Below are 56430 nucleotides of genomic sequence, written 5' to 3'. Positions count from 1 at the left end.
CCGACGGCCCGGGACCGGGTCCGATGACGGGTGGCCCGGCGGCACCGCCGCCGGGGTGGCCCGGCCCCTCGCCGTACAGCGTGCCGCAGCCGGACCAGGACGCCACGGTGAAGGTCGACCGCGGGGAGTTGCCGCCACCGATCGCGGGGCCGGCCAGCCGGTTCACCCGGCCACCGGATCCGGAAACCGGTGCGCAATCCGCGGTGCCCCCGCCCGCCCGGCCCGGTCCCGCCGGTGACCCCCGGACCGGCCCGGGGCCGGAGGGCGACCGGGGCAAGGGCAAGCTCTGGAACAAAATGAAGGACAATCTGTTCGGCGCCCACGCCGTCATCGGCGTGGCCGCGCTCGCCGCCACGGCGTGGGGCGCGGATGGGGCGGGCACCGCGCAGGCCCATGCCGGAACCGAGCCGGTGCTCAACGCCCCGGCGGCACCCGACGCCGCGGTGTCGACCGCGACGGCCGGATGTGTGCCGATGCCGCGGGTCACGATCGAACCGCGCCGCCGGTCCGCCACCGGCGCCGAGGACGCGGATGATTCCGGCGGTCACCCGCTCTACGCCCGCGTTCCCACGGCCCCCGCGCCCGGGGATTCCGTGCGCCAGGCGACGCCGGACCCCGGAGCGGCCGAGGATAGGGACCCGGCCGAATGCGCGGAACCGGGTATCGACACCCTGCGCTATCTGGTGCCCGGGCTGCCGGGGATCGCCGATCCGGGCCCGCCGATCGATATCTGAGCAGCGTCCGGGCGGTTTCCGGGTGACGGCACCCGGCTGGTATCGTGACCGGCTGGTGTGTGGAACGCCGAGGCCCGGGTCTCAACCGGCCGCCGGGAACCCCTCGACCACGCACTGGGCCGGCAGCATCGACGACAGACAGGGAAGCACTGTGCCTACGTACAGCCCGAAGGCGGGTGACGTGACCCGGCAGTGGTACGTCATCGACGCCACTGACGTAGTGCTCGGCCGTCTTGCCGTGCAGGCAGCGAATCTGCTGCGCGGTAAGCACAAGCCGACCTACGCACCGCATATCGATGGTGGCGATTTCGTCATCATCATCAACGCCGACAAGGTCGCCATCAGCGGCAACAAGCGGCAGAACAAGCTCATCCACCACCACTCCGGGCATCCCGGCGGCCTGAAGTCCCGCACTGTCGGCCAGGTGCTGGATACGCGCCCCGACCGCCTGGTGGAGAAGGCCGTCAAGGGCATGATCCCCAAGAACAAACTCGGCAACGCGATCGCCGGCAAGCTGAAGGTGTACGCGGGCCCGACCCATCCGCACGCCGCTCAGCAGCCCGTTCCGTTCGAGATCAAGCAGGTGGCCCAGTGACCGCTCCCGAGGAATACACCGAATACGACGAAGCGGTCGTCGAAGACGCCGCCGCCGAGGTCCTGGACGAGGGCGAGGTCTACGAAGACGACGCCGAGTTCGTCGAGTACGCGGCCCCGCTGGACCGTCCGGTGCAGACCGTCGGCCGCCGTAAAGAGGCCGTGGTTCGTGTGCGCCTGGTGCCGGGTACCGGCAACTTCGTGCTCAACGGCCGCTCGATCGAGGACTACTTCCCGAACAAGGTCCACCAGCAGCTGGTGAAGTCGCCGCTGGTCACCGTCGAGCGCGTCGAATCCTTCGATGTGTACGCCCGCCTGCACGGCGGCGGCCCCTCGGGCCAGGCCGGCGCCCTGCGCCTGGCCATCGCCCGGGCGCTGACCGTGGTCAACGCGGACGACCGTCCCGCGCTCAAGCGCGCCGGGTTCCTCACCCGTGACCCGCGTGCCACCGAGCGCAAGAAGTACGGCCTCAAGAAGGCCCGTAAAGCGCCGCAGTACTCGAAGCGCTGATATCGCCGATGCCGGCTGTCCACCTGCCGCGTGCGGGTGGGCGAGCCGGTGTCGGTTCCGAGAGCAGGCGACCGGCCGGAGTCCGGTCGCCTGCTCTCGTGCTATATCTACCGCGGTGTTCGTCGGCCGGCCGTTCCGAGGGCAGTTTCGGCAGGCGTCGTCGTGCGCTGTGGACTCACTGACGAGGGGCAAGGTATGGGACATCTGTTCGGCACCGACGGCGTGCGCGGGCTCGCCAACGATTCGTTGAGCCCGGAGTTGGCGTTACGGGTTGCCGGGGCGGCGGCGCAGGTCCTGGGTGTGGACCTGCACACGGGTCACCGCAAGGTCGCGGTGGTGGGGCGGGATCCGCGCGCCAGCGGGGAGATGCTGGAGGCCGCGGTGACCGCGGGCCTGACCGCCGCGGGAATGGATGTGTTACCGGTGGGCGTGCTGCCGACCCCGGCCGTCGCCTACCTGACCGCTCTGTACGACGCGAGCCTGGGCGTGATGATCTCGGCCTCGCACAATCCCATGCCGGACAATGGAATCAAGATCTTCGCGGCGGGCGGGCACAAGCTCGAGGACGCCGTCGAGGAACGAATCGAGGCCCGGGTGGCCTCCGGTGGGACGGACCGCCCCACGGGCGCGGCGATCGGCCGGGTGCTCGGCGCCGACGGGGCGCGGCAACCCGGTACGGATCTGCCCGACCAGTTCAGTGTGGGCGGGACCCACGAGCGCTATATCGAGCACCTGGTGGAGGCCACCGGCCAGGACCTGAGCGGACTGACCGTCGTGGTGGACTGCGCGCACGGCGCCGCCTCGGAGGTCGGTCCGGCGGCCTACCGGGAGGCCGGCGCCCGGGTCATCGCGATCAACGCGGACCCGGACGGGCTCAATATCAATGCCGGCTGTGGGTCGACCCATCTCGAACAGGTGCAGCACGCGGTCCGGGAACACGGGGCCGACCTGGGTCTGGCCCACGACGGCGATGCCGACCGCTGTCTGGCGGTGGACGCCGCGGGCGAGGTGGTGGACGGTGACGCCATCATGGCGATCCTGGCCATCGGTATGCGAGACGCCGGAACTCTGGCCGGGAACACTCTCGTCGCCACCGTGATGAGCAATCTGGGGCTGCATCTGGCGATGCGTGCGGCCGGGATCACCGTCCGCACCACCGGTGTCGGTGACCGTTACGTCCTCGAGGAACTCCGTGGCGGCGGTTACACCCTCGGTGGGGAACAGTCTGGCCACGTGGTCTTCCCGCGCCACGGCACCACCGGTGACGGCATCCTCACCGGCCTGCAGTTGATGGCGCGGATGTCGCGCACCGGCGCGCCCCTGACCGAGCTCGCGAGTGTGATCCAGAAGGTCCCGCAGGTTCTGGTGAACGTCCCGGTCACGGACAAGGTCGCGGTCACCGCCGATCCCGGGGTCCTCGAGGCCGTCCGCGCCGCCGAGGGGCAGCTCGGAGATACCGGGCGAATCCTGCTGCGTCCCAGCGGAACCGAACAGCTGGTCCGGGTGATGGTGGAAGCCGAGGATCACGAGCGGGCCGAGCAGCTCGCCGAGGATCTCGCGAAGCTGGTCGCGGCGGTCTGAACCGGTCCGCGGCTCAGGGATCCACCCTGAGCCGCGGACCCCGGAAATCAGGGTGCGGGTCGGTAGCGCTGCCGATGCGGGCCGCCGGCCGGGTGCGGATAGTGGACGGTGTAGCAACCGCGATCGAAAGGACCGCCATGACCGCCCCCGCACGCCGTTTCACCCGCTCCACCGCCGACAAGTGGATCGGCGGAGTCTGCGGCGGTATCGCCGAATACTTCGGCTGGAGCTCCGGCCTCGTCCGGCTGCTGTTCGTCGTGTCCTGTGTGCTGCCCGGCCCGCAGTTCCTGATCTATCTGGCGTTGTGGATCTTCATGCCGAAGCGGTGACACCGGCGGTGCGCAGACCGCCCCCGGTGCACCCCTCTGTGCCCCATAGCCACCAGCAGCCCCGTTCCTGCCCGGGAACGGGGCTGCGCTGTACCGTCGGGGATGGAAGGATGAACCGGAATATTCCCGCGGTCGACCAGTGGAAAGTAGGGGAGTGATCGGGCGCCGGACGCGCGGAGCGGGATGGAACCGATGCCCGTGCGGGCGCGTCGAATCGGGTAGGACGAGCACCGCAGGGCCGATCGGGGGCCACCCGGGAGGGGCGGGGACACGGAGGGGAGACCCATGAGTACGGGTGATCAGACGGTCGGGATGCAGGGTGACGCCCTGGTGGGTCTGGCGAACAATATGCGTACCAGCGCCGATATGGTGAAGGGGCAGGCCGGTGTCGTCGCCGGAAGCATGATCGCTCCCGCCGATACCGGAGCCGAGTACAAGAAGCAGGGGGATGCCGTTCACGCCGGCCTCGAGGCGGTACAGCAATGGCTCAACGATTGGGCCGAGGCCACACAGCTCACCGGTGATGCGATGGGGCAGACCGTGATCGATTTCTCCACGGTGGACAAGGAAAACGCCGCCGACACCCAGCAGGCGGCGAGCTGAGCAATGGCCGACAACCCGAGCGCGCCCGCGGCGGAGAATCGCGGCTGCACCGAACTACTCGAAATCGGATCGAAGGCGCTGCGCTACTTCGAGATATTGGAGGTCCGTTACCTCCGATGGGTGGGAGACGCGACCCTGCCCGATTTCAAGCGTTATACAGACCTGCACAAACTCTTCTATCACCAGAACGGCTTGAACGAGAACGCCTTCCGGCAAGCCGCCGATACGCTGAAGACCGTACTCGACCGGGTCGCCACCGAGCGCAATCAGCAGGCTGTGCTCGCCCGGACGCTCCCCACGGTGTGGTCGGGAGAAGCGGCGACCCGGGCGGCGAGCATGATCGCCACGCAACTCCAGCTGTCCGAGGCCGATATCAATATCGTGCGCAAGGTCCATGAGGAAATGGACCCGGCACCGCAGGCTCTGCGACAGGCGGTGGCGATCAAGGCCAAGGCTGCCGAAGGCATTCTGCTGGACGGTGATCCCAAGGTGCAGGGTAAGACCGCCCAAGATATAGACAGCATCATCACCGCCGCCCGGGGATGGGGCTGGAGTAACGTTGCCAGCGACGATAGCCTGGTGGGGAAGATAAAGAACATATTCCCGGAGCTTGAAATCAGCGCATGGGATAGTCTGATCATCGCCTCGGGCGACACCAAACAGAAGAAGATAAGCGATTTCTGTCATAAATGGCTCGATGAGACCTTCCGGGTCGAATACGAGTCGAACCTCAAAGAATTCGTGGATGCCTGCAACCAGACGAATGACAAGGTCTCGGGTATCTACGACGAACTGGTCAAGGCGTTCGCCGGCCTGAACGTGACGAAGTATCCGTGCCCCAAGGTTTCGACGACCTCCCCGTCGCAGCCCACGAGCCCCGCCGGCACCAACCAGCCCAGCAGCACGGGGACCCCGTCCACCACCGGTACTCCGTCGACCACGAACACCCCGTCGACCACGAATACCCCGTCGACCACGAACACTCCCTCCACGACCGGTACACCCTCGACGAACCCGACCACCACGGACAATCCGTTGTCCACCCTCGCGCAACTGGGCACCCAGCTCGCTTCGTCGGGCCTCGGAACACAGCTGTCCGAGGGGCTGAGCAACCTGGTGAGCTCGGCGAGCCAACAGATCGGCAGCACGCTGGAGCAGCTGCGGGAACAGGCCGAGCAGGTGCTCGATCCGGACGACGAGGACGCTCCCGAGAAGGATCTCGACGGTGACGGAAAACCGGATCAGGATGCCGACGGTGAAGGAAGGCCCGATAAGGATCTGGACGGCGACGGCAAGCCGGACGCCGATGTGGACGGTGACGGAGAGCCCGATCGGGATCTGGACGGTGATGGGAAGCCGGACGCGGATACCGACGGTGACGGAAAGCCGGATACCGATAAGGGGGTCGAGTTCAACGGTAAGAACTACAAGCTCGAAGTCGGTTCCGACGGTCAGTTGAAGCTTGTGGTGGACGATGCCGCGGGTGAGCCGGTCACCTACAGGGTGGAGGTCGGGCCGGACGGCACCCCGGTGATCGTCGGCGAGAATCAGCCCGGTGCGACCGCTCCGCCCGCGGCCGAGGAACAGCAGCCCGCCGGCCGCCCGGCGGGGGTGCCCGGCGCCCCGGCCGGAACGAAACAGGAAGACGGCGAGCATCAGCCGCAGAGCTACCCGGTGCAGCAGCCCGAAGAAGACGCCGCCGAGCCCGAGGAACCCGCGCCGCCGCCGGCACCCGCGGTGGATACGGGCGCGCAGCTGGCCGAGGCGGGCCCGCTGTGACCACGGGCAGGGCATGGTTGACGGTTCCCCGACACGATCGGCGAGGTGGGCATGGCGAGTGAAGTCGAACGGATCGGCGAGGAATGTCGACGGTACGCCGACCACATGGTGGAACGGATGGCGGAGACCAAGCGGCGGTCCGAGGCCCGCAGCCGTGAATTGACCGAGCAGGCAGCCGCCGAGATGCGGCAGCTCTGGCGGGAATCGGCGGAACGCGTCGACGACACAGCAGCCCGAGGAGACGCAGCAGCCCGGGAACAAGGCGGGCAATCCGGCTCGAACGAGCAGGTGATACCGGTGGACGAGCAGTCGCGCGGTGCCGGGCGGCAGCCCGGAACGGAGTCCGGCCGGGTGCGGGAAGCCGGTACGGCGCGGCTCGACGATGAGGAACTACGCACTCGCCGGGAAGCGATAGCGCGATCGGCGGCGGCGCGGCGGAATCAGCGGGTCGTCACACCCGTGGACGACGACGGAGACGACGAAGCCCAGTACTACCGGCGTAACAGCTGGCTGGTCTGAGCAATCAGGAACTGTGCGGGCTCATCTGGCGCAATCTCGATGGACGCCGACCCCGGGCGCTGGAGGGCCGCGTAGCGAACAGTCGGGTCCTCACTATGCGATCGAACCCGACTAGGTCGCCGCGGCTTGCCCGGTTGCCGTGTCACCGGAATTCCGCCAACTCATATAGTTCTGCAGGATTCTCGCGAGTGGTTCGGTGTACGTCCCCCATGACCAGATCACGTCGTTCAGTTTCTTCAGATAGGTCATTGTGTCCAGGCTGCTCTTCGCGAGCTTCGCCAGGAACGAGGCAATGACATGCCCGGCAGCCGCGCCTGCGGTCACCGCGAGCTCGATCGTATATCCGATGGCCGCGCCGAGCAGGGCAGCGATGATATCGCGCACCAGATCCCGGACTATGGCAATGACTTTGGATGCCTTATCCATCAACTCGCCGAGAGCGGCCGCTGCCGCCGCGGCGGTGTCGATTGCGGTGAGAACCTCTCCGGCATGTTTGCGGTATGCGTCGCCCGAGCTGCCGGACCAGGTGTTGATGTCCGTCTCGATGGTGCGCTGCCATTGGGCCTTGGTCGCGGACAGTTCGGTCGAAATGGCATGCCAGGAAGCCGAATATGCCTCGACGATCGCGGGGTTGCCGGTGAGTTCCTCGTAGGCCTGCCGGAGCGGTTCGATATGCTCCAACATCCATTTTGCGATCTGGGTGCCCGTAAAACCGAACGGATCCTTGACGGCCTCGACCGCCGTCGCCACGACCCCGGCTGCACCGAAAACTGCCTCACCGGTGTTGTCGTTCCGTAGATTCCCGTAGATATCCCACGCGTCACCGGCGGCGGTGCCTTTGAGTACACCCAGGCCGCCGGTCTCTTCGTCGCCTTCGAGCCCGACATTGGACAGCCAGGAGACATCCTCCTGGAAGTAGGCATTGCTGTAGTGGGACTCGTCGTCGATGAGATCGTTGTCAGGTGGCGCGGCGTCGTCGAAGCTCATTCGGTTTCCCCTATCGCCGCCTGCAGTCCCTGTAGCGTCGTGGCGAACGACCCGTCCGCGTCTTCGAAGGATGTGGCAGTCGCCTTCAGCTTCTCCGGTACCTGGGCGGTGCGCTCACCGGCCGCGCGAATCACTTCGATGGTCGACCGGTGGTTGTCCTCGAACAGCCCTCTTATCGCCGGTCGTAGCCAGTTCCCGTACCCATCATCTGCCGATGCGAGGTAGTTGGCGGCTTCCAGGCATTTGTCCAGGCTGCCCATGAGCGCCTCGACATTGTCCGCGTGATTTCGCACTTCCTCGGGATCGACCGAGACGCTGTCAGGATTGTCGGTCATCGATCACTCCAACCACGATTTCCGGCGGTAGTACTCGGTCTCTTCGTCGGGTTCCTCCGGAGTGACGACCTGATCCTTGCCGGATGTGCGTGATGCCGAAGGTGATGTGGAGTCCCACGCAGGTGGCGTCGGACGAGGCCGGGAGGAATACGGGTCGGTGGCCTGCTGGGGAAACATGGAGCCCCAGGTGGGTGGCGCCGGAACATCCCGAGGGGACGGCGGGACGGCAGCCGGCGGCGATGAATGGGCGGTCTGCGCCGGATCGAGATCCGGCGCCGTCGTCGCATTTGTCTCCGGCTCCGGGAAGCGCCGGTCGAAACCGTCGACGAGTGCGGCGCCGGCCGGATCTTCGCCCACGATATCGTGCACCAGTCCGGCAATGCCCGGCCGGAGCTTCCCCTGCGCCCGCCGCATACACGCCAGGATCTCGGCGGACAGCACACGCGAATCCATCTCCCGTACACCCGGTGCCAGATCGATCGCGATCGGAACGCCGCTACTGTCCACAGTGACGCCGACTCGACCGCCGGCGCCCGATTCGGTCGCCGTCAGAGCTGTCATCCGCTCCTGTAGCTCGGCGAACCGCTGAGCTCTGCGCTCCGCATCGGCGGCCATCTGCGCGAACCCCTCTATCGCGCGGTCCAGATCCATCTCGGCGGCCATCGACACCTTCCCCTGACAAGAACACCCAGCTCGCCCGATCCGCCAACGAAAGACCTTGGGCGCGAATCGCTCCGGCATCCTACGTCGGGTGTCGGAACCGATTCAATTTCTGGTGGAACCGGTCATCCCGTCGAAAGAGGCTTCGCCGGGTGTGTCACCATCATCCGATGAGTTCGGGGGATGCCTTCGGGTCGACGAGTACGCCTCAGTTTCTGCCGGGATACCACGGGTCCGACGGGGACAAGCGGTATCCGTCACCACGCAGGCTGCGGTCGACGGGTGCTGCGTTCATCGACTTTGTCCTGCTGTTCGGCCCGGCTCTCGTATTGAGCGTGCTTGTGGTCGCGGTGGAAATACCGAGAACGTACAGCTATGTGCTGCTGCCGATACCGTTTGTCATCATCGGCGCCAACCGGATTCTGCTGCGAAAGTGGGTACATGCGAGTGTCGGGGAGTTGATCTTCGGGTTGGTGGAGATTCGCGGTCGCGACGGGGCGTGGCCTGGCTGGAGCGAGCTGTTGTCAGGACGTGCGCCGGGTCATGACGGTGTGCCTAATATAGTGGCCGTCCGCCGCTGCGATATCCGAGGTCGCGGCCGCTGAATGGATCGATAGGTGGGCGGGGCCAGCCCCTCGTGCACATTGCTGCTGTCATCGTCGCGTACGAAACGCTCGGCTCTCGCGCTGGTGATATGTGCGCGGCGGCGTCCGGTGGGCGCCGCCGCGAAGTGTCCTATACGACCGATGCCGCCGTGTTGCCGCGCTGGGCCTGCAGTAGCTGCGGCCGGTGTTTGCCGTCTTTGAACCAGTGGTGTGAACCCGGCTTGTGCGCCTCGGTCGCCAGATGCTTTATGCCTGCCTCGCAGGCGAACTCTTTGAGTTTCTTGCCCACGAAACCGCTGAAGTACAGCCGCATGGCGGTCTCGTCCTTGTGGCCGAGCTGGTAGATCCCGGCCTCCCGGCCGAAGCTGAGGCACATGGCGGGGAAAGCCAGGTCGATGGGGGAAGGCTGTTCACCCGCGATGCGGTGCAGCAGTGTGTCGGCAGCGTGCGCTCCGAGGCAGTACGCGGTGTACGCGCTCATCCGGAACGGCAGATCCGACGGAGCCGATGAGTCACCCGCCGCGACAATGCGCTCGTCGTCGACGCTGGTCAGTGTCTCGTCGGTGAGTAGACGCCCGGCGGCATCGGTGCTCAGCCCGCTACGACCGGCCAGGTCGGGTACCCCGAAACCCGCCGTCCAGATCGTGACCGCGCTCGCCAACGTCCGCCCGTCGCCGAGTTCTACGGCGTCGCGCGTGACGGCGGTGACCAACGCATCGGATCCTTCGATAACGGTCGCTCCCAGCCCGGCAAGGTACTTGCGGGCCGTGCGCCGAGCCTTGGGGTGCAGGTAGGGGCCGAGAACACCGCCGCAGACCAAGGTGACCGGGCGGCCCTGCTCGGCCAGCTCCGCGGCGGTCTCGATACCGGTCGGGCCTCCTCCGACGACCGTTACCGCCGCCGTCGACGGTGTATCGAACAGTTCCGACCGGAGTTTCTGTGCCGCTTCCAGCGTCGCGACCGGGTGGGCGAATTCGGCCGCACCCGGCACCCGCGGCCCGGCGGCGGCGCTGCCCACGGCGTAGACAAGGTAGTCGTAGCCGATCGCGCTGCCGTCGGTCAGTGTCACGTTGCGCTCGGCGGCATCGATCCTGGTCACACTGCCGACGACCAGCCGGGCGCCGTCGGCCAGGACATCCCGATAGTCGACGACCGCATCGTGGGTCCCGCCGACCAACTGGTGCAACCGCAGCCGCGGGACGAAGGCCTCGCGCGGATTGATCACGGTCACCGCCACGTCGTCGCGCTGCGTCAGGCGATTGGCCGCCATCACTCCCGCGTACCCGCCGCCGATCACCACCACGTCGATGTTCTTGTTCACGGTGTCTCCTTCGTTTCGAGGGGTTCGAGTACAAGACATCGCAGCTCCGGAAAACCTGACAGTGTGTGATGGGCGTCACTATCGGCCGAGTCCGTGGTTCATGCGCGACCGTGATCATCTCCGATCTGTCCCGGGGTGAAGTGCGCGCAGGAGCCGCTCTCTACGCCGGGGCGTTCACATAGTGCGAAAAGCGAGATCACGGTGCCGGCGTAGGGCATTCACTGCGGCCCGCCGGAGAGCCGTGCCGGGGCTCGAGCGGGCGATCGCCGCTTCGACGGCCGACCTCGGCAGTGGGGGCGACACCACCCATGTTGTCCCGGCGCGGTCGACGCGGCGAAAACTAGTGGACCGCAGCATATTTCGGATGCGCCGGTGTGTCCCGCCCTCGGAGCCCTCGGAGCCCTCGGAGCCCTCGGAGCCCTCGGAGCCCTCGGAGCCCTCGGAGCGTCGCGGACCCGTCCCGGTCTGTCCTGTGTCGATTACGCTCTGCCGGTGGACGACGACCGGACCGTTCGTCTCCGACGGGGTGCCGGCGTTACTTGCGGAGTGTCCGGACGAGTTTGCCGACCGCCGCCGGGTCGGGGGTCGCGGCGGCTCTCCGGCTCTCTTCCCGGCTCAGAAGGGCGGCTGCCGGGTCGATGACGTGGGTGTGGCGGATCGAGGTCTCCGGGTCGGCGAACGGCTTGTAGGTCTTGTCGCCGAGCAGGGTGTGCAGCAGGTATCCGGTGAGCAGCGCGCGGGTGGCGCGGGACGTCTTTTCCTCGTGTTTGCCGCCGCCGAGCGCGGCCAGCAGCCGGCGGCCTTCGGTGAGCCCGTTGTGGCCCGCGCCGTCGAGTGTGCGCAGGATCACCGGGCCACCCCAGGTCGCGGCGAGGGGGACCGCGTCGGAGTTCGGGGAATCGATATCGCTCACCCCGGCCAGGATCAGTGCCGGGGTGGTGAGGTCACCGGCCACCGAGGTGGCGGCGGGGGCGGTGGGCGCCGGGAACAGCGGGGCCACCGCGGCCACCGGGCGCTGGGCGGCGGCGAGTACGGCCGCGCCCGCGCCCATCCCGTGGCCGGCCAGCGCCAGGCGTTCGGGGTGCACGGTGAGGGTGCCGTCGCCCAGGCGGACCCCGGTGCAGATATCGAGGGTGGTGAGCAGATCGGTGGCGAGGTTCAGGTGGGAGGGCAGCGGGCCGCGCTCGGTATCGGGGGCGGCCGCCACGATGCCCCAGGACGCGAGGTGTTCGAGCAGCGTGCGGTAGTTGCCGGCGCCGTTCAGCCAGCCGTGCCCGAACGCGACCGCGGGTAGATCGCGGCCGGTCTCGGGCGTGTACACCACCCCGGGCTGACCCGCGATGGCAAGATTGCCGCGGAGCACCCGATGCGGGCCGCGGCTGGTCAGAGTGCTCAGAAGTGATTTCACAGACGCCGACACGACGAGAACGTTAGCCGATAAGTAGGCTGGGGAGCCATGTGCGGAATCGTGGGGTACGTCGGGTACCGGGACGCGTTGGGCGTCGTCGTCGCTGCCTTGCGCCGCATGGAGTACCGAGGTTACGACTCGGCGGGCGTGGCGATTCTCGACGGCGCCGGTGGCGTGGCGATCGAGCGGCGCGCCGGGCGGCTGAGCAATCTGGAAGCGGAGTTGGACACCGCGGCCCCGGACGAGTTCGCCGGCACCACCGGTATGGGGCATACGCGGTGGGCCACCCACGGCGCGCCGACCGACCGCAACGCCCATCCGCACCAGGATGTGAGCGGCAAGGTCGCGGTCGTGCACAACGGCATCATCGAGAACTTCGCCCAGCTGCGGCGGGAACTCGAGGACGCCGGTGTCGAACTGCGCAGTGAGACCGATACCGAGGTCGCCGTGCACCTGGTCGCCCGGGCCTACGCCGCGGGGCCGACCGCGGGCGACTTCGAGGCCAGCACGCTTTCGGTACTTCGGCGGCTCGAGGGTGCGTTCACGCTGGTGTTCACGCACGCCGACCATCCGGGAAAGATCATCGCGGCGCGTCATTCGACTCCGCTGGTCGTCGGTGTGGGCGAGAACGAAATGTTCATCGCCTCCGACCTGACCGCGTTCATCGAGCACACCCGCGAGGCGGTCGAGCTCGGCGAGGGCCAGGCCGTGGTGATCACCGCCGACGGCTACCGCGTCACCGACTTCGACGGTTCCACCGAAGGCGTGAGCACCCGGCCGTTCACCATCGACTGGGATCTGGCCGCCGCCGAGAAGGGCGGTCACGACTACTTCATGCTCAAGGAGATCGACGAGCAGCCCGGCGCGGTCGCCGATACGCTCATCGGTCACTTCGATCAGACCCCCGGCCGGGACGGTCGGATCGTGCTGGACGAGCAGCGCCTCTCCGATCAGGAGTTGCGTGATGTGGAAAAGGTTTTCGTGGTGGCCTGCGGTAGCGCCTACCACTCCGGCCTGGTCGCCAAGTACGCCATCGAGCACTGGACGCGGCTGCCGGTGGAAGTGGAGCTCGCCAGCGAGTTCCGCTACCGGGACCCGGTACTGGACCGCTCGACCCTGGTGGTGGCGGTCTCCCAGTCCGGGGAGACGGCCGACACACTGGAAGCCGTCCGGCATGCCAAGAGCCAGAAGGCCCGGGTGCTGGCGGTCTGCAATACCAACGGCGCGCAGATCCCGCGCGAATCCGACGCGGTCCTCTACACCCGGGCCGGGCCGGAGATCGGGGTCGCCTCCACCAAGGCGTTCCTCGCGCAGGTGACGGCGAACCTGCTGGTCGGGCTGGCGCTGGCCCAAGCGCGCGGTACCAAGTACCCCGACGAGGTGGCACGTGAGTTCGCCGAGCTGGAGGCCATGCCGAAGCTGGTGGAGCAGGTGCTGGAAACGGCGCCGCAGGTGCGGGCGATCGCCCGGGAACTGGCGCGCGAACGCACCATCCTTTTCCTCGGCCGCCATGTCGGATACCCGGTGGCGCTCGAAGGGGCGCTCAAACTCAAGGAACTGGCGTATATGCACGCGGAGGGTTTTGCCGCGGGTGAGCTCAAGCACGGTCCGATCGCGCTGATCGAGGGCGGGCTGCCGGTGATCGTGGTGATGCCCTCGCCCAAGGGGCGCGGGGTGCTGCACTCCAAACTGCTGAGCAATATCCGGGAGATCCAGGCTCGCGGGGCGCGCACGATCGTGATCGCGGAGGAGGGCGACGATCTGGTGCGCCCGTTCGCCGACGATCTGATCGAGATCCCCTCCGCACCGACCCTCTACCAGCCGCTGCTGTCGACGGTGCCGCTGCAGATCTTCGCCGCCGAGGTGGCGCAGGCCCGCGGCTACGACGTGGACAAACCGCGGAACCTGGCGAAGTCCGTCACCGTGGAATAGCCGACGGGGTAACCGGTGCCCCGGTTGCCCCGTCTACTCCTCGACCGTGATGGTGCCGCGCATATCCGGGTGGATCGGGCACAGGTAGCGGTATTCGCCCGGCTGGGTGAAGGTATGGCTCCAATCGCCCACCTCGAACAACGGGCTGTTGATGCTCATCGCCTTGTCACCGATGCCCTGTACACCGTGTGGCAGATCGCCGTCGAAATGCCAGGACACCGTATCGCCGGCGGAGATGGTGATATCGCCCGGCGAGAAGTGGTCGTCTTCGACCTCGACGGTGACGGTGGCCTCCGGTTCGTGCCGCGAATGCGCGCCGGAGGTATCGGTTTTCGCTACCTCTTCTGTCGCATCACCGGAGCCGCAGCCGGACAGCAGTGCCGTGACGAGGGTGAATCCGGCGGCCGGGACGAGTACGGCGCGGTGAACTCTGGACATGGAGGTCAAGCGTAGTCTGCTGGCATCGCTGCCCGTCCGTCCACGGAGGTGTGTTCGGTGACCCAGCCGCTCGGCTATTACACCCCCGACGAGGTGCGCCTCGCCGAGGCCGAACTGTTCACCAGAGTTCCCGACGGAGTGCCCATGCGCCGCGCCGCGTACGGCCTGGCCACGGTGGTCGCGGCCGAATTGCGGGCGCGCAGCGGTGGGGTCGCGGGGCGGGCGGTGGCGTTGCTGGTGGGCTCGGGCGACAACGGCGGAGACGCATTGTGGGCGGGCGTGACATTGCGCCGGCGGGGTGTCGCGGTGACCGCGGTACTGCTGAATCCGGCGCGGGCGCATACGGCCGGGCTGGCCGCCCTGCGCCGCGCCGGCGGGCGGGTGTGCGCCGACCCGGTGACGGCGGTCACGGAAATCGCCGACGCCGATCTGGTGATCGACGGGATCGTCGGTATCTCCGGCCGCGGCCCGCTGCGCCCGGCTGCGGCGAGAATCGTTGCGGAAGTGCATGTCCCGATCATCGCGGCCGATCTGCCCAGTGGGGTCGACCCGGATACCGGCGCAGTGTCCGGGCCCGCGGTCCGGGCGGCGGTCACCGTCACCTTCGGCGCCCGTAAACCCGTGCACGCGCTGGCCGCGGACCGATGCGGCCGGATCGAGCTGGTGCCCATCGGTTTACGGCTGCCCGAACCCGGCCTGGCCGCACTGGATCCCGCTGCGGTGGGCGCGGCCTGGCCGGTGCCGGGGGCCGCGGACGACAAGTACACGCAGGGGGTCACCGGGGTGCAGGCCGGCAGCGCGACCTACCCGGGCGCGGCCGTGCTCTGTACAGGCGCGGCGGTGGCCGCGACCTCCGGGATGGTGCGCTATGCGGGTACCGCCGCGTCCGCGGTGCTCGCGCGGTATCCGGAGGTGATCGCGGTAGCCGATCCGGCGGATGCGGGCCGGGTGCAGTCCTGGGTCTTCGGTCCGGGCTCCGGGACCGACTCCGGCGCGCGCGCTCACCTCGCCGAGATCTTGGCAACCGACCTGCCGGTCGTCGTCGATGCCGACGGTCTGACCCTGCTGGCGAGCGAACCGGAGCTGGCCCGGGGTCGGCGGGCTCCCACCGTGCTCACCCCGCACGCGGGTGAGTTCCGCCGGCTCACCGGTGCGGAGCCGGCGCCCGACCGGGTGGACGCGGTCCGGGAGTTCGCCGAATCGTGGCAGGTCACCGTGCTGCTGAAAGGCCGGGCGACCCTGGTCGCCGCCCCCGGGCGGCAGGTGCTGGTCAATGAGGCCGGCGGTTCCTGGGCCGCGACCGCCGGCGCCGGTGACGTGCTCTCCGGGGTGATCGGGGCGCTGCTCGCCGCAGGCCGCGATCCGCTTTTCGCCGCGGCCGCCGCGGCCCGCGTGCACGCACTCGCCGCGGGGCTCGCCGCCCATGACACCCCGGGCGGAACCGCCGCCCCTGTCTCGGCGACGCCGCTGCTGCGTCATCTCCCCGCCGCCATCGCGACGGCCCGCGCACTGACTGCCTGAGATACGCACGCCCGGGCCCCGCGGGTGGCCGCCGTCGCGTCCGCGCGCCGGGATGGCAGTATCGGCAGGTGTGAACGGTCAAGTGGAAGCAGTCGTCGACCTGGACGCCATCGCACACAACGTCGGAGTGCTGCGTGCGCACGCAGGCGACGCCGCGGTGATGGTGGTCGTCAAGGCGGACGGCTACAACCACGGCGCCGTCGAGGTCGCCCGGACGGCGCTGGCCGCGGGCGCGGCCGAACTGGGGGTCACCACGGTGGCCGAGGCGGTCGCGCTGCGCGCGGCCGGAATCGAGGCGCCTATCCTGTGCTGGCTCAATATCTGTGACGCGGATTACGCCGCCGCCGTCGCCGCCGATATCGAAATCGGTATCTCCTCGGCGGAGCAGTTGGACACCGTCGCCGCGGCCGCCCGCGGCCTGGGCGAACAGGCTGTCGTGAGTCTCAAGGTCGACACCGGGCTCAATCGCAACGGGATCGAGCAGGGGGTCTACCCCGTGGTTCTCGCCGCCCTGCGGAAGCTGGTCGATGAGGGGGTGGTGCGTTTCCGGGCGATCTTCTCCCATCTCGCGCATGCCGACGAGCCCTATCACCCGACCATCGACCTGCAACGCGACCGGTTCCTCGACGCCATCGCGGCGGCCAAGGAATACGGTCTGGAGCCCGAACTCGTGCACCTGGCCAATTCCGCGGCCACGCTGACCCGGCCCGATCTGGCCTTCGATATGGTCCGTCCCGGCATCGCCGTGTACGGGCTCACCCCGGTCCCCGATATCGGCGAATTCGAGCTGCGGCCCGCGATGACCTTCCAGGCCGAGGTGGCGCTGGTCAAACAGGTTCCCAAGGGCGAAGGGGTGTCCTACGGGCACGAATGGATAGCCCCGGCCGATACCACCGCCGCGCTGATTCCCGCCGGATACGCCGACGGTGTATTCCGTACCCTGGGTGGACGGATGCAGGTGTGGGTCGGTGGACGCAACCATCCCAACCGCGGCCGGGTGTGCATGGATCAGCTGGTGGTGGACCTGGGCGACAATGCCGAGGGCGTGGCCGAAGGCGATACCGCGATCTTGTTCGGACCGGGTTCCCACGGTGAACCGCGGGCCCAGGACTGGGCCGATCTGCTCGGCACCATCCACTACGAAGTGGTGTGCGCGCCCCGTGGCCGGGTACACCGGCGGTATCGAGGGGGTACCCGATGAAACGAGGAACGACCCTGTTGCGCGGTGGGCTGGCCACCGCCGGGGTGGTCGGCGCCATGGCCGGCGTGCACGCGCTGCGCCGGGCCGGTGCGAAAGTACTGTGGCCGCCCGTCCGCGACGAGTACCGGGACGAGAACTTCGCCCTGATCGATCTCGACCGGGCCGGTGAAGTGCTCGCCGACGACGGTGTGTGCCTGGCCACCCGGGAGTGGGGTTCCGGCGACGCGGACGCCACAGTCGTTTTCGTGCACGGTTTCTGCAACAGCATGGAGTCGTTCCATTTCCAGCGTCGCCACCTTGCGCAGCGCTGGGGTTCGCGGTTACGGCTGGTGCTGTTCGATCTGCGCGGCCACGGCCGCTCGGGAACGCCGCAAACCGACAGCTGCACGGTGTCCCAGCTCGGCCGCGACCTGCTCACGGTCATCGACGCGCGCGCGCCGCGCGGGCCGTTGATCCTGGTCGGGCATTCGCTGGGTGGGATGGCGGTACTGGCCGCGGCCGCCCATGCCGGCGGTCTCTTCGCGCAGCGGGTGCACGGTGTCGCGCTGCTGTCCACCGCGGCCGCCGAGGTCGCCTCCTCCGGTATCGGGCAGTTACTGCGCAATCCCGCGATCGACGGATTCCGGTTGGCCGTGCACACCGCTCCGGCGCTGGTACAGGCCGGACGGGTCACCGCCCGCCATGTGATCACGCCGATCCTGCACGTGAGCTCGTTCCACGGGCCGGTCAGTCCGACGCTGTCGCGGTTCACCACCATGATGATCGACCGCACCCCGGTGGAAACCGTGGTGAAGTTCCTGAAGGCCATCGAGCTGCACGACGAGGCGGCGGCCCTGCCGGTGCTGCGCGAAACCCCGACGCTGGTCCTCGGCGGCACCCGGGACCTGGTCATTCCCTTCCGTAATTCCCGTGTGCTGGCACGCGAATTGGCCGATTGCGAACTCGTCCGGCTCCCCGAGGCGGCACATATGCCGCAGCTGCAGTACCCGGAGGAGACCAACGCCGCGCTGGACCGGTTGCTGGTGCGGGCCGGAGTGGTCGGCGAGGACGATCGGTGGGAGGCCACCGGTGGCTGACCGCGGCGAACGCCTGCTGCCGGAAGTCACCGATACCGAGGCGCTCGGGCGGGAACTGGCCGGCGGGCTGCGGGCCGGCGACCTGGTGGTGCTCGACGGACCGCTGGGTGCCGGTAAAACGGCCCTGACCCGCGGTATCGCGTCCGGGCTCGGGGTCGGTGGGCGGGTGAGTTCGCCGACCTTCGTCATCGCGCGCCGGCATCCGGCAGGGGAACGTGCCGATGGCCCGCCGGTGCCGCTGGTCCATGTCGACGCCTATCGGCTCGGCGGCAGCCTCGACGAACTCGACGCACTCGATCTGGACACCGAACTCGACGACGCGGTCGTGGTGGTCGAGTGGGGCGGCGGGATGGCGGAGCGGTTGACCGGCCGGCATCTGCTGGTGCGGATGTCGCGGGAGCCGGAATCCGAAGTCCGCACGGCATCTTGGGAGTGGGTGCACACCGGGGCGGCGCACTAGGTCGCACGAAATCGGCAACCTCGCTGCTGGGGCGCCGTGCGCCACCGCCGTGTGAAGCGGGTCACCCGGTATCGTTGACCAGACCATGCTTGCACTTGCTGTCGACACCGCGACGCCTGCCGTCACGGCGGGTCTCGTCGAACTGGAGCAGGCGGCCGCCGGTGCGAACACCTCGGACGCCGCCGCACCGCGCACCCTTGCCGCCCGCGTACTCGTCGACGCCCGCGCGCACGCCGAGGCACTCACCCCACAGATTCTGGAATGCCTGGCCGAGGCCGGGGTGTCGCGCGCCGATATCGGGGCGGTGGTCACCGGGATCGGTCCGGGGCCGTTCACCGGGCTGCGGGTCGGGATGGCCACCGCGGCCGCGTTCGGTGATGCGCTGGGTATCCCGGTGCACGGTGTGTGCAGTCTGGACGCGATCGCCGCCGAATGCGCGCCCGAACTCGGGCCCGACGATGAATTGCTCGTGGTCACCGATGCCCGCCGGCGCGAGGTCTATGCCGCGCGTTATCGCGACCGCGGCCGCACCCGGGTCGCCGGACCCGAGGTGTGCAAACCCGGCGAACTGCCGGTGGCCGGTGCGACCAAGATCGCCGGATCGGCCGCGCACACCGCGCTGTTCGCACTTCCCGCGCTGGCCGTGCAGACACCCTCGCCGGCCGCGCTCGTGCAGGTGGCGGCGGGCGCGCTGCGGTCGGGCGTCATCCCCGAACCGCTGGTCCCGCTGTATTTGCGCCGCCCCGACGCGGTCGAACGCAGCTACCGCACTCTCGACCGGATGGGAGCGTGACAATGGGAGTTCGTACCACGGGAATTCGTATCGAACCCATGGAGCCGACCGATATCGCGGGCTGCGTGGAATTGGAGCAGGTGCTGTTCCCGGAAGACGATCCGTGGCAGGCCGTGGCATTCCGCTCCGAACTGGCCGCGGGATACAACCGCTACATCACCGCCCGCGACGACGCCGGGAACATGGTGGGCTACGCGGGAATCGCGCTGCTCGGTGACGCCGAGCACCCCGAGGCCGAGGTGCACACCATCGGGGTGGACCCGAACTGTCACCGGGCCGGTATCGGCACGCTGCTGCTGGAGGCGCTGCTCACCGAGGCCGGGCGGCGGGGCGGGCCGGTGTTCCTCGAGGTGCGCACCGACAACACCGCCGCGATCTCCATGTATGCCAAGCACGGGTTCCACATCATCGGCCTGCGCAAGAACTACTACCACCCCAGCGGCGCGGACGCGTACACGATGCGCCGCCCGGCGCTGGAGGACGTCCCGGTGGTCTTCGGCGCCCGGACACCGGACGGGGTGCTGTCGTGATCGTCATGGGCATCGAGAGTTCCTGTGACGAGACCGGGGTGGGCATCGTGCGCCGCCGTCCCGACGGCAGCTGTGAACTCCTGGCCGACGAGGTCGCTTCCAGTGTGGCCGAGCACGCCCGGTTCGGCGGGGTGGTGCCCGAGATCGCCTCGCGGGCCCACCTCGAGGCGATCGTGCCCGCCATGCGGCGCGCTCTCGCCGCGGCGGGGATCGCCGCGCCCGATGCCCTGGCGGTGACGATCGGTCCCGGTCTCGCGGGAGCGCTGCTGGTCGGTGTCGCGGCCGCCAAAGCCTATGCGGCGGCCTGGGATATCCCGTTCTACGCGCTGAACCATCTCGGCGGGCATGTGGCGGTGGACACCCTCGAACACGGCCCGATGCCGCCCTGTGTGGCACTGCTGGTCTCCGGAGGTCATACCCATCTGCTGCACGTCGAGGATCTGTCGAAGCCGCTGATCGAATTGGGCAGCACGGTCGACGATGCCGCCGGCGAGGCATTCGACAAGGTCGCCCGGCTACTGGGTCTCGGCTATCCGGGCGGTCCCGCACTGGACGCGGCCGCGGTCACCGGCGACCCGGCGGCGATCGCCTTCCCACGAGGTATGACCGGACCGCGGGACCCGCGCTACGACTTCTCGTTCTCCGGATTGAAGACCGCGGTCGCCCGCTATGTGGAGGCGCAGGCCCGGCAGGGTATCGAGCCGGAGCAGCTGCCGATTCCCGATATCGCGGCCTCGTTCCAGGAGTCGGTCGCCGATGTGCTCACCATGAAAGCGGTGCGCGCGGCGCTGGATGTGGGTGTGGACACCCTGGTACTGGGCGGCGGCGCGACCGCCAATACGCGGATCCGCTCGCTGGCCGAGGAACGGTGCGCCGCGGCCGGTCTGACACTGCGCATCCCGAAACCCCGGCTCTGCACCGATAACGGCGTGATGATCGCGGCGTTGGGCGCGCATGTGATCGGCGGCGGCGCGGCGCCGTCACCGCTGTCGGTGGCCTCCGACCCCGGGTTGCCGGTATCGGTCAGCCAGGTGGGCTGACCGGCTATCCCGCCGAACCCGAATTCGGCAATCGAGGGGGTTGCGGAGGCGGAACCTCCAGGGTCGTCTGGGTTTGCAACGATCCGGACGGCGGCGGTACGTCCGAGGTGGACGGCTGATCCGTCGGTAGCTCACCCGGCGCGGGTGGGGGGACCGGCGTGCCCGGACTCATCCCCTCCGGGAACGGAATATGCGGCAGGTTCGGATCCGGCCGCAGGGTGGGCGGAGACGGCTCGGTGCTCGGGGTGGTTGTGGACGGTTCGCCCGAGGTGGACGGGATCTCGTCCGTCGACGGGTACTCGCCGGTGCCGGGGTCGCCGGTCACCGGCGGCTCGGCGCGCGTCGTACTCGGCTCACCGGCGTCGGCAGGCTCCTCGACGGGCTGCTGGGGGATCTCCTCGGTGGTGCCGGGCACCACGGTGGTGGTCGTCGGCGCGATGGTGGCGGTGGTCGGCAGCTGAGCGCTGCTGGTGGTACCGGCCGGGGAGACCTCTTCGTCGGAACTCGGGGCCATGGTGTTGACCCCGTACCCGACGATCAACCCCACCACCACGATGGCGCCGGCCACCGTGCCGAACGCCTTGAGCAGGGTATTGCCGGACTTGGCCGGGGTGAGCGCGCCGATCGGCGCGTTGGAGCGGGCGGTATCGGCGAGCAGCGCAGCGCCTTTGGCGATCACCGCGTCCGGGTCCGGCACCGTCAGCACCGGAAGCTCCAGTGCACCGCGCAGGGTTTCCAGTACCGCCGGGATGTTCGCGCCGCCGCCGATCACCACCACCGCTTCCGGGGCGCGATCGGCCAGGCCGAAGGTCATCGACGCGAACCGCGCCATCTCGCGCCACACACCGGCGGTGAGCGATTCGAAATCGGCGCGGGTGAGTTTGAGCGGTTTGCCCGCGATGTGGTCGATGGTGACGGCCTGGGTCACCGACAGATGTTCCTTGGCGGTGCGGGCCCGGTTCACCAGCACACTGCGATTGGGCCGGGTACCGCGCCGGGCGTAGTGCTGATCGACCAGATGCCGGTGCAGCAGGTCGTCGATCGCGCGGCCGCTGACCGTGGTGGACCGCGCGGTGTGCAGCACGGCGCCGTCGGCCGGGTCGGCCACCGAGATGGTACAGCCGGAGGCGCCCAGGTCCACGACGGCCACCGTGCCGTAGCGGTCCAGCAGGCCGGTGTCGCGCAGGAAGGTGAGCGCCGCGGTGGTCTCCGGAACCAGTTGCGGTTCGCGCTGTTTGCCGGTGGCGAGCCGGATCGCGTGCGCCTGCTCCTTGCTCCGGTAGGCGACCGCGACACCGGTGGGTGGGCGGTCGGCCATCACGTCGAGCCCGGAAGTCTGTGTCGCGGGCAGCTGGGTGCCGAAAACCGCCTCGTGGGAATGGCTCGCGGGGAGCTGAGTGGTCATCAGCTCGATGGAGGAGGCGACCAGATCCCCCAGATCGGAATGCGCGTCCGCGGAGACCACCCGGTAGTCGAAGGTGCGGGCGCCGTTGGCCGCGGTGGTGACCAGGGCGGAGCACACCACTTCGTTCCCGGCGGAGATGCCGAGCGATGTGCGCATACTCTCTTCACCTCCCTTCGAGTGGACGCGGCGGCCGTGCCGGATGGTGAGGTCCGGACATGCCGAAAGGTGTTCGCGAAACCGCCGTCGTCTGCGGTGAACGGTGGTTTCGCGAACAACCATCACACATGGTGTCACGATCTGTTATCCGAACGTTACAGAGTCGGAGAATTATTGGGAAGCCCTCTTCCGTTCGGTCTACCCGGCTTTCGGCCTCCTAACCCGGCGACCAGCGAGCACGGCGGATGGCGTCTTGGTGACAGCGTGACCGAATCGTTTCGAATCGGTCCCGCATTGGCAGCGCCTGCCCTTGAGCGCTGGCACTCTCATGTATAGAGTGCTAGTCGGCACCGATTGTTGCCCGGTGCCAGGCTTGACCACTGAGCAGGCGGTCCCGGCACCCGCGACGACGGGGCTTTGCGCAGGGTCAGCATCGTGACCGAATCGATGGTCCGGGACAACAGTTCCGGACGACCGTTATCCCCTGAAAGTGGAGGGCTCAACGTGGCGAGCGTGAACATCAAGCCGCTCGAGGACAAGATCCTCGTCCAGGCCAACGAGGCCGAGACGACGACCGCCTCCGGCCTGGTCATTCCCGATACGGCCAAGGAGAAGCCGCAGGAGGGCACCGTTGTCGCCGTCGGCCCCGGCCGGTGGGACGACGAAGGTGAGAAGCGCATCCCGCTGGATGTCCAGGAGGGCGACACCGTCATCTACAGCAAGTACGGCGGTACCGAGATCAAGTACCAGGGTGAGGAATACCTGATCCTGTCCGCGCGCGACGTGCTGGCTGTCGTCGGCAAGTAATCGACTGCCGCGCATGCGTTCCGCCCCGGTGTCGCACGGTGACCCGGGGCGGAGTGCTTTGTGCCACACAACTCGAAGCGCACCAGATACAGGAGCGAAGACATATGGCAAAGCAGATCCAGTTCGACGAGCAGGCTCGCCGGGCGCTGGAGCGCGGTGTCGACAAGCTCGCCGATGCGGTCAAGGTCACTCTCGGCCCGCGGGGCCGGCATGTGGTGCTGGCCAAATCGTTCGGCGGCCCCACCGTCACCAACGACGGTGTCACCATCGCGCGTGATATCGATCTCGAGGATCCGTTCGAGAACCTCGGCGCCCAGCTGGTCAAGAGCGTCGCCACCAAGACCAACGATGTCGCCGGTGACGGCACCACCACCGCGACCGTGCTGGCCCAGGCCCTGGTGCGCGGCGGACTGAAGAACATCGCGGCGGGCGCCAACCCGATCGCGATCGGCGTGGGCCTGGCCAAGGCCGCGGACGCGGTGTCGGAGGCCCTGCTGGCCGCGGCCACCCCGGTCAGCGGCGAACAGGCCATCGCCCAGGTCGCCACCGTCTCCTCGCGGGACGAGGTCATCGGCGAAATGGTCGGCAAGGCGCTGACCACCGTCGGCAAGGACGGCGTGGTCACCGTCGAGGAATCCTCGACCCTGCAGACCGAACTCGTGGTCACCGAGGGCGTGCAGTTCGACAAGGGCTACCTCTCGCCGTACTTCATCACCGACGGCGACAGCCAGGAAGCCGTGCTGGAGGACACGCTGGTGCTGCTGCACCGCGAGAAGATCAGCTCGCTGCCCGACCTGCTGCCGCTGCTGGAGAAGATCGCCGAGTCCGGTAAGCCGGTCCTGATCATCGCCGAGGACGTCGAGGGCGAGGCGCTGTCCACCCTGGTCGTCAACTCGATCCGCAAGACCCTCAAGGCCGTAGCGGTCAAGGCGCCGTTCTTCGGTGACCGCCGCAAGGCGTTCCTCGACGATCTGGCCGTGGTCACCGCGGGCACGGTCGTCAACCCCGACCTGGGCATCAACCTGCGTGACTCGGGTCTGGAGGTGCTGGGTTCGGCGCGGCGCGTGGTGGTCACCAAGGACACCACCACCATCATCGACGGCGCGGGCAGCGGCGACGATATCGCCGCCCGCAGCGCCCAGCTGCGCCGCGAGATCGAGGCCACCGATTCCGACTGGGATCGGGAGAAGCTCGAAGAGCGGCTGGCCAAATTGGCCGGCGGTGTCGCGGTGATCCAGGTCGGCGCGGCCACCGAGACCGCGCTCAAGGAGCGCAAGTACCGGGTCGAGGACGCGGTCAGCGCGGCCAAGGCCGCTGTCGAGGAGGGCATCGTCCCGGGTGGCGGTACCGCGCTGGTCCAGGCGGGCGCCAAGCTCGACGGGCTGATCTCCGGTCTGTCCGGGGACGAGGCCGTCGGTGCCGAGGTGCTGCGCGGCGCGCTGCGGGCCCCGCTGTACTGGATCGCCACCAACGCCGGTGTCGACGGTGCCGTCGTCGTCAACAAGGTCGGCGAGGGCAAGGAAGGCTTCAACGCCGCCACCCTCACCTACGGTGATCTGCTCACCGACGGTGTCGTGGACCCGGTCAAGGTGACCCGTTCGGCCGTGATCAACGCGGCGTCGGTGGCGCGGATGGTGCTGACCACCGAGAGCGCCGTGGTGGACAAGCCCGCCGAAGAGGAGAACGACCACGGGCACGGCCACGCCCACTGATCGCGATCCGGTTCGCCGGTTCCCGCCGCCCCGGTGAGAACCGGCCGCCGAACCGGAACGGGCCGTTCACATCCGCTGTGGAGTGTGAACGGCCCGTTTTCGTATCGGTCGCCGGTCGCCGAGGGAGGCCGGCCCTCCCATACTCTTCTTCAGCCTCATCAGGCCGTCGCGGATACGGGATTTGACGGTGGGTAGCCCGATATCCAGGTGACGGGCCACCTCGGCGTAGGTCCGGCCGTCGTAGTAGGCGAGTGAGATCGCCTCGCGCTGGGTCTCGGTCAGGGTGCGTAGCCCGACGACCACGGCCTGATGGTCGAGTTTGCGCTCGACCTCCTCGATGACCTCGTCGTATTCGTGCCCGAGTACCCGGGCGCCGTAGGCGATCTCGCGCTGGGTGTGGGCCTGCTCGGCGCGTACCCGGTCGACCGCGCGGCGATGGGCCAGTGTCATCAGCCAGGTCACCGCCGAGCCGCGCGCCGGATCGAAACTCGCCGCCGTGCGCCAAGTCTGCAGATAGACCTCTTGAGTGGTCTCCTCGGCGAACCCGGAATCCTGGAGGACACGCAACACCAGACCGAAGACCCGGGTGCGGGTCCGGTCGTACAGTTCGGCGAAAGCCTCGGCATCCGAGTGGCCGCAGCGCTGCAAGAGCGCTGAGAGCTCGATACTCTCCTGTGTCATCGGTCATAACAATAACCGCAAGCTATAACCGAGAGCGTATGCGGCCCCGCGGAACACATGGTGTCGCACCGCCGGGTAGCGGCACGGAGCCGCTACCCGCGACCCATCAGACCGCCATTCGGCGCCGGTTGCGCCGGGCGTGCATCTCCCGTTCGGTTTCCGACATTCCGCCCCAGATGCCGTAGGGCTCACTGACCTTCAGCGCGTGCGAACGGCACTGCATCAGCACGGGGCACGACCTGCAGATCTCCTTCGCGCGCAGTTCGCGTGCCGCCCGTGCTCTGCCGCGTTCACCGTCGGGATGGAAGAACACCGCCGAGTCCACACCCCGGCAGGAACCGCGCATCTGCCAGTCCCAGACATCGGCGTTCGGTCCGGGAAGGTGGGTGGGCATGGGCATGGGGGAACTCCTCGTAGACGCGAGCTCGTCGGCATTGTCGAGCGAGTGATGAGTACAGCTGTCCGGCGGTGCCCGGGCGTTCGGGCGACCGCGCGGGGCCACATGCGTCGGCCGATGTGCACCGCTGCCGTCGGCATCCGTTGCGTTTTCGTCCGGCGCCGTCCGTGGCGATGAGTTACGTTAGGGGTACCGAGGAAATTCCGTCAACAGTTTGACGCCCTGATTTATCGGGTCTTTTTCGCGCTGAATTTAACCTCGATGGCTGTTTACTTTCGCTAATCGCCCGGCGATACTGTGAGGTTGGCCTGTTGCCGGTGCTCCCGACGTGTCCGTGCTGGTCGACGTATTCGCAGGTGGGCGCGACCCTTTCGGAGTCCCTCGATAGGTCCGGACCGAATTCTGCCCCACGGACCGTCCCGGTGGGTTAAGGTGCCCCGATCTCGATACGATCACAGATGGCCGGTGGAGGGCCTCCAGGTTAATTAAGTGAAACGTCCTCGAATTCGATGCGCGGTCGCTCATGGATTGATGGCGGAGATTAACCTGATAGAAACACTGCCCGTTCGGATCAATGCTGAAAGATAGCTGGGTCGCCGGTGATCCGCGGGGCCCCGCCTGTTCCGTCCGGCGGTGGATCCGGCGGCCGGTACAGTGCGTCGGTGATCGCCCCCGGCACCCGCCTCGAATCCGATTCCCGCTCGGCCGCCGACGCCGCGTTCGGTGCGCGAACGGGCCGCACCGCTGCCGAGTTGCCGGAACCGTTGGAACCCCTCGAAATATGGTGGCGAGCGGTCGCTCTGGGTGGTGCGGGTCACTACGCCGCCGCCCGCACCGCGCTGCGGCGCCTGTCCGCGGCGACCACCGATCCGGTGTTGCTCTCACTCACCGCCTCGACACAGGGGTCGCTGTTACGTCAGCTCGGCTGGCACCAGCGGGCCGCCGGATACGACGGCCGGGCCGCGGCACTCGTCCTCCCGGCGGCGGCCGCCCCTCCGGCCACGCCCCGGCCGACGGCTCCGGTCCCGGACCGTGGACCCGGCCCGGGTTCCCGATCCTCGCGTCCGGCGAAAGCTGCGGCGGCCGGGCTGGGCGATTACGGCCGCCGGCCCGATGCGGTCGATGCCGCCGCCGACGCGCTGATCGGCCTGGCGGCCGATGCCCTGGGCGTCGGCCGGACCGCCCTGTCCAGCCGGCTGCTGGATCGCTGCGTGGCCCTGCTGGATCGCCCGGCGGCCGAATGCGGCGCGCTCGATGCCGATATGCCGGAGCGGTCGCGGACCCGGGTGCGGCTGTACTGGGTCCGCGCCGAAACCGCGCTGGCCGACGGTCACGGCGCGCCGGCGCTGGCCGCGGCGGAGGCCGCGCTCACGCTGGCCGAACAGGGTCCCTCGGTCCGGCATCGGATCAAATCGCGATTGCTGGTCGCCGCGGCCGCGAGCGCCACGGGGCAGCAGGCCCGCGCCCTCGCGCTGGCGGACCGTATCGATGAGGAATGCCGTGTCTCCGGTTCGGTTCCGCTGCGGTGGGCCTGTGCCATGCTGCGCGGCGGTTTGGCGGCCGGACCGGGCGACCGCGACACGGCGGCCGCCGACGCCGAGGCGTGTCGCGCACTCATCTCCCGGCGTGGCGGGCGATTTCGCGATGCGCGTGGGTAACCCGAGTTCCACCGTCTCGACCCGTACCGCCGCCGGTGTCCTATTGTGGACCCGTTCCGCTGGACCGGCGGAAGCACCGGTCATCCCAGACCGTGCCACTTTGTAACGCCAGGAATTCCGCTGACGATGACGCACACGGGCGAAGAGTTGGACCGCGCCGTCGCCGCCGCTGCGCAGGGCGACAGGTCTGCTTTAGCTCAGGTACTGGAAATGGTCCGCCCGCTGGTGATGCGCTATTGCCGCGCGCGGATCGGTGTCGCGGAGCGTGGACAACTCTCCGCGGACGATGTCGCGCAGGAGGTCTGTCTAGCGGTCATGACCGCGCTACCCAGGTATCAGGACCAGGGTAGGCCGTTCATGGCCTTCGTATACGGAATCGCATCGCACAAGGTTGCCGACGCCCATCGCAACGCCTCCCGTAACAAGGCGGAGGCGATGGCCGAAGTACCAGATGTCATATCCACCGACCACGGCCCGGAGCAACGAGCTCTCGAATCGGAAACCAGCCGGCAGATGAACGCTCTGCTGGCCACTCTTCCGGAGAAGCATCGAGAGATCTTGATCCTGCGCCTGGTCATGGGTCTGTCAGCAGAAGAAACCGCAACCGCCGTGGGCAGTACGGCGGGCGCGATTCGGGTAGCCCAGCACAGGGCGCTCGCAAAATTGAAGGCACAAGTGGCGAGGGCAGGTGAAATGTATGGCTAGGGATGGCGGGCGCGGTCGGGGCGACAAATGGGCGCGGCGTGCATCGCGAAACACCGATCCCTATGCCGAGGGCTCCGGTGCCGGATCCGAACCGGTGGATATCGTCGCAGTTCGTCGTGATGACGAACTGATCGACGCTATCGCCCGTGGCGGACCCGTCCCCACCGAGAGCACCGAGGAACTCCAGCTGGCGACATTGCTGGCGGATTGGCGGGCCGAGATCGTGGCACCGCCGCTACCCGACGCGCCCGACCTCGATACCGTGGTCGCGGCGGTCAACCAGGAGATCGGTGCCCGGCAGGCGCGGATCGGCGCGCAATCGGGAGGCCGCTTGCGGCTGCTCCGCCCGATCGCGACCACCGCCGCCGCGCTGGCACTCGTATTCGGTGGGCTCTCCGCGTTCTCGTATCAGGCCGAACCCGGCGACGCGCTGTGGCGCGTCAAAGAGGTGGTGTTCAGCGAACAGGCCCAGAGCACCGTCGTGCAGTACGCCGGTGACGATCTGGCCGCCGCGCAGACGCTGCTCGACCAGGGCAGGCCCGACGAGGCGCGGGAACGGCTGGAGCAGGCTTCGGCCAATACGACCCAGGTCAACGACCCGACCAAGCGCAACGAACTCGTCGAACGCTGGAATCAGCTGTTCGATGAGGTCCGGAAGGTGATACCGCCGGACGTCGCCGCACAGCTGGAGCAGATCGCTCCCTCGCCCGATCCGGGCGCACCGGTGCCGCCGTCGCGTCCCGGTGGGACCACGGAACGGCCTGGGAGCACGGTGACCACCACTCCGGGCCCGGGCAGCGAATTGCCGTTCGATCGGCCGAGCGGCCCAGGCGGCAGTGACAAGCCGAGCGCTCCGGACGTCCAGGCACCCGATCGGCCGGGGCCGGGCACCGACCGGCCGGATACGCAGGCACCGGGCACCCACACTCCGGACACCCCGGCGCCGGATACACAGGCGCCCGATATCGCCCCGGACGGCACCACCGTCCCGGGCGTTCCGGGTACCACCACTCCGAACGGACCGGGTGTGGACTCGGTGGAGCCGTCCACGCAGGCGCCGCCGTCCACGATCAGCACACCCGGCCCGGCGCAGCCGTCGACCCTGCCGGTGCCGCAGACCGTCGTGCCGGCCCCGTCGGTTCCCCAGCAGGCTCCGACCACGTTGCCGCTGCCGGGAGGCGCCACCAACTGAACGCCGACACACCGATGGCCATCCACCTGGAAATTGTGGATGGCCATCGGTGTGTTCGGCCACAGTCGGTGTGAGTGCCGGGGAACCGGGCGTAGCCATGAAAAGTCGATCGGCCGCCTGGTGCGGCCGATCTGCCGGGCGAACCGGCTACTCCGAAGTCAGCTGTCGAAGGCGTCGAACCCGTCGCCGTGGAATGCCTCGTTCATCGAGGCGTCCGCGTATCCGCGACAGTAATCCCAGGTGACGTAGGCTTCCGGAGTCGGGTCGTAGGCGGGCTCGTGCGGGCGGACCGTGCCGTCGACGAGGAGCTGTAACAGATTGGCGCGCAGCATGTCCCAGTCGTGATAGTGATCCTGCCGACAATCCTCGCAGCTCACCACCAGCCCGCGGATACCGCGGTGCGCCAGTAGCGCCTCGTAGACTGCGAGATCGGCGAGATCCTCCTCGACCGCAAGGCGCTCGTGAGGATCCAGCGGTTCCCCCGGCTCGATGGCATCGAGCGCGGCGGACGGGTCGGCGGGGTCTCCGGCGAACGGATCCGGCGGCAAGCCAGGTGGTAGATGGTCACGCACATCCCCACGGTACGCAGAACAGGGTGGTCTGCGCCAGCCGTCCGCGCCGTCAGTTTCGCCGATGCCCTCAGTTGATCCACGGTCCAGGCGGACCGATACCATGGTGACACGGCGCCGACGAGTACCGATCACCCGGCCACCACCGGTCAGAACCGAACCGGTGCCGTAGTCCAATCCCAGTAACAGTTCGCTATCGGGTCGCCGCACCCCGTTAGCTCTGCCGACGTCCAGGAGGGGTCGATCCGAATGAGTAATCCCGTACCGGGCGAGCGCACCGTAGTCCGCCCTCATACGGGTGGTGACGATCCGAACAAGATCGCCATGCTCGGCCTCACCTTCGACGATGTACTGCTGCTCCCCGCCGCTTCGGATCTGATCCCCAGCTCGGTCGAGACATCCAGCCGGCTGACCCGGGAGGTCCGCCTGCGGACCCCGCTGGTGAGCTCCGCCATGGACACCGTCACCGAAGCCCGGATGGCCATCGCCATGGCCCGGGCCGGAGGCATGGGTGTCCTGCATCGCAATCTGTCGGTCGCCGATCAGGCGAGCCAGGTGGAAACCGTCAAACGGTCCGAAGCCGGGATGGTCACCGATCCGGTGACCTGCCGCCCCACCGATACTCTCGCCGAGGTCGACGCCATGTGCGCCCGGTTCCGGATCTCCGGCCTGCCGGTGGTCGACGAGACCGGCGCGCTGGTGGGCATCATCACCAATCGGGATATGCGCTTCGAGGTCGACCAGAACCGGCGCGTCGCCGATGTGATGACCAAGGTGCCGCTCATCACCGCCCAGGAGGGTGTCACCGCCGAGGCCGCGCTCGGCCTGCTGCGCCGGCACAAGGTGGAGAAGCTGCCGATCGTGGACGGCGAGGGCCGGCTGCGTGGGCTCATCACCGTGAAGGACTTCGTCAAGACCGATCAGTTCCCCGACGCCACCAAGGACCGCGACGGCCGCCTGCTGGTGGGTGCCGCGGTCGGTGTCGGAGACGACGCCTGGTCGCGTGCCATGACCCTGGCCGACGCCGGAGCCGATGTCCTCGTGGTCGATACCGCGCACGGTCATCAGCGTCAGGTGCTCAGCATGGTGAGCAAGGTGAAGGCCGAGGTCGGTGACCGCATCCAGGTCGTCGGCGGCAATATCGCCACCCGGGCCGGTGCCGCGGCACTGGTCGAAGCGGGGGCCGACGCGGTGAAGGTCGGCGTCGGACCGGGCTCCATCTGCACCACCCGCGTGGTCGCCGGTGTCGGCGCCCCGCAGATCACCGCCATCCTCGAGGCCGTCTCCGCCTGTAAACCCGCCGGGGTCCCGGTCATCGCCGACGGCGGTATCCAGTTCTCCGGTGATATCGCCAAGGCGATCGCCGCGGGCGCCTCCACCGTGATGCTCGGCTCGCTGCTGGCCGGTACCGCCGAATCCCCGGGCGAACTGATCCTCGTCGGCGGTAAACAGTTCAAGAGCTACCGCGGAATGGGTTCGCTGGGCGCCATGCAGGGGCGTGGGCAGGCGAAATCCTTCTCCAAGGACCGCTACTTCCAGGACGACGTCCTGGCCGAGGACAAGCTCGTCCCGGAGGGCATCGAAGGGCGGGTGCCCTTCCGCGGCCCGGTCAACCAGGTGATCCACCAGCTGGTCGGCGGCCTGCGTGCCGCCATGGGTTATACCGGTGCCCAGTCGATCACCGACCTGCAGGAAGCGCAGTTCGTACAGATCACCGCCGCGGGGTTGAAGGAAAGCCACCCGCACGACATCACGATGACCGTCGAGGCGCCCAACTACACCGGTAGGTGAGGCTCGGGCGAGGGCGCGCACCGGCGGTGGGCGCCCTCGACCGCCAGCCGCGACCACAGGAACCTGGGTTCTGCGGTCCGCCCGGATCGGTTCGACAGCGGATGAATGTTTCGCCGACGCCGCAACGGTTGATGCCGATCACCCCTCACCGATGCCGCAGCGTTGCCGAGGATCGGCGCGTCCAGTGTTCCGCCGCGTCCGCATGGCGACCCGGACCTCGAATGCCGACGCAACCCGCATGCGTCGAGTGTTGCGAGACACCTCGAAGGGTTGAGGCCCCGTCTCGCCCCTTGGCCGAAGATGCTCAAAGGTCGCCCTCCATGGACGGCCCACCGCACATCGCATGAGCCGAAGGCTCGAGTCTCGAGGCCGAAACGGCGAGACCGAGGGGGCCTCGACCCCGCGCGCGCCAGCGCGCCGAAGACACAGCCCCCCGTGCGCCGGAGGCGCGCCGGACAACACTGTAAGGTCTACGTGTAATTACGCGGTTCACCAGGTGAAACCATGACATCGGCGCCTCGTTTCGCGAGGCCCACACCGGGGCGCTGCCCGTTCCGCGTTTTCGCTCTCGAAACGTAGGCGCGGCAGGCGTGGTTTCGCGAGCGGGGAACGTGGGGCGAGGGGGCCGAGAACCCACGCGCGGCAGCGTGCCACCGACACAGGAGTTATTTTCGTGCGCGATATGGTCGAGATCGGAATGGGTAGGACGGCTCGCCGGACCTACGAACTGGACGATGTCGATATCGTTCCGTCGCGCCGGACCCGTTCGGCGAGCCAGGTGTCACTGGCTTGGCAGCTCGACGCGTACCGGTTCGATATCCCGTTCCTCACCCACCCCACCGACGCCCTGGTCTCGCCGGAATTCGCCATCGAGATGGGCCGGCGCGGTGGGCTGGGTGTCATCAACGGCGAGGGTCTGTGGGCGCGGCACGCGGATGTGTCCGCCAAGATCGAGCAGCTGCTGGAGCTCGCGGACAAGGGCAGCTATCAGCGGGCCGTGGCCTTCCTCCAGGAACTGCACGCCGCCCCCATGCAGCCCGACCTCCTCGCCGCCGCGGTAGCGCAGGTACGGGCCGGCGGGGTCACCGTCGCGGTGCGGGTCAGCCCGCAGAATGCCCAGAGCCTGACCCCGGGCCTGCTGCAGGCCGGAATCGACCTGCTGGTGGTGCAGGGCACCATCATCTCCGCCGAACACGTCGGTGACGGCGAACCGCTGAACCTGAAGACGTTCATCGCCGAACTCGATGTGCCGGTCGTGGCCGGCGGGGTGAGCGATCACCGCACCGCACTGCACCTCATGCGAACCGGTGCCGCCGGGGTGATCGTCGGCTACGGATCGCAGGAGGGCGCGACCACCACGGGCGAAGTCCTCGGTATCGGGGTACCGATGGCCACCGCCATCGCCGATGCCGCCGCGGCCCGCCGGGACTATCTCGACGAAACCGGTGGCCGCTACGTGCACGTCATCGCCGACGGCGATATCCACACCTCGGGCGATCTGGCCAAGGCCATCGCCTGCGGCGCGGACGCCGCCATGCTCGGCGCGCCGCTGGCCCTGGCCACCGAGGCCCCCGGCCGCGGCTGGTACTGGCCGTCCGCGGCCGCCCACCCGTCGGTGCCGCGCGGTGCGCTGCTGTCGCTGGACGAACCGTGGGACCTCGCCGACGAACTGCTCAGCGGGCCCGCGGCCCGCCCCACCCCGGTGCGTCCCAGCCTCGAACAGGTCCTCACCGGGCCTTCCGATGATCCGTTCGGCTCTCTCAACCTGGTCGGCGGCCTGCGCCGGTCCATGGCCAAGGCCGGCTACTCCGACCTCAAGGAGTTCCAGAAGGTCGGGTTGAGCGTCCGCGCCTGAGCGGTGCGTCCGTCGGGGTCCGAGCGGGGCGCACGGTGGCCGGCCGGCCCGGGCTCCGGCTCGGTCGGGACGTCGATCGCCGCCCGGCGGCCGCTTCTCGCCCGTCTCGGTGAGTCACCGCGGCGCCTCCGGGAAACGGCAGGTCGGCGCGGGCCGGGCCGCGAGGTGACCGACCTCGAGGGCTCGCGGAGCCATCACTAGAATCATGCGGGTGACGCATTCCCAGAGACCCGTACTCGTTGTCGACTTCGGTGCGCAATACGCGCAGTTGATCGCCCGCCGGGTCCGGGAGGCGAAGGTGTACTCCGAGGTGGTGCCGCATACCGCCACGGTCGCCGAGATCGCGGACAAGCAGCCCCTCGCGGTGATCCTGTCCGGTGGCCCGGCCAGTGTGTACGCCGAGGGTGCGCCCTCGCTCGATCCGCGGCTGTTCGATATCGACGTGCCGGTCTTCGGGATCTGTTACGGATTCCAGGCGATGGCACAGGCGCTGGGCGGCACCGTGACCAACACCGGGACCCGCGAGTACGGGCGCACCGAACTCGATATCGACGGTGGCCTGCTGCACGAGGGTCTGCCGGGCGTACAGCCGGTGTGGATGAGCCACGGCGACGCGGTCACCGACGCGCCGGAGGGTTTCACGGTCACCGGTACGACAGTGGGCGCGCCGGTCGCGGCGTTCGAGCACCGGGCGCGCCGGCTGGCGGGAGTGCAGTACCACCCCGAGGTGCTGCACTCGCCGCACGGCCAGCAGGTCCTGAGCCGCTTCCTGCACGAGATGGCCGGGATCGCGCCGACCTGGACGGCGGCCAATATCGCCGAGGTCATGATCGAACAGGTGCGGGAGCAGATCGGTGACGGGCACGCGATCTGCGCGCTTTCCGGCGGGGTGGACAGCGCGGTGGCGGGCGCCCTGGTGCAGCGCGCCATCGGCGACAGGCTGACCTGTGTGTTCGTCGATCACGGGCTGCTGCGCGCGGGCGAACGCGAGCAGGTGCAGCGGGATTTCGTGGCGGCCACCGGGGCTCGGCTGGTCACCGTGGACGCGGTGGACAAGTTCCTGGGCGAGCTGAAGGGCGTCACCGACCCGGAGGAGAAGCGCAAGATCATCGGCCGCGAATTCATCCGGTCCTTCGAGGACGCGGTGGGCGAGGTCGTGGGCGAACAGACGGCCGGCGATGCGGCCCCGACGGTGGAGTTCCTGGTCCAGGGGACGCTGTATCCGGACGTGGTGGAGTCCGGTGGGGGTAGCGGCACGGCGAACATCAAATCGCATCACAATGTGGGCGGGCTGCCCGAAGACCTGGAGTTCGAACTGGTCGAACCGCTGCGGCTGCTGTTCAAGGACGAGGTCCGGGCGGTCGGCCGGGAGCTCGGGCTGCCGGAAGAGATCGTGGCCCGCCAGCCGTTCCCGGGCCCGGGTCTGGCGATCCGGATCATCGGTGAGGTCACCGAGGACCGGTTGCGTACCCTGCGACAGGCCGACGCCATCGCGCGCGAGGAACTGACCGCGGCCGGTCTGGACGGGCAGATCTGGCAGTGCCCGGTGGTGCTGCTCGCGGATGTGCGCAGTGTCGGTGTGCAGGGCGACGGCCGCACCTACGGGCATCCCATCGTGCTGCGGCCGGTGTCGAGTGAGGACGCGATGACCGCGGACTGGACCCGGTTGCCCTACGAGGTGCTGGAACGTATCTCCACCCGGATCACCAACGAGGTAGCGGAGGTCAACCGGGTGGTATTGGATGTGACGAGCAAGCCCCCGGGCACCATCGAGTGGGAGTGACGACGAACCGGCCGGACCTGTAGAGGTCCGGCCGGTTCCGTTCGTCCGGAGTGTCCGGTGCTCAGCGGCGCCTCCGGGGCGATACGACCAGGGCCAACCCGGCCACTATCGCGACCGCGACGACGATCCAGCCGATCGGGACGACCGTGGTGAGTCCCCACTGGGTGGGTCCGGCCAGCGCCCAGGCGCTCAGGCCGAGCGCCAGCAGGCCCACGAAGAACAATCCGGGGGAGAAACCGCCGCGCCGGGCGTGCCCGCAGGTCGCGCGCCCATCGGTTCGCTTATCGGTCTGCTGGTCAGCCACGGCGCACCTCCGCATCGCCCATCCGCACGTGCACGTTCAAGTTCAGCACCGGCGCGTCCCCGCCGGGCCCGGTCAGCCCGTCGGGGCAGGTCGCCTCGCCCATCCGGACGGTGCAGTCGGTGCGTACGTTCATGTTCTCGGGTAACAGGACCAGCGCCTGGCCCATCTGCACGTCGACATCGACGGTCCGGTCCGCGGTGAGGTCGGTACCGCGCAGGTCGAGCGTGCCCGACCCCATGGTGACCTTGTACTCCGGCCGTATATCGGTGGCCGAGGCCGGCGCCCAGGTGCGGTCTCCCATGGTCGGGCTCTGCAGGTCCACCGGTCCGATCACCGCGGCGAACAGCACGAAGGCCGCCAGCGGAGCGGTGACCAGTAGCAGGCCGTGGCCGCGGCGCCGGAACGAACCGAACACCAGCCCCAGCCCGATCACCGCAAGGGCGATCGCGCCGATCCGCCCCGGAGTCATCCATTCGCTGCCCGCCACGGCTGTGGCACCCGCGGCGGCCGCCGCCAGGACCGCGAGGCCGAGGACGACCGGAGTGAAGCGGGAACGTGGACGCGGCTCGACGGCCGGTGCGACCATCGTGCGGGCCGGTGCGGGTTCGGGCAGATCCCAGGCCAGCGGCGCGACACCCAGGGGGTCCCAGGAGGGCGGGGTGCGGTGTGCGAATTCCGCGGTGCCGGGCTTGTTCATATCGATCGTGGGGTGGGCGGCCCGAAAGGTAGCCGTCCCCGCGGTGGGCCGGTCTCCGGCCGGGTCGGCGGGAGCCGCCGACCCGCCGGGCGAGCTCTCGGCCTGCGCGGAATCGCCGGCCGCGGCGGTCGCGGAATCGCCGGCCCCGCCGCTCTGCTCGGTTCCCGTGACCCGCGCGGGGCCGGGGGCCGCGTCATCGCTCTTGGTGAGCAGTGGGCGCGCAGGTTGCGAGGGATCGGCGGCGGTGCCGCCCGAGGCCGACGGGGGCTGCGGGATGTCGGCCGGCGGGTCGGGGATGTAGCGGTCCGGCAGCCTCGTGTACGGCGTGTACACATCCGACGGGGGCGTGTAGGGGTCGGCCCCGCCCTGCGGGAACATGGCGCCCGGATATCCGGTGGTGCCGGGGTGACCCAGCGACTCCGGTTCGACGGTGCCGGGCGGTAACGGCGGTGGTTCGGGGGAGCGCATGTGCAGCATCCACCAGCCCGCGAGCATCAGCGCCAGCGAGATGACACCGGAGCCGCCGAGCCCGATCCCCACCGGGCCCATCGTGCTCACCGCGATCGCCAGCGCCACGATCAGCACGATGGTCTTGGTCTGATTCGGTGCTTCCCGGTCCTTGCGGGTGAGCGACTCCGCCATGGAACCGCGGCCCCCGGGCTCCGGGAACAGTAGCCATCCCGCCAGGTAGAGCACGATTCCGGCGCCCCCGAAAATGGTGGACACCACGAACGCCACCCGGACCAGCACCGGATCGATGCCGTAGCGATGGCCGAAACCCGCCGCGACTCCGGCGATCGGGCCCCGCCGGGGCAGCCGAACCGGCCGGGTCTGCCACATCTGCTGCAGCTGATCGCCGAAGCTCGTTCTCGTCATGGACCCCATGGTCCGCTCGGGGCGCCCGCCCGCGCATCCGGGTGAACCCTGAAGTTGGACCGGAAAACCTCCTGAGCACCGTCGATGGGGGCGACCCGAGACCGATATCAGGGTGTTTCCCCATGGCTGCCGGTATGGCTCTCGTGCCAGTATCGAGGGTATGTGCCCGTTCGGACCTGCCTTCTACACGCGGGGGGCCGCTGCCGGGTCCGGGGCGGTTCCCGGTGCCGATACCCCGCGCCTGGTGCGCCGTTCCGGCGGCCGGATCGTCGGCGGGGTGGCCGGCGGTGTCGCCGACCACCTGGGGATCGATGTACTCAAGGTGCGGATGGCCTTCGTCCTGCTGTCCGCGCTGGCCGGGGCCGGGATAGTCGCCTACAGCCTGCTGTGGATCTTCACTCCCGACGGCACCGATTCGGGACGCCCGTCGGGTACCGAGCGGCGTCAGGCGATCGGGCTGGCACTGCTCGGGCTGGGTTTGTCGGTGGCGGTGTCGTGGGCGTTCAGTGGCGCGGCGGCGCGGGTGATCGCGCCGATCGTGGTCATCGCGGTGGGCGCGGCACTGGTGTGGCGCGAATACGACGCCGACGGTCCGCGGTCGCTGATCGGAATACCGGCGAAACCGTCGGTGGTGACCTGGTCGCGCATCATCGCGGGCGTGACGCTGGTGGTCACCGGACTGGCGGTGGTGGTGCTGTCCCAGCTGGACTGGGGTTCGCTCGGTTCGGCGCTGCTGGCGGTGGCCGCGACCCTGATCGGGGTGGGTCTGCTGACCGTTCCGCTCGGGCTGCGGCTCATGCATTCGCTGAATGCCGAGCGCGCCGCGCGCATCCGTAACGAGGAACGCGAGGAGATCGCCTCGCACCTGCACGATTCGGTACTGCAGACGCTCGCCCTGATCCAGCGGCAGGCCGGTGACCCGCAGGAGGTGCTGCGGCTGGCGCGCAGTCAGGAACGGGAGTTGCGCCGCTGGTTGTTCGCCGATTCGGGACCGGCCGAATCCAGCCTCGCCGCCGCGCTGCGCACCATCGCCGGTGAAGTGGAGGACCAGCACGGGGTGAAGGTCACTCCCGTGACGGTGGGCGATGTGGCGATGGACGGTACGGAGAGCGGCGCCGGCCTGCCGAAGGAGCATTTCACCGCGGTGCTGGGCGCGACCCGCGAAGCTCTGGTGAACGCCGCCAAACATGCCGGGGTCTCCGATATCGACCTGTTCGCCGAGGCCGAACCGCACCAGGTCAGTGTGTTCGTCCGCGACCGCGGGACCGGTTTCGACCCCGATTCGATCCCCGAGGACCGTCACGGCCTGGCACGTTCGATCCGCGCCCGGGTGGAGCGCCGCGGGGGGACGGTGGAGATCGTCTCGGAGCCCGGCCGGGGTACCGAGGTCCGCATCATCATGCCGCGAACCGATTCCGGGTCCTCGGAGGCGGAAGAGCAAGTGAACGAAGTCCGGGACGAAACCGTGGAGTCCGTCCCCGCGCAGGCCTTCCGCCGGGCCGCCGCGCCCACCCCTGCCCCCGAACCGCAGGATCTGTCCCGGGTGGACGCCACCGAGGTCGTCACCGCAGGCCTCACCCGACCGCACCGGGCCGCCTCCGATCCTGCGCGCCCGAATGGTCACCGCTGATGAACTCTGCGGTGACGGGCGCGCCGAACTGCCCGCCCCGCTGCATCTACCCACCGGCCGGCCGCGCCCGCCGGCCTCGCCCTACGCGGGCGCCAACACGCCGATCGAACTCCACGCGAAACCGGAACGCGTCGCCCCTGCCGACGGGTCGGGGGCCCGATCGCATCCGAACCGACCCCGCCGCCCTGTCGCCCGCAGCGTGGATGTACTCGTTCGTCCGGGCCGGTTCGACTTCGAACTCGGTACCTTCCCGCGGCTGTCGGCGGGCGTGCATACCGGCGCGTGCTAACTCCGTCAGCGGCGTGGGGCAGGGAAGATCTGATCGACCCTCCGGGACCGCGGCCGAAACCTCCGTCTACGGAATAGCTGCTGTGCCTGGGGACCGGGCGGCACTCGCCCTCGCCGCCGGCCGGGTCGGCCGCACCCGGATCTCTTCCTCCCCGCGCATCTGGAACCATGTATCGCACGGTAATCGGCACTGGTGCCCCGCCCTACCCGGCCGCCTCGCCCGGCGCCGAGTCCGGCGAGGCCCACAAAGGGTTGAGGCCCGTCTCGCCCTTGGCCGGAGGTGCTCAATGGTCGTATCCTGCGGTCGGCCAACCGCACGTCGCATGCGGCGAAGCCGCGAGTCTCGAGGCCTGAACGGCGAGACCCTAGGGGGCCTCAACCCCGCGACGCCGCAGGCGGCGCCATGAATACAGAGAGGGTGGGCGTGCGGGTTTTTCTGGTGGATGATCACGCCGTTTTTCGTTCCGGAGTGCGGGCCGAGTTGAGCCGGGAGACGGATATGGAGGTGGTCGGGGAGGCCGGTGGGGTTGCCGAGGCCGTGGCGGGGATCAACAGCGCGAAGCCCGATGTGGTGTTGCTGGATGTGCATATGCCCGAGGGGGGCGGGGTGGCGGTGTTGCACGGTATCGACAGCGGTCCGGTGTGTCTGGCGTTGAGTGTGTCCGATGCCGCCGAGGATGTGATCGCGGTGATCCGGGCCGGTGCCCGGGGTTATGTGACCAAGACGATTTCCGGTGCCGAACTGGCCGACGGGATCCGCCGGGTGGCCGGCGGTGACGCGGTGTTCAGTCCGCGGCTCGCCGGTTTCGTGCTGGATTCGTTCACGGGGAAGTCTCCGGTGCCCGAGCCGCCGCTGGATCCGGAGCTGGATTCGCTGACCCCGCGTGAGCTGGAGGTGTTGCGTCTGCTGGCGCGCGGTTACACCTATCGGGAGATCGCCGAGAAATTGTTCATCTCGGTGAAGACGGTGGAGACCCATGCGTCGAACGTGCTGCGTAAAACGCAGCAGTCCAACCGGAACGCGCTCACCCGCTGGGCGCATCGGCGGCGTATCGACTGAGCGGCGGCGTCAGGGGCGGGTGGGGTCGTGCAGACCCCGTACCGAGCGGGTGACGGTGAATTTCCGGTTGCGGCCCATCACTTCGGTGCGTCCCACCATGCGTTCGACCACCGTGCGATGGTTGAGATGGTTGTTGTAGACCGTCCACAGCTCGCCGCCGGGGCGCAGTACCCGGCCGGTCTGGGCGAACATCTTGATGGCCGATCCGGTGTGCACGGCGGCGCCGACGTGGAACGGCGGATTACATACGACCAGGTCGGCGCTGTTGTCGGGGGCGCCGGACATGGCGTCGTCGCGGACCACCCGCACCCGGTCGGTGAGCTGATTGGCGGCGGCGGTGGCGGCGGCGGAGGCCACGGCGGCGGCGGACTGGTCGGTGCCGACCACCGCCAGCCCGGGCCGGGACCTGGCCAGTGCCACCGCCAGTATCCCGGTACCGCAGCCGAGGTCGACGGCGTCGCGGGCGTCGGGTTTCATCGCGCGCAGATGTTCGAGCAGGAACCGCGTGCCGATATCGAGGCGGGTGCCGGAGAACGCGGCGCCGTGCGCGACCACTTCGATTCCGAACTCATCGATGTGCTCGTGTACCGGGAAACGGGGCGCGCCCACCGGTTTCGGGCCGCGGACCAGCAGGGTGCGCGATTTCTGCCGGCCGCGGCTGGCCCGCACCTCGGAAAACGATTCGGCCAGTACCTCGTTCATGGCCTTGGTCAGGTATTTGTCGCGGCCGCCGGCGAAGACGCGGACCGCGGGATGGGCATAACGGGCGACGGCCTCGGCGATTTCGGCCAGACCGGCCAGGACGCGCGGTAGCCGCAGCAGGACGACGGTCGCACCGCGGAGCAGGGTCTCGTCCAGCGGATGGGAGGTGTAGCGGTCGGCGAGACCGTGGGCCCGGGCGTTGGCGGCCAGGGCGAGTTCGCCGGTGAGCAGATCCTGGTGGACGCGGATTCCGTGCAGGTCGTGGGCGGCGGCGGCGCCGAGGGTGAGGGCGCCGTAACCGTCACCGATCACCGCGACCGTTTCCCGGGCGGCGGCGGCTTCGGTGAGCGCTTCCGCGGCTACGTCGAGAATCAGGCGGTCGGCGGCATCGACGGCGTACAGGTTGGCGGCCTCCACATCCGGATAGCGGCGCAACCGTTCCAGTAGGTCCTCCACATCTCGCACAGGTCAAGTGTGCTAGATCGTTGCCGCGGCCCGCCGGCCGCCCCGCCGGATGGCCGGTGAACCCGCTGCGCGCGCCCCCGCGGGCCGGTCGGGGCGCGGGCCGGCCGTGGCACACCGGGAGAGAGCATATTCCCGCAGGACAGCGGTTACGCCGGTTAGCATCGGCCGCATGCGTACCGGGCGTGTTCTGGTAGTGGTGGCAATGCTGGGTTTTCTCGCGGGATGTGCCCACTCCGGCTCCACACCACCGGTTAGCTCTCCGGAGCTGGTGCCGGCGGTGCCGAGTTCGGAAGTGGCCACCCCCGGTGTGCCGCCGCCACCCGTCCCGTTGCCGGGTGAGCCGGTGCCCGCGCCCGACGATACGGTCCCCAAACAGGCCGAGGCCTCGCCGGGGGCCGCGCTGACCGTGACCGATATCAGGCTGAGCAGGCATGCGGGGTTCGATCGCGTGGAATACGACCTCGGCGGGGAGGGCACTCCGGGCTGGAGTGTGTGGTACACCGGCCGGGCGGTCCAGGACGGCAGCGGCCGGGAACTGGAGGTGGCGGGCGAATCGGTGCTCGAGGTACGGATCACCGGGTCGGCCTATCCCTTCGACAGCCGGGTGGCGCCTTACTCCGGTCCCGACCCGGCCACCGATCCGGCGGTTCCCGGGATCGCGGGGGTGTACCGGACCACGGTTTTCGAGGGGGTCACGCAATCGTTCGTCGGGGTTGCCGGCGACCGTCCGGGCTTCACGGTATCCACCGCCACCATGCCGAATCGCCTGGTCATCGACATCGCCACCGGGTAGCGTGTGGTGCGCCCGGTATCGGTTGATGATCAATGACGAGGCTGGGCGGTCGAAATACGACCCGACGCAGTACGGTTGACAGCACCGGCGGCTCAGATGTCCGGCGCGCCGGGGCGAAAATACGGGGTCGTGGGCATCCGAGGGGAGTTCAACACCTATGCGACGACTCGAACGAGCCGGTCTCGCCACCGCTGTGACCGTGCTCATCGCGGGTGGTTTCATCGCTGCCTGCTCGAACACCGTGACCGGTACCGCCCAGGTGAACCAGTCCGAGTTGCAGCTGTACACCTCCGAGGTCAAATCGTCGTCGGCCGCGGCGTCCTCGTCGCGAGCCGCCGCCGCGGCGGCCGCCGCCACCGATGTGTGCGAGGCGCTGCGCGACAACAACAATCCCGCGGTCGACGCGTTCAACGCCTATATCGATGCCAGTGACGCGAAGGCGCCCGATCTCGAGCCCAAGAAGCAGGCCGCGATCACCGCGTTGCGCGATACCGCCAACAAGATCGATCAGAATCTGAACCCCGATGTGCCCAACGATGTCTCCACTCCGATGCGCACCTACCGCGACAATCTGAGGTCACTGGCCGACCTGCTGGAACGCAATGCCTCGGTCGACGAGGTGAACGGGCAGATCGATACGTTCAACGCGGACAAGGACGCGGCGTTCGACGCCTGCGACGGGTACTGACAACCGCCCTTCTCGGGCGTCCTCGGCTCACACCCGATCCAAGATCTCGGACACCCTCTGAGCGCGGCGTTCATTCGTAGAGCCCTTCCACGTACCACCGGTCGTTCTGGGCGAACAGCAACAGACTGTGCGGGCCGGGTAGTTCCACCTGCGCGCGGGCACTGGGCGCCGTGCCGGACGACCACCACAGTTCGTCCAGGAGCCAGGGGCCGGCCCAGGCGGTGAGCCGCCAACTGGATCGCCCCCAGCGCAGCCGTGCCGGGGGTCCGCTGAACCCGCCGCGCTCGGTGATCCGCACCGGGGCGCCGTCGGCGGATTCCAGGGTGACCGGTGGACGGTCGAGCATGATCACGGCGGGGGCGGGTTCGGGGATCCGGCCCGGCCAGGGCGGCGCCGGATCGGTATGCGGGGCGCGTTCGTCGCCGAACGCGACCATGGTGACCCGTTCGGCCGGCCCGCGTCCGCCGCTGAGTACGCCCACCTGCACCGCGTCTCCACCGAGCAGGCCCTGGACGCGGACCAGGGCGCGCAGCGCGCGTTCGTCACCCGATCCGGTATCGCCCCACAGACCCAGTTGCAGGGCGCCGGCCGGTACCACCTCCACCGGCACCAGGTGCAGCAGGATGATCGGGCCGGCTGGACGGCCGTCCGGGGGACGGGTCAGCCAGCCGTCCAGCTGCCAGCGCACCCGGTCGGCGACGCCGTCGGCGGTCAGCGGTTCGGCGCAGCGCCAGACCCGGGACAGGTTTTCGCCCGTTTCGGTTTCGGCGCGGATCTCGAGCCGGGTGCAGGCCAGTGCGGCGGCCGACAGCGCCGCGGTGAGGCGGGTGGCAAGTAGCCGGCCGGCGAACGCGGCCCGGTCGACCCGGTCGATGGGTGGATCGCAGGGGAGCCGGACCTCCAGATCCGGTGCGGGCCGGCGCGGCGCCGGCGGGCGTTCCGGTAGGGCGCGGGCGGCGCGGTGCGCGCGGATCGCGTCCGTGCCGAACCGGGAGGTCACCTGGGCCGGTGTCAGCTCGGCGAAATCCCCGATCCGGCGCAGGCCCAGCCGGTGCAGCAGATCTATGAGCGCGGCCCGTTCCGCGGCCGCCGGGCCCGGTTCGGCCGCCAGCTCCGTGATCGGCAGCGGGGCCAGGAACCGGGCGTCGCCCCCCGGGGCCACGAGGGTCCCGTGCCGGGCGGCGACGATCGCGGTGGGTAGTTCGTCGGCGATACCCACCCGCGCCTCCACCCCGGCGGCGGCCAGCGCGGTGAGCAGGCGGCGGGTCGCGGCCTCGGCGGAACCGAAGTAGCGGACGACACCGCGGGCGGATAGGGCCAGCAGGCCGGGGCGCAGCACTTCCACGCCGGAGGCGAGGGTGTCCACGGTGGCGGCGACCGGTTCGAACAGCCGGGCATCACGGTCCGTGTCCTGGTGTGCCACCACGAGTTCCGGGCAGCGGCCCTGGGCTTCGCGTTTGCGCATACCGCGGCGCACCCCCGCCTCGCGGGCGGCGGCCGAGCAGGTGACCACCCGGTTCGCGTGGAGTACCGCCACCGGTTGTTCCGGCGGCAATCCCGCGCTCGCCGCCGCCGCGACCGCCGGCCAGTCCGGGCACCACACCGCCAGGACCCGGGGACCGCCGCGGGCGGTGCCCGGTGCGGTCCGGTCAGGAGGCAACCGACCGCTCCTGTCGTTCCGGTGCGCGGCCCTCGCCGGCTTCCGTGCCGGCCGGCGCGATCCACTCCACCCGGCCGGCGAGTGGGCGGGCGGCCAACCGGCCCCGGTGCGGTACACCGTCTTTGGCGCGGACCTCGACGTCGAGGCTGATGGAACGGATACGCCCGCTGCCCGTCCCGAGCCCGGTGTAGCCGGATACCTTCGCTTCCAGGTTCAGGTCCGGAGCCGGCCAGGAGCCGCCGGTGACGATCATGGTGGCGTTCTTTCCGCGGGCCTTCGCGGTGAGTACCCGGGCGCGGGCCGGGGGGATCGCGGCGCCGCCGAGGCCGAGCACCACCAGTTCCATACCGTCGAGCAACACCGCCGCCACCTCCGCCGGGTCCCGGCCGGCATCGGCGACCACCGCGATCCGATCCAGCCGGGCACCCATCTCCGCGGCGGCGAGCAGACCGAGCCCGGGCAGCCCGACGGTGGCCGCGTGCCCGCCCGGTTCGGTGACGGCGGCGAGCAGTCCGGCCAGCAACGATCCGGCGCCGGTGTAGGCCACCACGCTGCCCTTGACCAGGCCGCCTTCGGGCAGCAGGGGCGCCAGGGCCGGAGGTACGGGCAGGATCTCCCGCCGCAGGCCCGTCGCCGGCGCCACCGGTGCGGACAGGCCGTGCTCGCCGCGTGGCGCTGCCGGGGGGCCGGGTAGGCAGCCGCCGCCCGCCGCCCGGGCGCGCCGCAACCGGGCCAGTTGCCGCAGTTGGGCGCCGCTCGCCTTCGGTGGCCGTGCCGTCATACCTCACCCACTTCCGCGACGGACGCCGGACGGACGGCCGGTCGCACCGAAGTGGCCGGCACCGATCCAGCTAACTCCTGGTTCGAACATACATTCGACAGACTATCGGCTGAAACCCGCCCCCGGAAGTACCTCCGGCACCGCGGCGACCCCCCTACGGTGAACGAGGTCACGTGTGGCGCGGTCCGGCTCCGAATCCGGCCAGCTACCACCGAATTCGGCTAGTCTCACACCCATGATCGATCGCCCCCGTCCCATCGTCGGCCCCGACTATCTGGTGGCCGGCCGATACCGCCTGCAGTCCAAGCTGGGCGGTGGCGGTATGGGAGCCGTATGGGAGGCCCGTGACCGGCTGCTGGACCGCGACGTCGCCATCAAACAGGTGCTGTCCACCGCCGGTATGGACGAGGCCCAGGCCCGGCGGGTTCGCGATCAGATCGTGCACGAGGGCCGGGTCGCGGCGAAGCTGTCCCACGAACACGCCATCGCCGTGTACGACGTGGTGATCGAGGCCGGTGAACCCTGGCTGGTGATGGAGCATCTACCCTCGCGCAGCGTGGCCCGCGCGCTCGCCCTGGTGAGCGCCCTCCCGGTGATCGAGGTGGCCCAGATCGGCGCCCAGGTCGCCGACGCGCTGGCCGCCGCGCACCATGTCGGGATCGTGCACCGCGATATCAAACCGGGCAATATCCTCGTCGCCGATCGCGGCCCCGGAGTCGGGATGGCGAAGCTGAGCGATTTCGGTATCTCCCGAAATATCACCGAGGCCGCCGACGAACCGGACGGAATGATCACCGGTACGCCCGCCTATCTGCCGCCCGAGGTCGCGCGCGGCGCCCAGCCCACCGCGGCCAGCGATGTGTTCTCCCTCGGCGCCACCCTCTACACCGCCATCGAGGGGCAGCCGCCGTTCGGGATGGACGACGACACCGGCGCCATCGTGGAGCGCGCCGCCATGGCGCAGATCATTCCGCCGAGTCGCAGCGGCGTGCTCACCCGGGCGTTGCTGCACATGATGGAACCGGCCCCGCAGCGTCGTCCCACCATGGCCGAGGCGCGTGACGAGATCCTCGCCGCCGCTTTCGGTCCCGGCGCCGCGAGCAATATCCTCGGCGCCCCGGTGCGGACCGAGGACGGCACCATCCCCGCCTGGGCCGCCCGCAACTCCGCCGCCGGCCTGCGCAGCCCCCGCTCCGGCCCCCTGCCCCGGCGTGCGCAGCCGCAGCCGCCACGGCCCGCCGCGGTCGCGGCGCCCACCCCGCGGCCCGCTTCGCGGCAAATCGGTCCGACCGTGGCCGTCACCATCGGACTGCTGATCGGGCTGCTCATCATCATTGTGATCCTCGTGATGGTGATGTAGCGCTCCGCCGCGGATCAGCCCGGTAGTGGCCCGCCGCCGCTACCGGCTTCATCGAGCAGCGATGCCAGTATTTCCCGGAATTCGTTCGCGCGCCCGGCGCCCAGGATCCGGGCCCAATCCTGTTCCACCGTGATCATGCTGTCGCGCAGCGTTCCGAACGCCGCGCGTCCGCGATCGGTCAGGCAGATGAGTTTGGCCCGCCGGTCGGTGGGGTCCGCGACGCGTACGAGATAGCCGCCGCGTTCCAGCGTGCCAACCACCTGCGCGGTGGCCTGCCGGGTGACCCCGATCTGTGGCGCCAGGTCCGAAACCCGCTGCCCGCCCGCGAGCAGCGGCGGGAAGAATTGCAGAGCGTGCCGTGGATGGAGGTCGGGCATACCCGCGGCGGCGAACGCGGTGGCCAGCCGGACGCTGGTGGCGCGGGTCAGCCGGTACAGCAGCACGGCCGACGATGATGCCGCGGCGGTGGACTCGGTCATGGCGACGATTCTCGCCGAGCCGGTTGCTCACCGAGCGCGCCACCGGTGGCCTCGGCGCGGGCGAGGTCAGCAGAGCCCGGCCGTCTCACCGGTAGCCGCCGCGTAGGTGAGTGCCGGATAGTAGGGGCCCAGCCCCGGTTGCGGGTCTTCCGGATCGGCGTTCTGAACCGAACCGGTGAAGTTCGCGGCGGGCAACATGTTCCGCATGATCAGCAGGGTCTCGCCGGAGTTCGCGGGTAGCCAGGCGAGGTGGCAACTCGGGTCCGGCCGGTGCTCCGGGGCGGACACCACGATGGTGAACTCGCCGTTCTCGTCGACCGGGATCTCGTCGTCGACCAGGCAGCCCAGTGTGCTGGTCGATGGGACGTCGCCGCTGCACATCGACCAGTACCGCAGTTGGGCGGGCGCCGTCCGCGCCGCACCGGAGAATGTATCGGGAGTTTCGGGTAGCCGGCCGCGGATCACCGCGGCCCGGCCGGAATCGACCAGGGTGGCCAGGTACTTGTTGTCGGGATTGGGGAACAGTCCCCCGCCTTCGCGTCCGGCCCATTGCGGCGCGTGCGGCAGTGGTGTGGTCCGCCCACGGCCCAGCCGGGCGCGGCCCTCGGCGAACACGCCGTGCGGGTCGGAATCGCTGGTGTTCGTCCCGCAGTCGGCGAGTTCGACCGCAGCGCCGCCGGAGGTGTGCACGGTGGTCCGCGGTAGTCCGGTTCCGCCCATCGAATCGCGCCCGGCATCGGGCCGGTATACCCGGTAGATCACCGGGATCACGCCGTCGGTGGCGCGGGCGTAGAGGGTATTGGGTTCGGGGTTCGCCGGTCGGTCTCCGGCGACCACCCGGATCGTGTAGGAGCGGTTCGCGCTCTGCCGGTCGGCTCCGGCGGGGAAGGGATTCACCGAGCCGGCGTCCGGCACGATCGCCGCATCGGTCAGGACGTCTGTGGCCGCTCCGGCCGCGTACGAGACGAACGACATGTACCGCGCGTGCGGGTATTCGCCACGCATGGTCACGCTCGTTCCGGGCGCGGCGGGTATCAGGGTCATCCAGTAATTGGCGAAGGTGTCCGGGAAGGCGATGTTGAATGTATCCGCCCCGATTCGCGGGCTCCAGCCGCAGGCGATCTCCGGTGGTGCCGCGGTGGCGGGGGTGGCCGGCGCGGGGAACGCGGCGGCGCAGCCGGCGGCCACGCTCAGTACGAGTGCCCTGGCGCCGCGAATGTGGAGAAGAGCCCTTGTGGCCATGTGATCTCGTTTCCGTGTTCTGCCGAGTCGAAGGTGTGCGCTGTCGGGGCGCCTCGGGATTATAGGCAAGATCCTTGCGTAATTGCATCGGACACTCCGTGAATCGCAGGTAGCGGCATCCGGCGAGGTCGTGCGCGGCATCCGGTCGTCGGCGGTATTGCGGTCCGTGGTCCATCCGGGCCCGACCGGCGGTAAGGTCCGGTTTGTCTGTCTTGTCGTCCCGCCCGGGAACTCCACCGGGGGTCGTGATCGTTGGACGGACAGTTGGATATCGAGTAACAGCTCGAGCCGACGGTCGTGCTCCGGTATGGCCAACGAACTCCGAGAAAGGGATTTGCGGTGCGCGCCACAAGCAATCCGGTATTCAAGAATCTGCCGCGGCAGGAAACCGGCTACGCGAGCTTCGGCTCGGCTGCCGCCGGCGCGGGGCAGCTGGGCTACCAGTACGGCAACCAGCAGCAGTACCCGCAGCAATATCAGCAGCCCTACCCGCAGGCGCCGACCCGGTCGCTGACCATCGACGACGTGGTCACCAAGACCGGTATCACGCTGGGTGTCCTCGCGCTGTCCGCGCTGGTCACCTACCTGCTGACCAGCGCGAACAACGGCCTCGCGCCGCTGTTCGTCATCGGCGGCGGTCTCATCGGCCTGGTTCTGGTGCTGGTCGCCACCTTCGGCAACAAGGCCGACAACCCGGCGCTGGTGCTCTCCTACGCGGTCGCCGAAGGCGTCTTCGTCGGCGCCCTGTCGTTCATGTTCACCGATATCAGCTTCGGTGGCGCGGGCGGCGCGGGCATGATCGGCCAGGCCATCCTGGGCACCTTCGGTGTGTTCGCCGGCATGCTCGTCGTCTACAAGACCGGCGCCATCCGGGTCACCCCGCGTTTCACCCGCATGCTGATCGGTGCCATGATCGGCATCCTGGTCCTGGTGGTCGGCAACCTGATCGCGAGCTTCTTCACCGACGGCGGCTTCGGCCTGCGTGACGGCGGCCCCATCGCCATCATCTTCAGCCTGGTCGTCATCGCCATCGCGGCGTTCAGCTTCCTGCTGGACTTCGACGCCGCCGACCAGCTCATCCGCGCTCAGGCCCCGCCGAAGGCCGCCTGGGGTGTGGCCTTGGGCCTCACCGTCACCCTGGTCTGGCTCTACGTGGAGATCCTGCGCCTGCTGAGCTACTTCCAGAGCGACTAGTAGCGACCGCGACCGAGTGAAAACGGCTCCCACTCCGGTGGGGGCCGTTTCGCGTCCGGACGCCGATCAGCGGGTGTTCCACTGCCGAACCCCGGCGCGACTTCCACCCTCGGTCACGGCTCGGGCCGTTCGTGGACGGTGAGCAGGAGGTGGTCGAAGCGGGTGCGGGTGGGGGTTTCGGCGCCGCCGAACTCGCCCACCCCGGCGACCAGTTTGGCGGCCAGATCGCGGAGTTTGGTGTTGGTCTCCTGCGACCGCCAGATCAGCACCCGGAACGCCTGTTCGGCCGAAATCCCGTAGATCACCATCACCGCGCCCTTGGCCTGCTCGATCAGCTCCCGCGCCGCGACCATCCCGGGTATCGCGGCGTCGAGGGCGTCCTGGCGCTCTTCGCCGAGGGTGTCGGTGATGTCGATGTAGTAGCCGGTGGTGCCGGTCACCGCGCCGTTGTCGTCGAGCATCTGATCCCCGACCACCAGTACGTGGTGTACCTGGTCGGCCGTATCGATGAGGCGGTGGCGGCTGCTGAACGGCGCACCCGCGCCCACCACCATCGCCAATGTGTCGGAGACCTCACCGCGGTCCTCGGGATGCTTGTGCGCCAGCAGCAATTCGGTGGTCGGTTCCACCTCGCCGGGGGCGTAGCCGTGCAGGGCCGCGACCTCGTCGGACCACTCCCAGCGCTGTTCGGCCAGCCAGAACCGGAAACTGCCCGTGCGCTGCGACGCCGGAACCATCGGATCCGGGCCCTGTGAAACACTTTCCTTCCTCACCCGCTCATTCTCCTGCATGGCCGCGCGGGATGAGAACACGATCGACGAGTTGTCCGCCGACAACACCCGCCCTCTGCGATTTCCGGACAGAACGCGAACCGAGCTGCCGGCAGACGCATCACGCATCCCGCTGTTCCGGTCGGTCACCCGGCCGGAGGCGTCCCGGGGATGATCTGCTGGGCGCCGATGACGGAGAGAAGCCGGAGTTTCTCGTAGCTCTCGCTGCCGGGGACGGCGGTGTAGACGAGGAGCAGGTGGGACTGTTCGGGATCCAGCAGTGTCTGGCAGGTCAGTTCCAGGGCGCCGACCTCGGGGTGTGCGTAGCGTTTGACGCCGTTGTAGTGGATGCCGATCTCGTGCCGGTTCCAGACGGTGCGGAATTCTTCGCTGCGGTCGAGCAGGAGGTCCATGAGGTGAGCGGCCCGTGATCCGGGCCCCCGGAGCGTGACCATTTTGCGTAGTCCGGCGGCGAAGACGCGGGAGTGCAGCGCGTGGTCGTCCGGGTGGTACAGGGCCCGCGTCGCCGGGTCGGTGAACCACCGGTAGCCGATGCTGCGGGCCGGGCCGGTGTATCGGGTCGTGTCGCCGGTGAGCGCGACGCCGAGCGGGGTCTGCCGGAGTGTCTCGCCGAGTTCGGTGACGATCTCGGCGGGTGTATCGGGGAGCCGGTCGAAGATACGGAGCAGGCCGGGACTGATGTGCTCGCTGGTGGCGCCGCGCGCGGGTGGATTGTGCCCGGCGAGGCGAAAGAGGTGGTCGCGTTCGTCCAGGGACAGATACAGGCCCTGCGCGATCGAGGCGATCATCTGCTCGGACGGGTGCGGTCCGCGCGCCCGCTCCAGCCGGCTGTAGTAGTCGGTGGAGATATGGCAGAGCGTGGCGACTTCCTCACGACGCAGACCGGCGGTTCGACGCCGTTGCCCGCGTGGGAGACCGACGTCGTCGGGTTGCAGTGCTTCCCGGCGGCGGCGAAGGAACTCGGCGAGTCCCGCTCGATCGATCACGACTGTTTCCTCCTCCTCCGGTCCGGTGCTCTTCAGTCTGCCCGCGGGGCCGTATCGCTACCTGGGATCGTCGATCCCCCCTTCGAGCGACGGCGCACCGGCCTGGTCTGCCTGGGATCGAGAGGCCGTGGATATTACCGTGGGGCGCGCGCAACCTGAGTTCACATCCACCACCGAAATCAGGAGCAGCACATGCCACGCACACGACCGGACATCACCGTTCCCGACCTCTCCGGGAAGCTCGCCGTCGTCACCGGCGCCAGCGACGGTGTCGGGCTGGCCCTGACGACCCGCCTCGCCGCCGCCGGTGCCGAGGTCGTCATGCCCGTCCGCAACCGGCGCAAAGGCGAAGCGGCGATCGCGAAGATCGAGCGGCGGCATCCGGAAGCGGCCGTATCCCCGCGGGACCTCGACCTGTCGTCGTTGGACTCGGTGGCCGCGCTGGGAGACACCCTGCGCGGCGAGAACCGTCCGATCCACATCCTGGTCGACAACGCCGGCGTGATGACCCCACCGGACCGGCAGACCACCACCGACGGCTTCGAGCTGCAGTTCGGCAGCAACCACCTGGGGCATTTCGCCCTGGTCGCCCACCTGCTGCCCCTGCTGCGCGCGGGCCGTGCGCGGGTGACCTCGCAGATCAGTGTCGCCGCCAACGAGAACGCCATCAACTGGGACGACCTGAACTGGGAACGGTCCTACAACGGCCGCCGCGCGTACAGCCAGTCCAAGATCGCTTTCGGCCTGTTCGGGCTCGAACTGGATCGGCGGAGCCGGGCCGGGGGTTGGGGGATCACCAGTAATCTCTCCCACCCCGGCGTCGTCCCCACCAGCCTGCTGGCCGCGCGTCCCGAGGTCGGCCGGACACAGGACACCGTCGCGGTCCGTGCCATCCGTGCGCTGTCCCGCCGCGGCATTCTCTTCGGGACGGTCGAAACCGCCCTGCTCCCGGCCCTCGTGGCCGTGACCGCACCGGACGCGGGCGGCGGCCTCCTGTACGGTCCCAGCGGCTTCCGGCACCTGTCCGGCCCACCCGCCGAACAGGCCCTCTATTCCCGGCTGCGCGGTGCGGACGACGCGAAACGCATCTGGGCGATCTCCGAGCAGCTCACCCGCACATCCTTCCCGGTCGTCGAGCCTGCCCGGCCCGGCCCGGCGCCGACGGGTTCCGGGAGTCCGCGGACGCGGTGATCGGCGTGCGCCCGCGCTGTGCGCCGTATCCGCGCAATGTCTTTCCGCTGCTCGGCCGGGGTCCGGGAATACGGCGGCGAAGCACGCTCCGGTGCGGTGCGGAGCGAGCTCAGTGCGGCAGTTCCGCTCTGGCGTAGACGAGGGCGTAGATGATCAGTGCGGCGCCGAGCACGGCGAACAGGACCCGGACGGTGACGGGGCCGAAGCGGGCCAGGGCGCGTACCACCCACCGATAGATCCGTTGGGCCCGCGGCGTGCGCCGCAGCGCCAGCGCGAGGACCAGCAGCGGTGGGACCAGGGCCAGGGCGCAGTAGACGAGCACGATGACCGGCCAGCCCGAGGGCGGCGGCCGGTGCGAGGACAACATGGCCAGCGCGGTCAGATAGGGGATGGCGGTCGGGGCCTGAGCGAAGCCGATCGCCATTCCGGCCAGCGCGAGCATTGCGGGGCGCCGGCGCAGGGTGATCGTCCATTCCGGTGGGTCGGCGGTGCCGGTGGTGCGCACGCAGGCCAGGGCGAGCAGCACAGTGCCGGCGGCGAGTTCACCCCAGAAGCGGAGGGTGGGAGTGAGCTGGAAGTCGAGAAGTTCGGTGAGCCAGTTCAGTCCCAGGACCGTGGCCAGGCCGAAGGTGGTGGTGAGCACGAACACACCGCCGAGGAAGGCCAGTCCGCCCGGAAGGGGTGAGCGCCGGGCGAGCCGGCTGTCGATGATGACGGCGGTGGTGACTCCGATCAGCAGCACGTCGAGAGAGTCGAGGAATGCCAGCCCCGCCATCGCCAGCAGAAGAGTCGTCATATCCCGACCGAACATACGGCACCATTTCGGAAGCGCCGAGTTCCGCGATCGTCCGCGTACGGCGATCAGGGCCGAGGATCGAACGATCGGCCATCCCGATCAGGTGATACGCCGGGTCGATTCCCCGAATCGCCCCGGCGGGCGTAGCGCTGGTGCCGGTCGGAGCCGGTTTCTTCCTGATACGGCGCAGTTTCCGGAACCGCTCAGGACCCGCCGGGCGTGAGGTCGGTGCAGGTGGCGGCCTCCGGTAGCGCCCGGGCGAGGAACACCGTCTGGGCCATCATCTTGTAACCCGCCATCCCTTCACGTAGGACCTCGATCGACTCCTCCGGGTGCACCGAATCGATCACCGCGTTCGGGCCGACGGCATTGAACTGGTGGCTGACCCCGCGGGGGATCTGCATATCCACGAACGAGCACGGCGGCACGATCAGGTTGTACCGGGTCCGGTGCACGCCGGGCGGGGTGTCGGGCAGGTCGTCGGTGAAGCATTCGGGCCGGAAAGGCGTCACTCCGGAAACATCGGTGACGACGAAGGGGGACAGCGCACCGACCCGGATATGAGTGCCGGGACCGGTCATCATGCGGACGAAGCGCAGCCCGGTGTGCAGGTGCATCCGCGAGCAGATACCGCGTTCGGCGGCGTCGTAGAAATCCATGAGGTAGCGATCGGCGAAGAAACCTTCGAAAGGGGTTTCCAGCAGGTAGACATCGCCTTCTTCGAAGGTCTGCGCGCGCACGATGCCCTGGGCGTCGGGTGTGCTCGCCGCCCGGGTGGCCTTGGCAGTCCGGACGATCTGCGCGAACGCGTCCACCACTACCCCGGCCACCTCGGGCGCGAACCGTGCCACCGGTGTCACGACATTGCGGCCCGCGTCCCGGAATGCGGCGAGATCGTGGATCTCGTTCTCGTCGTCGGCATGGTTCTTGATGCGCGGCTCGGTCATCGGGCCGACTCCTCGGTACTGGAGGCGCGGCCGGCGGTCACGGCCCCACCTCGAACGAACGAAGCCATAATTCCAGCGACAGCACCAGCCACAGTTTGCCACCCTGCCGGGGGAGCAGCGCCCCCTCGCCGCGCAACCAGGCCCGCACGGTGTCCTGCCGGAAGAGTCCGCGGGCGCGCGCGGCGCGGCCGAGCAACAGGTCGTGGACCGGATCGCGGAGCGGACCGTCCAGCCACTGCTGAACCGGAACCCGCATACCGCTCTTGGGGCGGTCGACGATCGTGGGCGGCAGCAGATCGCGCACGGCCTCCTTGAGGATCCATTTCTCGCTGGTGCCGGCAAGTTTCGCGGTGGGTGGGACGGCGAAGGAATGGTCGACGACGGCACGGTCGAACAGTGGTGCGCGGCCCTCGATCCCGCTGGCGGCGGTCAGGCGTTCCACCTTGGTCAGGATGTGGTGGGCGCCCTTGGTGCGCAGGTTGGTGTGCAGTAGCCGGTTGAGCAGGCCGGTCATCCGGTCCCCGCGCAGGTAGGGCGCGACGTGTTCGGCCGGGGACGGCGCTCCGGCCAGCGCGGCGAGTGTCTCCGGGGTCAGCAGGGTGGGCAGATCGCCGTAGCATTTGCGGTAGCTGTCCAGATACGCGCGGGCGCGGGCATCGGGATCGGGTTCCTCACGGGACAATTCGAAAATCAACATCGCCAGGTTCTTGGGGCCGCCGAAGACCGGGTCGCCGCCTTCTCCGTTGAGCGCGACGCGGATTCCGTCGGCGGCGACGGCTTCGGCGAGCATCAGGTTCGGCACGGTGAGAGGATCACCGACCGGACAGTCGAGCAGGCCCACCGTATCCGCCAGCCGGGCGGCGATCGTCTCGCCGGGCACCGTGAGCACGCGGTGCTCGGTACCGCAGTGCGCCGCAACGAGCCCGGAGTAGCCGAGTTCGTCCGGGGCGGTGGCGCCGAAACTGATCGAGTAGGTATGCACGGCCCGGTCGTGCGCTTTCGCGGCGAGCGCGGTGACCAGACTGCTGTCGATCCCGCCGGACAGCAATACGCCGACGGGTTCCCCGGGCGGAAGCCGCCGGGCGACAGCGTCTTCGAGCAGGAGGCGGAGCGCCGCGATGTGTTCGTCGACGGATCGCTCGTCCGCGGTCTCGCTCGGCTCCCAGAAGGTGTGCTCGTCGGAGGTGCCGTCCGGGCGCAGCCGCACACAGCGCCCCGGGAGCACCTCGTGGATATCGCGCAGGAGGGTTTCGCGTCCGGGCAGGTAGGCGAAGGTCAGGAAGGATCGCACCGCGGGCAGGTGCAGGCCGGTGCGCAGCGCGGGCCAGCGGCTCAACGCACGTAAGGAGGTCGAAGCGGCCCAGCCCGCCGTCGAACGGGCGTGGAAGAGGGTGCGGGTGCCCAGATGGTCGCGCGCGAGAACCAGATCGGGTCCGTCGGCGATGGCGAGGGCGAACATCCCTTCGGCGGCGGCGAGGCCCGCGGTGCCGAAGCGGGCGTAGCAGCGCAGGAGCAGTTCACCGTCGGACCGGCCGGGCGGCGGAGCCTCCGTACCGAGGCGGGCACGCAGCCGGTCGGCGTTGAACAGCGTGACCACGCCGACCGCGCTCAGCTCGCCGGCGACGAAGGGTCCGTGGGCGGTGCCCGGCCCGTCGATCAGGCCCAGGGCGTGCCCGCCGCGGGTCGTAACCGGCTCACCACCGACGGCCCGCAAGTGGGCGGACGGATCGTCGCCGGTCAGCAACGCACACCATCGAGACATTCAGCACTCACCCGAAATCGTCGTCGTCACCGTATCCGTCGCCCCAGTCGCCGTAGTCGCCGTCGGCTCCA

General features: G+C 69.2%; 56 protein-coding genes (2 of these 56 running past the window's edge). 33 read left to right on the top strand and 23 right to left on the bottom strand.

Translation table 11 applies throughout. From position 1 onward, the window contains the following. The 8 genes from IG75_RS40260 to IG75_RS0116890 all read left to right on the top strand — a co-directional run. On the top strand, positions 1–734 hold the end of the coding sequence (locus IG75_RS40260; RefSeq protein ID WP_281181640.1) for a hypothetical protein. The gene continues 1135 nt to the left of window position 1, outside the view; the window shows 734 of its 1869 coding nt (coding positions 1136–1869); the start codon falls outside the window, past its left edge; its stop codon occupies positions 732–734. 151 nt (positions 735–885) lie between these two features. Beyond that, positions 886–1329 (top strand): 50S ribosomal protein L13, encoded by a 444-nt coding sequence (rplM, locus tag IG75_RS0116920; RefSeq protein ID WP_030522249.1) that lies wholly within the window; start codon positions 886–888, stop codon positions 1327–1329. Next, positions 1326–1838, top strand: a complete 513-nt coding sequence (gene rpsI, locus IG75_RS0116915) for a 30S ribosomal protein S9 (protein WP_030522248.1) — start codon at positions 1326–1328, stop codon at positions 1836–1838. Before rplM ends, rpsI begins: the two co-directional genes overlap by 4 nt. A 195-nt stretch (positions 1839–2033) precedes the next feature. After that, on the top strand, positions 2034–3419 hold the full coding sequence (gene glmM, locus IG75_RS0116910) for a phosphoglucosamine mutase (protein WP_030522247.1): 1386 nt from the start codon (positions 2034–2036) through the stop codon (positions 3417–3419). Positions 3420–3556: 137 nt separating this feature from the next. After that, a complete protein-coding gene (locus tag IG75_RS0116905; protein ID WP_030522246.1) occupies positions 3557–3748 on the top strand; it encodes a PspC domain-containing protein in 192 nt (63 codons plus the stop codon). 285 nt (positions 3749–4033) lie between these two features. Further along, complete coding sequence (locus IG75_RS0116900; protein ID WP_030522245.1) at positions 4034–4351, top strand: hypothetical protein; 318 nt, start codon at positions 4034–4036, stop codon at positions 4349–4351. A gap of 3 nt (positions 4352–4354) precedes the next feature. After that, positions 4355–6130 carry a hypothetical protein gene (locus IG75_RS36330; RefSeq protein ID WP_036514259.1) on the top strand — a complete coding sequence of 592 codons (1776 nt, stop codon included), beginning with the start codon at positions 4355–4357 and terminating at the stop codon, positions 6128–6130. A gap of 51 nt (positions 6131–6181) precedes the next feature. Beyond that, positions 6182–6649 (top strand): hypothetical protein, encoded by a 468-nt coding sequence (locus tag IG75_RS0116890; RefSeq protein WP_030522244.1) that lies wholly within the window; start codon positions 6182–6184, stop codon positions 6647–6649. A gap of 111 nt (positions 6650–6760) precedes the next feature. Here the strand turns inward: IG75_RS0116890 and IG75_RS0116885 are convergent, their stop codons facing one another. From IG75_RS0116885 to IG75_RS37375, 3 genes are read right to left on the bottom strand one after another with little or no spacing between them, the layout of a single operon-like run. Beyond that, positions 6761–7636 carry a hypothetical protein gene (locus IG75_RS0116885; RefSeq protein ID WP_030522243.1) on the bottom strand — a complete coding sequence of 292 codons (876 nt, stop codon included), beginning with the start codon at positions 7634–7636 and terminating at the stop codon, positions 6761–6763. Further along, entirely contained in the window at positions 7633–7971 is a 339-nt protein-coding gene (locus tag IG75_RS0116880; RefSeq protein WP_030522242.1) for a type VII secretion target, read from the bottom strand. Before IG75_RS0116880 ends, IG75_RS0116885 begins: the two co-directional genes overlap by 4 nt. 3 nt (positions 7972–7974) lie before the next feature. Then, positions 7975–8634: a YbaB/EbfC family nucleoid-associated protein gene (locus IG75_RS37375; protein WP_051714668.1), complete on the bottom strand. Its 660-nt coding sequence runs from the start codon at positions 8632–8634 to the stop codon at positions 7975–7977. Positions 8635–8801: 167 nt separating this feature from the next. Between IG75_RS37375 and IG75_RS0116870 the strand changes: the two genes are divergently transcribed. Beyond that, positions 8802–9236, top strand: a complete 435-nt coding sequence (locus tag IG75_RS0116870; protein ID WP_030522240.1) for an RDD family protein — start codon at positions 8802–8804, stop codon at positions 9234–9236. A 130-nt stretch (positions 9237–9366) separates the two neighbouring features. Here IG75_RS0116870 and IG75_RS0116865 read toward each other — a convergent pair whose 3' ends face one another. Next, entirely contained in the window at positions 9367–10596 is a 1230-nt protein-coding gene (locus IG75_RS0116865) for an NAD(P)/FAD-dependent oxidoreductase (protein WP_210436818.1), read from the bottom strand. Between the two features lie 496 nt (positions 10597–11092). Then, positions 11093–11977: a poly(ethylene terephthalate) hydrolase family protein gene (locus tag IG75_RS0116860; RefSeq protein WP_036514256.1), complete on the bottom strand. Its 885-nt coding sequence runs from the start codon at positions 11975–11977 to the stop codon at positions 11093–11095. A gap of 36 nt (positions 11978–12013) precedes the next feature. Here IG75_RS0116860 and glmS point away from each other — a divergent pair, with 36 nt between their 5' ends. Next, the gene (glmS, locus tag IG75_RS0116855; RefSeq protein WP_030522237.1) at positions 12014–13897 is read left to right on the top strand and encodes a glutamine--fructose-6-phosphate transaminase (isomerizing); all 1884 of its coding nucleotides are present in this window, start codon (positions 12014–12016) and stop codon (positions 13895–13897) included. Between the two features lie 33 nt (positions 13898–13930). Here glmS and IG75_RS0116850 read toward each other — a convergent pair whose 3' ends face one another. Next, positions 13931–14335, bottom strand: a complete 405-nt coding sequence (locus tag IG75_RS0116850; protein WP_030522236.1) for a cupredoxin domain-containing protein — start codon at positions 14333–14335, stop codon at positions 13931–13933. A gap of 57 nt (positions 14336–14392) precedes the next feature. On the opposite strand from IG75_RS0116850, the gene IG75_RS0116845 reads away from it, so the two are divergent. The 7 genes from IG75_RS0116845 (at position 14393) to tsaD (ending at position 20956) form a co-directional block, all read left to right on the top strand. Beyond that, positions 14393–15856 (top strand): NAD(P)H-hydrate dehydratase, encoded by a 1464-nt coding sequence (locus IG75_RS0116845; RefSeq protein WP_030522235.1) that lies wholly within the window; start codon positions 14393–14395, stop codon positions 15854–15856. Between the two features lie 52 nt (positions 15857–15908). After that, entirely contained in the window at positions 15909–17057 is a 1149-nt protein-coding gene (gene alr, locus IG75_RS0116840; RefSeq protein WP_036514253.1) for an alanine racemase, read from the top strand. Then, positions 17054–18133 (top strand): alpha/beta fold hydrolase, encoded by a 1080-nt coding sequence (locus tag IG75_RS0116835; protein WP_030522233.1) that lies wholly within the window; start codon positions 17054–17056, stop codon positions 18131–18133. The genes alr and IG75_RS0116835 overlap by 4 nt, the downstream gene beginning before the upstream one ends. Next, positions 18126–18593 carry a tRNA (adenosine(37)-N6)-threonylcarbamoyltransferase complex ATPase subunit type 1 TsaE gene (tsaE, locus tag IG75_RS0116830; RefSeq protein WP_030522232.1) on the top strand — a complete coding sequence of 156 codons (468 nt, stop codon included), beginning with the start codon at positions 18126–18128 and terminating at the stop codon, positions 18591–18593. Before IG75_RS0116835 ends, tsaE begins: the two co-directional genes overlap by 8 nt. An 85-nt stretch (positions 18594–18678) precedes the next feature. Beyond that, a complete protein-coding gene (tsaB, locus tag IG75_RS0116825) occupies positions 18679–19386 on the top strand; it encodes a tRNA (adenosine(37)-N6)-threonylcarbamoyltransferase complex dimerization subunit type 1 TsaB (RefSeq protein ID WP_030522231.1) in 708 nt (235 codons plus the stop codon). A 2-nt stretch (positions 19387–19388) separates the two neighbouring features. Next, the gene (gene rimI, locus IG75_RS0116820) at positions 19389–19916 is read left to right on the top strand and encodes a ribosomal protein S18-alanine N-acetyltransferase (protein ID WP_030522230.1); all 528 of its coding nucleotides are present in this window, start codon (positions 19389–19391) and stop codon (positions 19914–19916) included. Then, positions 19913–20956, top strand: a complete 1044-nt coding sequence (gene tsaD, locus IG75_RS0116815; protein ID WP_030522229.1) for a tRNA (adenosine(37)-N6)-threonylcarbamoyltransferase complex transferase subunit TsaD — start codon at positions 19913–19915, stop codon at positions 20954–20956. Before rimI ends, tsaD begins: the two co-directional genes overlap by 4 nt. Positions 20957–20960: 4 nt before the next feature. On the opposite strand, the gene IG75_RS40605 is transcribed toward tsaD, so the two are convergent. Next, complete coding sequence (locus IG75_RS40605; RefSeq protein WP_030522228.1) at positions 20961–22517, bottom strand: DUF7159 family protein; 1557 nt, start codon at positions 22515–22517, stop codon at positions 20961–20963. Positions 22518–23021: 504 nt separating this feature from the next. Here IG75_RS40605 and groES point away from each other — a divergent pair. Both groES and groL read left to right on the top strand, forming a co-directional pair. Continuing rightward, a complete protein-coding gene (groES, locus tag IG75_RS0116805; RefSeq protein WP_030522227.1) occupies positions 23022–23324 on the top strand; it encodes a co-chaperone GroES in 303 nt (100 codons plus the stop codon). 104 nt (positions 23325–23428) lie between these two features. Next, positions 23429–25036 carry a chaperonin GroEL gene (gene groL / locus IG75_RS0116800; protein WP_030522226.1) on the top strand — a complete coding sequence of 536 codons (1608 nt, stop codon included), beginning with the start codon at positions 23429–23431 and terminating at the stop codon, positions 25034–25036. Between the two features lie 66 nt (positions 25037–25102). Here the strand turns inward: groL and sigK are convergent, their stop codons facing one another. After that, on the bottom strand, positions 25103–25717 hold the full coding sequence (sigK, locus tag IG75_RS0116795; RefSeq protein WP_081876940.1) for an ECF RNA polymerase sigma factor SigK: 615 nt from the start codon (positions 25715–25717) through the stop codon (positions 25103–25105). A gap of 106 nt (positions 25718–25823) precedes the next feature. Next, complete coding sequence (locus tag IG75_RS0116790) at positions 25824–26117, bottom strand: WhiB family transcriptional regulator (protein WP_030522224.1); 294 nt, start codon at positions 26115–26117, stop codon at positions 25824–25826. A gap of 659 nt (positions 26118–26776) precedes the next feature. Between IG75_RS0116790 and IG75_RS0116785 the strand changes: the two genes are divergently transcribed. The 3 genes from IG75_RS0116785 to IG75_RS0116775 all read left to right on the top strand — a co-directional run bounded on the left by IG75_RS0116785 (position 26777) and on the right by IG75_RS0116775 (position 29669). Next, complete coding sequence (locus IG75_RS0116785) at positions 26777–27772, top strand: hypothetical protein (protein ID WP_036514358.1); 996 nt, start codon at positions 26777–26779, stop codon at positions 27770–27772. Positions 27773–27898: 126 nt separating this feature from the next. Beyond that, a complete protein-coding gene (locus tag IG75_RS0116780) occupies positions 27899–28477 on the top strand; it encodes a sigma-70 family RNA polymerase sigma factor (RefSeq protein WP_030522222.1) in 579 nt (192 codons plus the stop codon). Between the two features lie 94 nt (positions 28478–28571). Then, a complete protein-coding gene (locus tag IG75_RS0116775) occupies positions 28572–29669 on the top strand; it encodes an anti-sigma-D factor RsdA (RefSeq protein ID WP_245713346.1) in 1098 nt (365 codons plus the stop codon). 158 nt (positions 29670–29827) lie between these two features. On the opposite strand, the gene IG75_RS0116770 is transcribed toward IG75_RS0116775, so the two are convergent. Next, complete coding sequence (locus IG75_RS0116770) at positions 29828–30241, bottom strand: DUF5319 domain-containing protein (RefSeq protein WP_030522220.1); 414 nt, start codon at positions 30239–30241, stop codon at positions 29828–29830. 246 nt (positions 30242–30487) lie between these two features. Here IG75_RS0116770 and guaB point away from each other — a divergent pair, with 246 nt between their 5' ends. The 3 genes from guaB (at position 30488) to guaA (ending at position 35667) form a co-directional block, all read left to right on the top strand. Next, positions 30488–32029, top strand: coding sequence for an IMP dehydrogenase (gene guaB / locus IG75_RS0116765; protein WP_081876939.1), 1542 nt, complete (start codon positions 30488–30490; stop codon positions 32027–32029). A gap of 673 nt (positions 32030–32702) precedes the next feature. Further along, positions 32703–33884 (top strand): GuaB3 family IMP dehydrogenase-related protein, encoded by a 1182-nt coding sequence (locus IG75_RS0116760; RefSeq protein WP_030522218.1) that lies wholly within the window; start codon positions 32703–32705, stop codon positions 33882–33884. 205 nt (positions 33885–34089) lie between these two features. After that, positions 34090–35667: a glutamine-hydrolyzing GMP synthase gene (gene guaA, locus IG75_RS0116755; RefSeq protein ID WP_030522217.1), complete on the top strand. Its 1578-nt coding sequence runs from the start codon at positions 34090–34092 to the stop codon at positions 35665–35667. A gap of 61 nt (positions 35668–35728) precedes the next feature. Here the strand turns inward: guaA and IG75_RS0116750 are convergent, their stop codons facing one another. Then, positions 35729–35971, bottom strand: a complete 243-nt coding sequence (locus IG75_RS0116750; RefSeq protein WP_051714667.1) for a hypothetical protein — start codon at positions 35969–35971, stop codon at positions 35729–35731. Further along, a complete protein-coding gene (locus tag IG75_RS0116745; protein ID WP_063834153.1) occupies positions 35964–37544 on the bottom strand; it encodes a PspC domain-containing protein in 1581 nt (526 codons plus the stop codon). Before IG75_RS0116745 ends, IG75_RS0116750 begins: the two co-directional genes overlap by 8 nt. 160 nt (positions 37545–37704) lie before the next feature. On the opposite strand from IG75_RS0116745, the gene IG75_RS0116740 reads away from it, so the two are divergent. From IG75_RS0116740 to IG75_RS0116730, 3 genes are all read left to right on the top strand, one after another. After that, on the top strand, positions 37705–39174 hold the full coding sequence (locus IG75_RS0116740; RefSeq protein WP_081876938.1) for an ATP-binding protein: 1470 nt from the start codon (positions 37705–37707) through the stop codon (positions 39172–39174). After that, positions 39161–39463 (top strand): hypothetical protein, encoded by a 303-nt coding sequence (locus IG75_RS0116735; protein ID WP_030522213.1) that lies wholly within the window; start codon positions 39161–39163, stop codon positions 39461–39463. Before IG75_RS0116740 ends, IG75_RS0116735 begins: the two co-directional genes overlap by 14 nt. 402 nt (positions 39464–39865) lie before the next feature. Beyond that, positions 39866–40522: a response regulator gene (locus IG75_RS0116730; RefSeq protein ID WP_030522212.1), complete on the top strand. Its 657-nt coding sequence runs from the start codon at positions 39866–39868 to the stop codon at positions 40520–40522. A gap of 9 nt (positions 40523–40531) precedes the next feature. Here IG75_RS0116730 and IG75_RS0116725 read toward each other — a convergent pair whose 3' ends face one another. Continuing rightward, positions 40532–41689: a class I SAM-dependent methyltransferase gene (locus tag IG75_RS0116725; protein WP_030522211.1), complete on the bottom strand. Its 1158-nt coding sequence runs from the start codon at positions 41687–41689 to the stop codon at positions 40532–40534. A gap of 169 nt (positions 41690–41858) precedes the next feature. Here IG75_RS0116725 and IG75_RS0116720 point away from each other — a divergent pair, with 169 nt between their 5' ends. Beyond that, entirely contained in the window at positions 41859–42482 is a 624-nt protein-coding gene (locus IG75_RS0116720) for an AMIN-like domain-containing (lipo)protein (protein ID WP_030522210.1), read from the top strand. A 157-nt stretch (positions 42483–42639) separates the two neighbouring features. Further along, positions 42640–43170 (top strand): hypothetical protein, encoded by a 531-nt coding sequence (locus tag IG75_RS0116715; protein WP_030522209.1) that lies wholly within the window; start codon positions 42640–42642, stop codon positions 43168–43170. Between the two features lie 70 nt (positions 43171–43240). Here IG75_RS0116715 and IG75_RS0116710 read toward each other — a convergent pair whose 3' ends face one another. Both IG75_RS0116710 and IG75_RS0116705 read right to left on the bottom strand, forming a co-directional pair. Beyond that, positions 43241–44830: a DNA polymerase Y family protein gene (locus IG75_RS0116710; RefSeq protein WP_051714666.1), complete on the bottom strand. Its 1590-nt coding sequence runs from the start codon at positions 44828–44830 to the stop codon at positions 43241–43243. After that, positions 44820–45611 carry a hypothetical protein gene (locus IG75_RS0116705; RefSeq protein ID WP_051714665.1) on the bottom strand — a complete coding sequence of 264 codons (792 nt, stop codon included), beginning with the start codon at positions 45609–45611 and terminating at the stop codon, positions 44820–44822. Before IG75_RS0116705 ends, IG75_RS0116710 begins: the two co-directional genes overlap by 11 nt. A 235-nt stretch (positions 45612–45846) precedes the next feature. On the opposite strand from IG75_RS0116705, the gene IG75_RS0116700 reads away from it, so the two are divergent. Further along, the gene (locus IG75_RS0116700) at positions 45847–46971 is read left to right on the top strand and encodes a serine/threonine-protein kinase (RefSeq protein WP_030522206.1); all 1125 of its coding nucleotides are present in this window, start codon (positions 45847–45849) and stop codon (positions 46969–46971) included. Between the two features lie 14 nt (positions 46972–46985). Here IG75_RS0116700 and IG75_RS0116695 read toward each other — a convergent pair whose 3' ends face one another. Further along, positions 46986–47450: a MarR family winged helix-turn-helix transcriptional regulator gene (locus tag IG75_RS0116695; protein ID WP_030522205.1), complete on the bottom strand. Its 465-nt coding sequence runs from the start codon at positions 47448–47450 to the stop codon at positions 46986–46988. A 66-nt stretch (positions 47451–47516) separates the two neighbouring features. After that, complete coding sequence (locus tag IG75_RS0116690; RefSeq protein ID WP_156058950.1) at positions 47517–48692, bottom strand: hypothetical protein; 1176 nt, start codon at positions 48690–48692, stop codon at positions 47517–47519. Between the two features lie 339 nt (positions 48693–49031). On the opposite strand from IG75_RS0116690, the gene IG75_RS0116685 reads away from it, so the two are divergent. Further along, entirely contained in the window at positions 49032–49886 is an 855-nt protein-coding gene (locus tag IG75_RS0116685; protein ID WP_030522203.1) for a Bax inhibitor-1/YccA family protein, read from the top strand. Between the two features lie 113 nt (positions 49887–49999). On the opposite strand, the gene IG75_RS0116680 is transcribed toward IG75_RS0116685, so the two are convergent. Next, positions 50000–50623: a PAS and ANTAR domain-containing protein gene (locus IG75_RS0116680; RefSeq protein WP_156058962.1), complete on the bottom strand. Its 624-nt coding sequence runs from the start codon at positions 50621–50623 to the stop codon at positions 50000–50002. 179 nt (positions 50624–50802) lie between these two features. Beyond that, complete coding sequence (locus IG75_RS0116675) at positions 50803–51663, bottom strand: helix-turn-helix transcriptional regulator (protein WP_030522201.1); 861 nt, start codon at positions 51661–51663, stop codon at positions 50803–50805. A 192-nt stretch (positions 51664–51855) separates the two neighbouring features. Between IG75_RS0116675 and IG75_RS0116670 the strand changes: the two genes are divergently transcribed. Then, a complete protein-coding gene (locus IG75_RS0116670) occupies positions 51856–52854 on the top strand; it encodes an SDR family oxidoreductase (protein ID WP_051714664.1) in 999 nt (332 codons plus the stop codon). Positions 52855–52963: 109 nt separating this feature from the next. Here the strand turns inward: IG75_RS0116670 and IG75_RS0116665 are convergent, their stop codons facing one another. The 4 genes from IG75_RS0116665 to IG75_RS0116650 form a co-directional block, all read right to left on the bottom strand. Beyond that, on the bottom strand, positions 52964–53650 hold the full coding sequence (locus tag IG75_RS0116665) for a GAP family protein (protein WP_030522199.1): 687 nt from the start codon (positions 53648–53650) through the stop codon (positions 52964–52966). Between the two features lie 203 nt (positions 53651–53853). Continuing rightward, positions 53854–54597, bottom strand: coding sequence for a hypothetical protein (locus IG75_RS0116660; RefSeq protein WP_030522198.1), 744 nt, complete (start codon positions 54595–54597; stop codon positions 53854–53856). Between the two features lie 37 nt (positions 54598–54634). After that, positions 54635–56359, bottom strand: a complete 1725-nt coding sequence (locus IG75_RS0116655) for an asparagine synthetase B family protein (RefSeq protein WP_030522197.1) — start codon at positions 56357–56359, stop codon at positions 54635–54637. A gap of 7 nt (positions 56360–56366) precedes the next feature. Beyond that, on the bottom strand, positions 56367–56430 hold the 3' portion of the coding sequence (locus IG75_RS0116650; RefSeq protein ID WP_030522196.1) for a hypothetical protein. It continues 419 nt past the right edge of the window; only the last 64 of its 483 coding nucleotides appear in the window; its start codon lies off the right edge, out of view; its stop codon occupies positions 56367–56369.

Origin of the sequence: Nocardia rhamnosiphila NBRC 108938 (assembly GCF_000720425.1) — a bacterium.
GTDB lineage: Bacteria > Actinomycetota > Actinomycetes > Mycobacteriales > Mycobacteriaceae > Nocardia > Nocardia rhamnosiphila.
This window is presented reverse-complemented; position numbering and strand designations above follow the sequence as displayed.

Coding starts and splice junctions, on each gene's coding strand:
- tsaB (WP_030522231.1), top strand. CDS start 18,679: ATGCTTGCACTTGCTGTCGACACCGCGACGCCTGCCGTCACGGCGGGT.
- IG75_RS0116905 (WP_030522246.1), top strand. CDS start 3,557: ATGACCGCCCCCGCACGCCGTTTCACCCGCTCCACCGCCGACAAGTGG.
- IG75_RS0116690 (WP_156058950.1), bottom strand. CDS start 48,692: ATGGCCACAAGGGCTCTTCTCCACATTCGCGGCGCCAGGGCACTCGTA.
- IG75_RS0116890 (WP_030522244.1), top strand. CDS start 6,182: ATGGCGAGTGAAGTCGAACGGATCGGCGAGGAATGTCGACGGTACGCC.
- IG75_RS0116670 (WP_051714664.1), top strand. CDS start 51,856: ATGCCACGCACACGACCGGACATCACCGTTCCCGACCTCTCCGGGAAG.
- IG75_RS0116730 (WP_030522212.1), top strand. CDS start 39,866: ATGAATACAGAGAGGGTGGGCGTGCGGGTTTTTCTGGTGGATGATCAC.
- IG75_RS0116900 (WP_030522245.1), top strand. CDS start 4,034: ATGAGTACGGGTGATCAGACGGTCGGGATGCAGGGTGACGCCCTGGTG.
- IG75_RS0116665 (WP_030522199.1), bottom strand. CDS start 53,650: ATGACGACTCTTCTGCTGGCGATGGCGGGGCTGGCATTCCTCGACTCT.
- IG75_RS0116880 (WP_030522242.1), bottom strand. CDS start 7,971: ATGACCGACAATCCTGACAGCGTCTCGGTCGATCCCGAGGAAGTGCGA.
- IG75_RS0116740 (WP_081876938.1), top strand. CDS start 37,705: ATGTGCCCGTTCGGACCTGCCTTCTACACGCGGGGGGCCGCTGCCGGG.
- IG75_RS0116885 (WP_030522243.1), bottom strand. CDS start 7,636: ATGAGCTTCGACGACGCCGCGCCACCTGACAACGATCTCATCGACGAC.
- rimI (WP_030522230.1), top strand. CDS start 19,389: ATGGGAGTTCGTACCACGGGAATTCGTATCGAACCCATGGAGCCGACC.
- IG75_RS0116705 (WP_051714665.1), bottom strand. CDS start 45,611: ATGACGGCACGGCCACCGAAGGCGAGCGGCGCCCAACTGCGGCAACTG.
- IG75_RS0116865 (WP_210436818.1), bottom strand. CDS start 10,596: ATGTCTTGTACTCGAACCCCTCGAAACGAAGGAGACACCGTGAACAAG.
- IG75_RS0116715 (WP_030522209.1), top strand. CDS start 42,640: ATGCGACGACTCGAACGAGCCGGTCTCGCCACCGCTGTGACCGTGCTC.
- groL (WP_030522226.1), top strand. CDS start 23,429: ATGGCAAAGCAGATCCAGTTCGACGAGCAGGCTCGCCGGGCGCTGGAG.
- IG75_RS0116850 (WP_030522236.1), bottom strand. CDS start 14,335: ATGTCCAGAGTTCACCGCGCCGTACTCGTCCCGGCCGCCGGATTCACC.
- glmM (WP_030522247.1), top strand. CDS start 2,034: ATGGGACATCTGTTCGGCACCGACGGCGTGCGCGGGCTCGCCAACGAT.
- IG75_RS0116660 (WP_030522198.1), bottom strand. CDS start 54,597: ATGACCGAGCCGCGCATCAAGAACCATGCCGACGACGAGAACGAGATC.
- IG75_RS37375 (WP_051714668.1), bottom strand. CDS start 8,634: ATGGCCGCCGAGATGGATCTGGACCGCGCGATAGAGGGGTTCGCGCAG.
- sigK (WP_081876940.1), bottom strand. CDS start 25,717: ATGACACAGGAGAGTATCGAGCTCTCAGCGCTCTTGCAGCGCTGCGGC.
- guaB (WP_081876939.1), top strand. CDS start 30,488: ATGAGTAATCCCGTACCGGGCGAGCGCACCGTAGTCCGCCCTCATACG.
- IG75_RS0116735 (WP_030522213.1), top strand. CDS start 39,161: ATGGTCACCGCTGATGAACTCTGCGGTGACGGGCGCGCCGAACTGCCC.
- IG75_RS0116695 (WP_030522205.1), bottom strand. CDS start 47,450: ATGACCGAGTCCACCGCCGCGGCATCATCGTCGGCCGTGCTGCTGTAC.
- IG75_RS0116870 (WP_030522240.1), top strand. CDS start 8,802: ATGAGTTCGGGGGATGCCTTCGGGTCGACGAGTACGCCTCAGTTTCTG.
- glmS (WP_030522237.1), top strand. CDS start 12,014: ATGTGCGGAATCGTGGGGTACGTCGGGTACCGGGACGCGTTGGGCGTC.
- IG75_RS0116680 (WP_156058962.1), bottom strand. CDS start 50,623: ATGGTTCCGGCGTCGCAGCGCACGGGCAGTTTCCGGTTCTGGCTGGCC.
- IG75_RS0116745 (WP_063834153.1), bottom strand. CDS start 37,544: ATGACGAGAACGAGCTTCGGCGATCAGCTGCAGCAGATGTGGCAGACC.
- IG75_RS0116720 (WP_030522210.1), top strand. CDS start 41,859: ATGCGTACCGGGCGTGTTCTGGTAGTGGTGGCAATGCTGGGTTTTCTC.
- guaA (WP_030522217.1), top strand. CDS start 34,090: ATGCGGGTGACGCATTCCCAGAGACCCGTACTCGTTGTCGACTTCGGT.
- IG75_RS0116780 (WP_030522222.1), top strand. CDS start 27,899: ATGACGCACACGGGCGAAGAGTTGGACCGCGCCGTCGCCGCCGCTGCG.
- IG75_RS40605 (WP_030522228.1), bottom strand. CDS start 22,517: ATGCGCACATCGCTCGGCATCTCCGCCGGGAACGAAGTGGTGTGCTCC.
- IG75_RS0116655 (WP_030522197.1), bottom strand. CDS start 56,359: ATGTCTCGATGGTGTGCGTTGCTGACCGGCGACGATCCGTCCGCCCAC.
- alr (WP_036514253.1), top strand. CDS start 15,909: ATGGCAGTATCGGCAGGTGTGAACGGTCAAGTGGAAGCAGTCGTCGAC.
- IG75_RS0116835 (WP_030522233.1), top strand. CDS start 17,054: ATGAAACGAGGAACGACCCTGTTGCGCGGTGGGCTGGCCACCGCCGGG.
- IG75_RS0116700 (WP_030522206.1), top strand. CDS start 45,847: ATGATCGATCGCCCCCGTCCCATCGTCGGCCCCGACTATCTGGTGGCC.
- IG75_RS36330 (WP_036514259.1), top strand. CDS start 4,355: ATGGCCGACAACCCGAGCGCGCCCGCGGCGGAGAATCGCGGCTGCACC.
- IG75_RS0116790 (WP_030522224.1), bottom strand. CDS start 26,117: ATGCCCATGCCCACCCACCTTCCCGGACCGAACGCCGATGTCTGGGAC.